General features: G+C 71.0%; 48 protein-coding genes, 3 tRNA genes and 3 rRNA genes (2 of these 54 running past the window's edge). 34 read left to right on the top strand and 20 right to left on the bottom strand.

Annotation, left to right across the window (positions count from 1 at the left end):
• The 4 genes from KDN32_RS12845 to KDN32_RS12830 form a co-directional block, all read left to right on the top strand.
• On the top strand, nucleotides 1-184 hold the 3' portion of the coding sequence (locus tag KDN32_RS12845) for an alpha/beta fold hydrolase (RefSeq protein WP_211732655.1). Its footprint begins 680 nt before the window's first position; 184 of the gene's 864 nt are visible here — the last part of the coding sequence; the start codon falls outside the window, past its left edge; the stop codon is at nucleotides 182-184.
• A 45-nt stretch (nucleotides 185-229) separates the two neighbouring features.
• Complete coding sequence (gene recO, locus KDN32_RS12840; RefSeq protein ID WP_211732654.1) at nucleotides 230-958, top strand: DNA repair protein RecO; 729 nt, start codon at nucleotides 230-232, stop codon at nucleotides 956-958.
• A 3-nt stretch (nucleotides 959-961) separates the two neighbouring features.
• Nucleotides 962-1,465, top strand: coding sequence for a DUF1697 domain-containing protein (locus tag KDN32_RS12835; RefSeq protein WP_211732653.1), 504 nt, complete (start codon nucleotides 962-964; stop codon nucleotides 1,463-1,465).
• A gap of 180 nt (nucleotides 1,466-1,645) precedes the next feature.
• Nucleotides 1,646-2,422: an isoprenyl transferase gene (locus KDN32_RS12830; protein WP_307854061.1), complete on the top strand. Its 777-nt coding sequence runs from the start codon at nucleotides 1,646-1,648 to the stop codon at nucleotides 2,420-2,422.
• Between the two features lie 15 nt (nucleotides 2,423-2,437).
• On the opposite strand, the gene KDN32_RS12825 is transcribed toward KDN32_RS12830, so the two are convergent.
• From KDN32_RS12825 to KDN32_RS12810, 4 genes are read right to left on the bottom strand one after another with little or no spacing between them, the layout of a single operon-like run.
• On the bottom strand, nucleotides 2,438-2,848 hold the full coding sequence (locus KDN32_RS12825; protein ID WP_211732652.1) for a Fur family transcriptional regulator: 411 nt from the start codon (nucleotides 2,846-2,848) through the stop codon (nucleotides 2,438-2,440).
• Entirely contained in the window at nucleotides 2,835-3,836 is a 1,002-nt protein-coding gene (locus tag KDN32_RS12820) for a metal ABC transporter permease (protein WP_307854060.1), read from the bottom strand. Before KDN32_RS12820 ends, KDN32_RS12825 begins: the two co-directional genes overlap by 14 nt.
• The gene (locus KDN32_RS12815) at nucleotides 3,833-4,642 is read right to left on the bottom strand and encodes a metal ABC transporter ATP-binding protein (protein WP_211732651.1); all 810 of its coding nucleotides are present in this window, start codon (nucleotides 4,640-4,642) and stop codon (nucleotides 3,833-3,835) included. The genes KDN32_RS12820 and KDN32_RS12815 overlap by 4 nt, the downstream gene beginning before the upstream one ends.
• Nucleotides 4,639-5,604, bottom strand: coding sequence for a metal ABC transporter substrate-binding protein (locus KDN32_RS12810; protein ID WP_211732650.1), 966 nt, complete (start codon nucleotides 5,602-5,604; stop codon nucleotides 4,639-4,641). Before KDN32_RS12810 ends, KDN32_RS12815 begins: the two co-directional genes overlap by 4 nt.
• 63 nt (nucleotides 5,605-5,667) lie before the next feature.
• Here KDN32_RS12810 and KDN32_RS12805 point away from each other — a divergent pair, with 63 nt between their 5' ends.
• The 6 genes from KDN32_RS12805 (at nucleotide 5,668) to KDN32_RS12780 (ending at nucleotide 12,278) form a co-directional block, all read left to right on the top strand.
• Complete coding sequence (locus KDN32_RS12805; RefSeq protein ID WP_307854059.1) at nucleotides 5,668-5,997, top strand: antibiotic biosynthesis monooxygenase family protein; 330 nt, start codon at nucleotides 5,668-5,670, stop codon at nucleotides 5,995-5,997.
• Between the two features lie 35 nt (nucleotides 5,998-6,032).
• Nucleotides 6,033-7,433, top strand: coding sequence for a glycine--tRNA ligase (locus KDN32_RS12800; RefSeq protein ID WP_211732649.1), 1,401 nt, complete (start codon nucleotides 6,033-6,035; stop codon nucleotides 7,431-7,433).
• A 128-nt stretch (nucleotides 7,434-7,561) separates the two neighbouring features.
• Nucleotides 7,562-8,656 (top strand): hypothetical protein, encoded by a 1,095-nt coding sequence (locus KDN32_RS12795; protein ID WP_211732648.1) that lies wholly within the window; start codon nucleotides 7,562-7,564, stop codon nucleotides 8,654-8,656.
• Between the two features lie 52 nt (nucleotides 8,657-8,708).
• A complete protein-coding gene (dusB, locus tag KDN32_RS12790; RefSeq protein WP_211732647.1) occupies nucleotides 8,709-9,848 on the top strand; it encodes a tRNA dihydrouridine synthase DusB in 1,140 nt (379 codons plus the stop codon).
• 314 nt (nucleotides 9,849-10,162) lie between these two features.
• Nucleotides 10,163-10,939 (top strand): VldE C-terminal domain-containing protein, encoded by a 777-nt coding sequence (locus KDN32_RS12785; protein WP_504739250.1) that lies wholly within the window; start codon nucleotides 10,163-10,165, stop codon nucleotides 10,937-10,939.
• A 58-nt stretch (nucleotides 10,940-10,997) separates the two neighbouring features.
• A complete protein-coding gene (locus KDN32_RS12780; protein ID WP_211732645.1) occupies nucleotides 10,998-12,278 on the top strand; it encodes a deoxyguanosinetriphosphate triphosphohydrolase in 1,281 nt (426 codons plus the stop codon).
• 4 nt (nucleotides 12,279-12,282) lie between these two features.
• Here KDN32_RS12780 and KDN32_RS12775 read toward each other — a convergent pair whose 3' ends face one another.
• The 3 genes from KDN32_RS12775 to KDN32_RS12765 are packed head-to-tail and all read right to left on the bottom strand — an operon-like array spanning nucleotide 12,283 to nucleotide 13,306.
• Nucleotides 12,283-12,621, bottom strand: a complete 339-nt coding sequence (locus tag KDN32_RS12775; protein ID WP_211732644.1) for a hypothetical protein — start codon at nucleotides 12,619-12,621, stop codon at nucleotides 12,283-12,285.
• A 30-nt stretch (nucleotides 12,622-12,651) separates the two neighbouring features.
• The gene (locus KDN32_RS12770) at nucleotides 12,652-12,906 is read right to left on the bottom strand and encodes a DUF3618 domain-containing protein (RefSeq protein ID WP_211732643.1); all 255 of its coding nucleotides are present in this window, start codon (nucleotides 12,904-12,906) and stop codon (nucleotides 12,652-12,654) included.
• Nucleotides 12,899-13,306, bottom strand: coding sequence for a phage holin family protein (locus KDN32_RS12765; protein ID WP_211732642.1), 408 nt, complete (start codon nucleotides 13,304-13,306; stop codon nucleotides 12,899-12,901). Before KDN32_RS12765 ends, KDN32_RS12770 begins: the two co-directional genes overlap by 8 nt.
• Nucleotides 13,307-13,435: 129 nt before the next feature.
• Between KDN32_RS12765 and dnaG the strand changes: the two genes are divergently transcribed.
• The 3 genes from dnaG to KDN32_RS12750 all read left to right on the top strand — a co-directional run bounded on the left by dnaG (nucleotide 13,436) and on the right by KDN32_RS12750 (nucleotide 15,962).
• On the top strand, nucleotides 13,436-15,331 hold the full coding sequence (gene dnaG, locus KDN32_RS12760) for a DNA primase (protein WP_211732641.1): 1,896 nt from the start codon (nucleotides 13,436-13,438) through the stop codon (nucleotides 15,329-15,331).
• Nucleotides 15,328-15,834: a hypothetical protein gene (locus KDN32_RS12755; protein WP_211732640.1), complete on the top strand. Its 507-nt coding sequence runs from the start codon at nucleotides 15,328-15,330 to the stop codon at nucleotides 15,832-15,834. Before dnaG ends, KDN32_RS12755 begins: the two co-directional genes overlap by 4 nt.
• 52 nt (nucleotides 15,835-15,886) lie before the next feature.
• A tRNA-Asn gene (locus KDN32_RS12750) sits at nucleotides 15,887-15,962 on the top strand.
• Between the two features lie 56 nt (nucleotides 15,963-16,018).
• Here KDN32_RS12750 and KDN32_RS12745 read toward each other — a convergent pair.
• Complete coding sequence (locus KDN32_RS12745; protein WP_211732639.1) at nucleotides 16,019-16,771, bottom strand: PIG-L deacetylase family protein; 753 nt, start codon at nucleotides 16,769-16,771, stop codon at nucleotides 16,019-16,021.
• A 67-nt stretch (nucleotides 16,772-16,838) separates the two neighbouring features.
• Here KDN32_RS12745 and KDN32_RS12740 point away from each other — a divergent pair, with 67 nt between their 5' ends.
• Nucleotides 16,839-18,041, top strand: coding sequence for a sulfite oxidase (locus KDN32_RS12740; RefSeq protein WP_211732638.1), 1,203 nt, complete (start codon nucleotides 16,839-16,841; stop codon nucleotides 18,039-18,041).
• A gap of 15 nt (nucleotides 18,042-18,056) precedes the next feature.
• Here the strand turns inward: KDN32_RS12740 and KDN32_RS12735 are convergent, their stop codons facing one another.
• Together KDN32_RS12735 and KDN32_RS12730 are read right to left on the bottom strand one after the other, a co-directional pair.
• Nucleotides 18,057-19,343, bottom strand: coding sequence for a DUF1501 domain-containing protein (locus KDN32_RS12735; RefSeq protein ID WP_211732637.1), 1,287 nt, complete (start codon nucleotides 19,341-19,343; stop codon nucleotides 18,057-18,059).
• Between the two features lies 1 nt (nucleotide 19,344).
• Nucleotides 19,345-20,793: a DUF1800 domain-containing protein gene (locus KDN32_RS12730; protein ID WP_211732636.1), complete on the bottom strand. Its 1,449-nt coding sequence runs from the start codon at nucleotides 20,791-20,793 to the stop codon at nucleotides 19,345-19,347.
• A 123-nt stretch (nucleotides 20,794-20,916) separates the two neighbouring features.
• Here KDN32_RS12730 and KDN32_RS12725 point away from each other — a divergent pair, with 123 nt between their 5' ends.
• The 5 genes from KDN32_RS12725 (at nucleotide 20,917) to KDN32_RS12705 (ending at nucleotide 28,395) form a co-directional block, all read left to right on the top strand.
• Nucleotides 20,917-21,885 (top strand): GNAT family N-acetyltransferase, encoded by a 969-nt coding sequence (locus KDN32_RS12725; protein ID WP_211732635.1) that lies wholly within the window; start codon nucleotides 20,917-20,919, stop codon nucleotides 21,883-21,885.
• Nucleotides 21,886-21,898: 13 nt separating this feature from the next.
• Nucleotides 21,899-21,972: transfer RNA gene (locus KDN32_RS12720), tRNA-Ile, on the top strand.
• 337 nt (nucleotides 21,973-22,309) lie between these two features.
• Nucleotides 22,310-24,511: a CHAT domain-containing protein gene (locus KDN32_RS23350; RefSeq protein WP_211732634.1), complete on the top strand. Its 2,202-nt coding sequence runs from the start codon at nucleotides 22,310-22,312 to the stop codon at nucleotides 24,509-24,511.
• A gap of 9 nt (nucleotides 24,512-24,520) precedes the next feature.
• Nucleotides 24,521-26,017 (top strand): esterase/lipase family protein, encoded by a 1,497-nt coding sequence (locus KDN32_RS12710; RefSeq protein ID WP_211732633.1) that lies wholly within the window; start codon nucleotides 24,521-24,523, stop codon nucleotides 26,015-26,017.
• A complete protein-coding gene (locus tag KDN32_RS12705) occupies nucleotides 26,014-28,395 on the top strand; it encodes a CHAT domain-containing protein (RefSeq protein WP_211732632.1) in 2,382 nt (793 codons plus the stop codon). Before KDN32_RS12710 ends, KDN32_RS12705 begins: the two co-directional genes overlap by 4 nt.
• 549 nt (nucleotides 28,396-28,944) lie before the next feature.
• Here the strand turns inward: KDN32_RS12705 and KDN32_RS12700 are convergent.
• Complete coding sequence (locus tag KDN32_RS12700; protein WP_211732631.1) at nucleotides 28,945-30,315, bottom strand: serine/threonine-protein kinase; 1,371 nt, start codon at nucleotides 30,313-30,315, stop codon at nucleotides 28,945-28,947.
• A gap of 73 nt (nucleotides 30,316-30,388) precedes the next feature.
• On the opposite strand from KDN32_RS12700, the gene tyrS reads away from it, so the two are divergent.
• From tyrS to KDN32_RS12670, 6 genes are all read left to right on the top strand, one after another.
• The gene (gene tyrS / locus KDN32_RS12695; RefSeq protein WP_211732630.1) at nucleotides 30,389-31,654 is read left to right on the top strand and encodes a tyrosine--tRNA ligase; all 1,266 of its coding nucleotides are present in this window, start codon (nucleotides 30,389-30,391) and stop codon (nucleotides 31,652-31,654) included.
• Nucleotides 31,655-32,212: 558 nt separating this feature from the next.
• Nucleotides 32,213-33,734: ribosomal RNA gene (locus tag KDN32_RS12690) — 16S ribosomal RNA — on the top strand.
• A gap of 588 nt (nucleotides 33,735-34,322) precedes the next feature.
• Nucleotides 34,323-37,457 (top strand): 23S ribosomal RNA (locus tag KDN32_RS12685).
• A gap of 164 nt (nucleotides 37,458-37,621) precedes the next feature.
• Nucleotides 37,622-37,739, top strand: a 5S ribosomal RNA gene (gene rrf / locus KDN32_RS12680).
• Together the 16S, 23S and 5S rRNA genes form the textbook arrangement of a ribosomal RNA operon.
• A gap of 114 nt (nucleotides 37,740-37,853) precedes the next feature.
• Nucleotides 37,854-38,885 carry a tetratricopeptide repeat protein gene (locus KDN32_RS12675; protein WP_211732629.1) on the top strand — a complete coding sequence of 344 codons (1,032 nt, stop codon included), beginning with the start codon at nucleotides 37,854-37,856 and terminating at the stop codon, nucleotides 38,883-38,885.
• Between the two features lie 178 nt (nucleotides 38,886-39,063).
• Nucleotides 39,064-39,594 carry a DUF3145 domain-containing protein gene (locus KDN32_RS12670; RefSeq protein ID WP_211732628.1) on the top strand — a complete coding sequence of 177 codons (531 nt, stop codon included), beginning with the start codon at nucleotides 39,064-39,066 and terminating at the stop codon, nucleotides 39,592-39,594.
• A gap of 1 nt (nucleotide 39,595) precedes the next feature.
• Here the strand turns inward: KDN32_RS12670 and KDN32_RS12665 are convergent, their stop codons facing one another.
• The 7 genes from KDN32_RS12665 to KDN32_RS12635 all read right to left on the bottom strand — a co-directional run bounded on the left by KDN32_RS12665 (nucleotide 39,596) and on the right by KDN32_RS12635 (nucleotide 46,705).
• Nucleotides 39,596-40,036: a hypothetical protein gene (locus tag KDN32_RS12665; protein ID WP_211732627.1), complete on the bottom strand. Its 441-nt coding sequence runs from the start codon at nucleotides 40,034-40,036 to the stop codon at nucleotides 39,596-39,598.
• Nucleotides 40,037-40,110: 74 nt separating this feature from the next.
• Complete coding sequence (locus tag KDN32_RS12660) at nucleotides 40,111-41,544, bottom strand: acyl-CoA carboxylase subunit beta (RefSeq protein ID WP_211732626.1); 1,434 nt, start codon at nucleotides 41,542-41,544, stop codon at nucleotides 40,111-40,113.
• A 40-nt stretch (nucleotides 41,545-41,584) separates the two neighbouring features.
• Nucleotides 41,585-42,835 carry a beta-ketoacyl-ACP synthase II gene (gene fabF, locus KDN32_RS12655; protein ID WP_211732625.1) on the bottom strand — a complete coding sequence of 417 codons (1,251 nt, stop codon included), beginning with the start codon at nucleotides 42,833-42,835 and terminating at the stop codon, nucleotides 41,585-41,587.
• A 103-nt stretch (nucleotides 42,836-42,938) separates the two neighbouring features.
• The gene (locus tag KDN32_RS12650; RefSeq protein ID WP_129456799.1) at nucleotides 42,939-43,184 is read right to left on the bottom strand and encodes an acyl carrier protein; all 246 of its coding nucleotides are present in this window, start codon (nucleotides 43,182-43,184) and stop codon (nucleotides 42,939-42,941) included.
• Nucleotides 43,185-43,233: 49 nt separating this feature from the next.
• Nucleotides 43,234-44,247 (bottom strand): beta-ketoacyl-ACP synthase III, encoded by a 1,014-nt coding sequence (locus KDN32_RS12645; protein ID WP_211732624.1) that lies wholly within the window; start codon nucleotides 44,245-44,247, stop codon nucleotides 43,234-43,236.
• Complete coding sequence (locus KDN32_RS12640; RefSeq protein WP_211732623.1) at nucleotides 44,247-45,431, bottom strand: acyltransferase domain-containing protein; 1,185 nt, start codon at nucleotides 45,429-45,431, stop codon at nucleotides 44,247-44,249. Before KDN32_RS12640 ends, KDN32_RS12645 begins: the two co-directional genes overlap by 1 nt.
• Before the next feature lie 101 nt (nucleotides 45,432-45,532).
• Nucleotides 45,533-46,705, bottom strand: coding sequence for a PucR family transcriptional regulator (locus KDN32_RS12635; RefSeq protein WP_307854055.1), 1,173 nt, complete (start codon nucleotides 46,703-46,705; stop codon nucleotides 45,533-45,535).
• 170 nt (nucleotides 46,706-46,875) lie between these two features.
• Between KDN32_RS12635 and KDN32_RS12630 the strand changes: the two genes are divergently transcribed.
• The gene (locus tag KDN32_RS12630) at nucleotides 46,876-47,859 is read left to right on the top strand and encodes an alpha/beta fold hydrolase (protein WP_307854054.1); all 984 of its coding nucleotides are present in this window, start codon (nucleotides 46,876-46,878) and stop codon (nucleotides 47,857-47,859) included.
• A gap of 7 nt (nucleotides 47,860-47,866) precedes the next feature.
• Here KDN32_RS12630 and KDN32_RS12625 read toward each other — a convergent pair whose 3' ends face one another.
• On the bottom strand, nucleotides 47,867-48,253 hold the full coding sequence (locus tag KDN32_RS12625) for a VOC family protein (RefSeq protein WP_307854053.1): 387 nt from the start codon (nucleotides 48,251-48,253) through the stop codon (nucleotides 47,867-47,869).
• 116 nt (nucleotides 48,254-48,369) lie between these two features.
• Here KDN32_RS12625 and KDN32_RS12620 point away from each other — a divergent pair, with 116 nt between their 5' ends.
• On the top strand, nucleotides 48,370-49,176 hold the full coding sequence (locus KDN32_RS12620) for a helix-turn-helix domain-containing protein (protein WP_211732622.1): 807 nt from the start codon (nucleotides 48,370-48,372) through the stop codon (nucleotides 49,174-49,176).
• Nucleotides 49,177-49,285: 109 nt separating this feature from the next.
• Here KDN32_RS12620 and aceE read toward each other — a convergent pair whose 3' ends face one another.
• Entirely contained in the window at nucleotides 49,286-52,009 is a 2,724-nt protein-coding gene (gene aceE / locus KDN32_RS12615; protein ID WP_211733168.1) for a pyruvate dehydrogenase (acetyl-transferring), homodimeric type, read from the bottom strand.
• Nucleotides 52,010-52,293: 284 nt separating this feature from the next.
• On the opposite strand from aceE, the gene KDN32_RS12610 reads away from it, so the two are divergent.
• The 7 genes from KDN32_RS12610 to KDN32_RS12580 form a co-directional block, all read left to right on the top strand.
• The gene (locus tag KDN32_RS12610; protein WP_372446529.1) at nucleotides 52,294-52,722 is read left to right on the top strand and encodes a DUF3052 domain-containing protein; all 429 of its coding nucleotides are present in this window, start codon (nucleotides 52,294-52,296) and stop codon (nucleotides 52,720-52,722) included.
• The gene (locus KDN32_RS12605; RefSeq protein WP_307854051.1) at nucleotides 52,719-54,392 is read left to right on the top strand and encodes an AMP-binding protein; all 1,674 of its coding nucleotides are present in this window, start codon (nucleotides 52,719-52,721) and stop codon (nucleotides 54,390-54,392) included. The genes KDN32_RS12610 and KDN32_RS12605 overlap by 4 nt, the downstream gene beginning before the upstream one ends.
• Nucleotides 54,389-54,862 (top strand): peroxiredoxin, encoded by a 474-nt coding sequence (locus tag KDN32_RS12600; protein ID WP_211732621.1) that lies wholly within the window; start codon nucleotides 54,389-54,391, stop codon nucleotides 54,860-54,862. Before KDN32_RS12605 ends, KDN32_RS12600 begins: the two co-directional genes overlap by 4 nt.
• Before the next feature lie 190 nt (nucleotides 54,863-55,052).
• A tRNA-Val gene (locus KDN32_RS12595) sits at nucleotides 55,053-55,124 on the top strand.
• Nucleotides 55,125-55,252: 128 nt separating this feature from the next.
• The gene (locus KDN32_RS12590; protein WP_211732620.1) at nucleotides 55,253-56,785 is read left to right on the top strand and encodes an AMP-binding protein; all 1,533 of its coding nucleotides are present in this window, start codon (nucleotides 55,253-55,255) and stop codon (nucleotides 56,783-56,785) included.
• A gap of 30 nt (nucleotides 56,786-56,815) precedes the next feature.
• Nucleotides 56,816-57,616: a Nif3-like dinuclear metal center hexameric protein gene (locus tag KDN32_RS12585; RefSeq protein ID WP_211732619.1), complete on the top strand. Its 801-nt coding sequence runs from the start codon at nucleotides 56,816-56,818 to the stop codon at nucleotides 57,614-57,616.
• 16 nt (nucleotides 57,617-57,632) lie between these two features.
• Nucleotides 57,633-57,671 carry the beginning of a zinc ribbon domain-containing protein gene (locus KDN32_RS12580; RefSeq protein WP_211732618.1) on the top strand. Its footprint extends 702 nt past the window's final position, so the window shows 39 of its 741 coding nt (coding positions 1-39); it begins with the start codon at nucleotides 57,633-57,635; its stop codon lies off the right edge, out of view.

The raw sequence follows: 57,671 nt of genomic DNA, 5'->3' as shown, positions 1-57,671 counted from the left end.
GATCCACCCGTTCGTCGACGCCGACATGCTCGCCGCCGAGCTCCCACACGTACGCATCGAGCGCGCGACGTCCATCCTCGAGTGGCGGTTCCGGCCCGAGCGGCTCACCCGGGCCGCCACGGACTTCGCGCTCGACTGCTGGAGCGCCGGCGCCGCCCGCGCCGGTCGCAGCCGGAAACGCTGACCCGCGCAGCCCGTCACCCCGGGGTGCGTGGGGGACAATGAGCGGGTGCCCCTCTACCGCGACGAGGCGGTCGTGCTCCGGACCCACAAGCTGGGCGAGGCCGACCGGATCATCACCCTGCTCACGCGCCGCCACGGCCGCGTGCGCGCGGTGGCGAAGGGCGTGCGCCGCACCACCTCGCGCTGGGGCTCGCGGCTCGAGCCGTTCACCCACGTCGACCTCCAGCTCGCCGAGGGGCGCAGCCTCGACGTGATCACCCAGGCCGAGACTCTCGACCCGTTCCACTCCCGCCTCGGGCTCGACTACGACCGCTACACGGCCGGCACGGTGATGCTGGAGACCGCCGAGCGGCTCGTCACCGAGGACAAGGAGCCGGCCGTCCAGCAGTTCCTGCTGCTCGTCGGCGGCCTGCGCGCCATGTCGGGCGGCGAGCACCCGGCCGGCCAGGTGCTCGACTCGTACCTGCTGCGCTCGCTCGCGGTGGCCGGCTACGCGCCGTCGTTCGACCACTGCGTGCAGTGCGGCGTCGAGGGGCCCCACCGCTTCTTCAACCCGTCGGCCGGCGGCGTGATGTGCGCCGCCGACAAGCTGCCCGGCTCGGCCACCCCCGCGCCCGAGACCGTGCGCGTGCTGGGTGCGCTGCTGGTGGGCGACTGGCCGCTGGTCCACGCCGCCGACCCCCGCCACCTGCGCGAGGCCAGCGGGCTGGTCTCGGCGTACCTCGCCTGGCACCTTGAGCGCGGCCTGCGCTCGATGGCCTACGTCGAGCGCTGAGCCGTGCACGTCGCGTTCTTCCGCAACGTCAACCTCGGCCAGCCGCGCAGCCCGTCCCGCGTCCAGCTCGTCGAGGCCTTCACGGCCGAGGGCGCGCGCGAGGTGCTGAGCCACCAGTCCAACGGCACGGTCGCCTTCTCCTGCGACGGTGACCCGCAGGCGCTCGCCGACGCGGTCGCGGCCAGTCTCGGCCCGCCGTGCGGCTACGCCGACGTCGCTCTGGTCCGCCCGCTCGACTGGCTGCGCGACCTCGGCCTCCACGACCTGCCCGACGGGTGCGAGCTGACCGTCTTCGACGGTCCCGACGTCTTCCCCGAGCTGATCCCGTGGTCGCCCGACCCCCGCGTCACCGTGCTCCGGGCCGACGAACGGCACGCGGTCGTGCACAACCACGAGGAGCGCCGCAGCTACGGCACCCGCGTGGTCGAGCAGCGGCTGGGCGTCCCTGCCACCTCGCGCGGCGCGGGGACCGTCCTGCGGCTGCTGGCGCGTCTGGACGGGACCTGACCCGTGGCGCGTCACCTCTGCGCGCCCGGAACCACGGGTGGTGACACGGATGGTGCCGGGTCCTGCCACCGATGGGACTGCGTCCTGACATGGGGTGTGTCAGGACGCGGAGATCAAGGCCGCGGAAGGCGGCACGGACCGTGTCACATCAGCGCCGGACAACGGTCCTAGGCTGCTCCCGTGAAGCGTGAGGTGAACGCCCCGACCCCGCACCCGAGCGGTGCGACGCCGCCGGCCGTGCCGCGCGACCTCGTGCCGAAGCACGTCGCGATCGTCATGGACGGCAACGGCCGGTGGGCCAAGGAGCGCGGACTGCCGCGCACCAAGGGCCACGAGGAGGGTGAGAGCAGCCTCTTCGACGTGGTCGAAGGCGCCATCGAGATCGGCGTGAAGGCGGTGTCGGCCTACGCCTTCTCCACCGAGAACTGGACCCGCAGCCCCGACGAGGTGCGCTTCCTGATGGGGTTCAACCGCGACGTCATCCGCCGCCGCCGCGACGAGATGCACGCCCTCGGCGTCCGGGTCCGCTGGGCCGGCCGCGCGCCGCGGCTGTGGAAGTCGGTCATCAAGGAGCTCCAGGTGGCCGAGGAGATGACGCGCGACAACGACGTCCTCACCCTCACCATGTGCGTCAACTACGGCGGCCGCGCCGAGCTCGCCGACGCGGCGCGGTCGATCGCCCGCGAGGTGGCCGCCGGCCGGCTCAACCCGGACAAGGTCGACGAGAAGACGTTCGCCCGCTACCTCTACGTCCCCGAGCTCGCCGACGCCGACATGGTCTGGCGCACGTCGGGGGAGCAGCGCCTGTCCAACTTCATGCTGTGGCAGGCCGCCTACAGCGAGATGGTCTTCACCGACGTGCTGTGGCCCGACGTCGACCGCCGCCACCTGTGGGCCGCGATCGAGACCTACGCCCGCCGGGACCGCCGCTACGGCGGCGCGCTGCCCAACGCGTAGCCCTCCGTCAGCGCCTCAGGCGCACCGGGGACACGTCCCGAACAGCTCCAGGGTGTGGCTGATGTCGGCGAAGCCGTGCTCCGCGGCGATCGCGTCGGCCCAGCGCTCGACGGCGGGTCCCTCGACCTCGACCGTCGCACCGCAGGTCCGGCACACGAGGTGGTGGTGGTGCGTGCCGGAACAGCTGCGCCAGACCGCCTCGCCGTCCTCGGTGCGCAGCATGTCGACGTCGCCGGCCTCCGCGAGCGCGGACAGGGTCCGGTAGACCGTCGCCAGCCCGACCGACTCGCCGCGCTGAGCGATCAGGTCGTGGATCTCCTGGGCGCTGCGGAAGTCGTCGAAGGCGTCGAGCGCCGCCGCGACCGCTCGCCGCTGCCGGGTCGGACGTACGCCGGGGCGTGCCGGGTCCTGCTCAGTGCTCGTCATAGTGCTCCCCGTGCACGGCGTGGCGGTGGCCGTCGTGCACGTAGTCGACGTGGTCGCCGTGCGGGACGGCCGGGTGGCCGCAGTCGTCGCCGTGCGCGTGCGGGTGCTCGGTGGAGCGGTGCGGCGTGGCGGCCACCTCCGGGAACGGCGCCATCAGCCGGCTGCGCCGGCGCAGCCACGCGCCCAGCGGCCAGGTCGCGGTGAACATCGCCAGTGCGAGCAGCACGATCGTCGGGCCGGGCGCCACCGACGCACGGAAGGACAGGGCGGCGCTGAGCAGCAGCCCGCCCGCCGATGCCAGGCAGCCGACCAGCATCGCGCCGAGCAGGGTGGTCCGGAACGAGCGCGCGAGCTGCTGCGACGTCGCGACCGGGACCACCATCAGCGCCGAGACCAGCAGCAGGCCGACCGTACGCATCGCCACCGTGATGCTGACGGCTGCCAGCACCGCGATCAGCAGGTTGTAGCCCCGGACCCTGAGGCCCGCGACCCGGGCGAAGTCCTGATCGCTCGCGACCGCGAACAGCTGCGGCGACAGCCCGAGCGTCGCCACCAGCACCACCACGGTCAGGGCAGCGGTGACCCACACGTCCTGGCCCGAGATGCTGGTGAGTGAACCGAACAGGTAGGCCTGGAGCGTGGCAGCGCCCTGTCCGGCGATGCCGGTGATCAGCACGCCACCGGCGAGTCCGCCGTAGAAGAGCAGCGCGAGCGCGACGTCGCCGTTGGTGTGGCCGCGCTCGCGGATCAGCTCGATGAGCACCGCGCCGAGCACCGCGACGACCACCGCCGTCCAGGTGGGGGAGGCGCCGGTGAGCAGGCCGAGCGCCACGCCGGTCACCGCGACGTGGCCGATGCCGTCGCCGAGCAGGGCGAGCCGGCGCTGGACGATGAAGGTGCCGATCGCGGGGGCGGCCAGCCCGGTCAGCAGCGCGGCGACGAGCGCACGCTGCATGAAGTCGAGGGCGAGGAGGTCGAGGAGGGTCACCGCGCGCGGCCTTCCCAGTCGAACGGAGAGGCGACGTGCGGGGCGTGGTCGTGCCCGCCCGGCACCTCGTCGTGGTCGTGGTCGTGGTGGGTGTGCGAGGCGACCTCCTGGGTCAGCGGCGGTCCGTCGTAGGCCACCCGGCCGTCGCGCATCACGACCGTGCGGTCGATCAGCGGCATCATCGGGCCGATCTCGTGGGCCACCAGCAGGATCGTCGCGCCGCCCGCCTTGAGCCGCGCGAGCGCGTCGGCCAGCGCCTGCTGGTTGGGGAGGTCGACGCCGGCCGTCGGCTCGTCGAGGACGAGCAGGTCGGGCTCGCCGGCGAGGGCCCGGGCGATGAGCACGCGCTGCTGCTGCCCGCCGGAGAGCTGCGAGACGCCGTGGGACGCCCGGTCCGCGAGCCCCACGACCTCCAGCGCCGACTCCACCGCGCGGCGGTCGGCCGCCCGGGTCGGGGCGAGCAGCCGACGTCGGCCCACCCGGCCGGACGCCACGACCTCGCGCACCGTCGCCGGGACGCCCCCGGTCGCGGTGGAGCGCTGCGGGACGAAGCCGACCCGGTGCCAGGCGGAGAACTCGTCCTGCGGCGTGCCGAAGAGCCGCACCGTGCCGCGCGCGACCGGCAGCAGTCCGGTGACCGCTCGTACGAGCGTCGACTTGCCGGAGCCGTTCGGCCCGAGCAGCGTGACGGTGTCACCGGCGCGGACCGTGAGGTCGACATCGCGCAGGATCGGGCGGCCGCCGATGGCGACCGACACCCCGTCGAGCTCGACGGGGTGCGCGGGGGAGGAGGGGGCGGAGGTCACGAGCAGCCGTTGGCCTGCTGGAGGGCGGTGAGGTTCTCGCGCATGAGGGAAAGGTAGTCCTCCTGCGAGGTCTCCTCGGAGAGCCCCTCGATCGGGTCGAGGACCGCCGTGGTCACCCCGAGGTCGTCGGCCAGCGTCTCGGCCATCTTCGGGCTCACCAGGCGCTCGGAGAACACCGTCGTCACGCCGTCGCGCCGGATCAGGTCCTGCAGGCGGGCCAGGTCCGCCGCCGTGGCCTCGGCGTCGGGGGACAGGCCGGCGATCGGCTCGAAGTCCAGGCCGTAGCGTCCGAGGTAGGAGAACGCGTCGTGGCTGACGACCGTCGTGGTGCGCTCGCACGACGCGAGCCCGTCGGTGTAGTCCTGGTCGAGCTGCTCGAGGTCGGTGCGCACGGAGGCGGCGTTGGCGGCATACGTGTCGGCGTTGTCGGGGTCGAGGTCGGAGAGCTCGTCGGCGACCGCGTCGGCCAGGTCGGCGACCTTCAGCGGGTCGAGCCAGAAGTGCGGGTCGACGTCGCCGTGGTCGTGGTCGTGGCCCTCCTCCTCGGCGTGCTCCGCGTGCTCCTCCGCGGTCTCGTCGGCGTGCTCGTCGGCGTGCTCGTCGGCGGGCAGCAGGTCGACGACGGACGCGGCGTCGAGCACCGGGGCGTCGAGGTCGGCCGCGGTGCTGTCGACGGCGGGCTGGAAGCCCTCCTCGAGGACGACCAGGTCGGCCCGGTCGAGCGACGCCGTCTGGGCGATGTCGAGCTCGAGGTCGTGCGGCTCCTTGCCCGGCTGGGTGAGGTTCTCGACCGTCCAGCCGTCACCCGCCACCCGCTCCGTCACCCACGCCAGCGGGTAGAAGGACGCGACGGCCCGGCGACCATCTCCGGACTGCTCGCCCCCCAGCTGACCGCACCCGGCAAGGAGGGCGGACGCGGTCAGGACGCTGGCGACGGGGAGGAGGCGGGTGGCGAGTGACATGAGAACGATTCTCATGGCGATTGAGAACCATTGTCAAACTGACGACGGCCCTAGGCTGGACCCGTGCTCGTCGTCACCCGCCTCCGTACGCCCGACGCCGGCCCGGCCGCGGAGGCAGACCTCCGCGCCGGCCTGCTGCACGCCCTCGCGATCCTCGCCGCGAAGCCCGGCTACGTCGGGGGAGAGGTCGGACGCAACGTCGACGACCCCGCGCTGTGGGTGATCTCCACCCGCTGGGAGAACGTCGGGTCCTACCGGCGCGCGCTGGGGTCCTACGAGGGCAAGCTGCACATCCAGCCGCTGATGGTCCACGCCGTCGACGAGCCCAGCGCCTACGAGGTCGTCGAGGAGGGGACCGACCTGAACCAGGCGCAGCCCCGCTCGATAGGGTGACCGCTCCCGTTCCGCGCTCCTGAAGGACACCCACCGTGGCCAAGCCCGCCCCGACCGCACTGGACAACGTCGTCTCCCTCGCCAAGCGCCGAGGTTTCGTCTACCCCTGCGGCGAGATCTACGGCGGCACCAAGTCCGCGTGGGACTACGGCCCGCTCGGCGTGGAGCTCAAGGAGAACATCAAGCGCCAGTGGTGGAAGTTCATGGTCACCCGGCGCGACGACGTCGTCGGCCTCGACTCCAGCGTCATCCTCCCGACCCGCACGTGGGAGGCCAGCGGCCACCTCAGCACGTTCAGCGACCCGCTGACCGAGTGCCAGTCGTGCCACAAGCGCTTCCGCGAGGACCACCTCCAGGAGGACTACGCGGCCAAGAAGGGCATCGACGACCCCGACACCGTCGACATCAACGAGTCGGTCGCCTGCCCCAACTGCGGCACCCGCAACGCGTGGACCGAGCCGCGCAACTTCAACATGATGCTCAAGACCTACCTCGGCGTGATCGAGGACGAGTCCGGCCTGCACTACCTGCGGCCCGAGACCGCCCAGGGCATCTTCCTCAACTTCGCCAACGTGGTGACCTCCAGCCGCCAGAAGCCGCCCTTCGGCATCGCCCAGATGGGCAAGAGCTTCCGCAACGAGATCACCCCCGGCAACTTCATCTTCCGCACCCGCGAGTTCGAGCAGATGGAGATGGAGTTCTTCGTCAAGCCGGGCGAGGACGACGAGTGGTTCCGCTACTGGATCGAGGAGCGCACCCGCTGGTACGTCGACCTCGGCATCAACCCCGACAACCTGCGCCACTACGAGCACCCGACCGAGAAGCTCTCGCACTACTCCAAGGGCACCACCGACATCGAGTACCGCTTCGGCTTCTCGGGCCGTGACTTCGAGGAGCTCGAGGGCATCGCGAACCGCACCGACTTCGACCTCAAGCAGCACAGCGAGTTCTCCGGCAAGGACCTGTCCTACTACGACCAGGCCAACGACGAGCGCTACCTGCCCTACGTCATCGAGCCGGCCGCCGGTCTCACCCGCTCGCTGATGGCGTTCCTCATCGACGCCTACACCGAGGACGAGGCCCCCAACACCAAGGGCGGCGTCGACAAGCGCGTCGTGCTCAAGCTCGACCCGCGCCTGTCGCCGGTCAAGGTGGCGGTGCTCCCGCTGAGCCGCAACGCCGACCTCTCGCCCAAGGCCAAGGCCCTCGCCGCCGAGCTGCGCGAGAACTGGAACGTCGAGTTCGACGACTCCGGCGCCATCGGCCGTCGCTACCGCCGCCAGGACGAGATCGGCACCCCGTTCTGCGTGACGGTCGACTTCGAGACCCTCGACGACGACGCCGTCACCGTGCGCGAGCGCGACACCATGAGCCAGGAGCGCGTCGGCCTCGACGGCATCTCCCGCTACTTCGCGGACAAGCTCCTCGGCTGCTGAGCGGCCGCCAGACCCCGCTGGTCGAGGAGGTCGCCCGACCCCGCTGGTCGAGGAGGTCGCGCAGCGACCGTCACGAGACCCCTGTGGCACAGTGGGTCGTCGACCACACCGTGCCATCGGGGGATGCCATGCGCCGCACGCTCGTCAGCCTCGCCGGTCTGCTCGCGCTGACCGCGTCCGCCGCGGGCCCCGCGGCGTACGCGGTGCCCGACCGTGACGCCACGGCCACCGAGGTCCCGGTCCGCACGCTGCACCCGCTCGCGCTGAGGCGCGGGCCGGACGCGGCGCTCGACCACCTCCAGGACGGGGTGATCCACACCGCGAGCGGTCGGACGGTGCGCGTGCGGGTCCCGTACGGCGCCGGCCAGGTCGCCCTGCTCGGGCGCAGCGGCAACGCGTGGCTCGTCGCGTGGGGCACCGGTCGCAGCAGCTCCGGCTACCACTTCCGCGTCTCGCGGATCCGGGCCGGGCACGCCCCGGTCGAGGTGCCTCGCCAGCGCGAGGTCTCCTTCGGCGAGGACTTCCACGGCTGGCGGCTCGACCGGAACGGCTCCCGGCTGGTCAGCACGACCTACGACCGCGGCGGCACGACCACCCGCGTCCGCGACGTCCGCACCGGCGCGCGGCTCGACGACGCCTACACCGGCGCCTTCTACACGCCCTTCGACGTCGCCGACGGCCACGTCGCGACGTTCGCGGAGAACGAGCGGGGCGGCCTGCGCGTCGTCGACTGGGAGGTCGGCGTGGGGATGACCACGCTCGCGAAGCGGGCCGTGCACGTCGACCTGCGGCGCGACGTCGCCTACGTCCGGGTAGGTGGCCGCGACTTCGGGCCGACCTCGGTCAGCGCTCCCGGCACCCCGGCCTGGGGGGCGCCCTTCGCGCCGCTCGACCTGTCGCCCGACGGCTCGCTCGCCGTGGGTCTGGGCGTCCCGCGCTCGGGCTTCGACGACCGCGGGGTGCTCGAGGTCCGCGACACCGCCGACGGGACCCTCCTCGACGCCGTCTCGCTCGGCGACCACATCACGATGGCCAACTGGTCGATCACCACCGCGCACGAGCAGACGATCCGCTGGGAGGACGACACCCACTTCGTCGTGCAGCTCGGCGTGCGTGGCGGCGAGGTGCTGGTCCGCTGCCGGGTGGCCGGTCGCTGCGAGCGCGCCTCCGACGTGGGGAGCGACGTCACCACCCCCTACGAGTCGTTCATGTGGCCACGCTGAGCGCAGGCGAGGCTGATTTGGGCAGGTCGCGCCCCGGCTCGACAATGGAGCCATGACCGCGCTCCCGGACTCGCTCACCCTGGGGTCGGTGCGCGTCGACACGCCCGTCGTGCTGGCGCCGATGGCCGGGATCACCAACGCGGCCTACCGCCGCCTCTGCGCCGAGCAGGGCGCCGGGCTCTACGTCTGCGAGATGATCACCAGCCGCGGCCTGGTCGAGGGCGACGAGACCACCCGCAAGATGCTGGTGTTCGACGACCTCGAGACGACCCGCTCGGTCCAGCTCTACGGCACCGACCCGGTCTACATCGGCAAGGCGGTGGAGATCCTCTGCGCGGAGTTCGGCGTCGCACACGTCGACCTGAACTTCGGCTGCCCGGTGCCCAAGGTGACCCGCAAGGGCGGCGGGGGAGCGCTGCCGTGGAAGCGCGGGCTGCTCGCCGAGGTGCTCGAGCACGCGGTTGCCGCGGCCACGCCGTACGACGTCCCGGTGACGATGAAGACCCGCAAGGGCCTCGACGACGACCACCTCACCTACCTCGACGCCGGCCGCATCGCGCAGGAGAGCGGCGTCGCCGCCATCGCGCTGCACGGCCGGACCGTCCAGCAGGCCTACTCCGGCGAGGCCGACTGGGACGCGATCGCCGCGCTGGTCGACCACGTCGACATCCCCGTCCTCGGCAACGGCGACATCTGGGAGGCGGCCGACGCGGTGCGGATGGTCGAGCAGACCGGAGCCGCCGGCGTCGTCGTCGGGCGCGGGTGCCTCGGGCGGCCGTGGCTGTTCCGCGACCTCGCCGCCGCGTTCCACGGCGAGGACGTCGCGACGCTCCCGCGCCTCGGCGAGGTGAAGGTGATGATGCGCCGCCACGCCGAGCTGCTCTCCGAGCACATGGGCGAGGAGCGCGGCTGCAAGGAGTTCCGCAAGCACGTCACCTGGTACCTCAAGGGCTTCCCTGCCGGCGGCGAGCTGCGCCACCGGCTGGCCCTCGTCGACTCCCTCGTCGCCCTCGACGAGCTGCTCGCCGACCTCGACGACGACGCACCGTTCCCCGAGCACGAGCTCGGCACCCCCCGCGGTCGGCAGGGCGCACCGCGCAAGCGCGTGGTGCTCCCGGACGGGTGGCTCGACGACACCGACGGACGCGGCTCCCAGCTCCGCGAGGACGCCGACGCGGCCACCGGCGGCTGACAGGCGGGACCTCCCGCCATGCGAGGTGATCGGTGTCTCGTGAGCCGAGACACGCCGGATCTTGACGTGGAAGATTGGGACGCCCGCGAAATCCTGTGCTTCACTCGATGATCGCGTCGCGTGGGCTCGGGCCCCACACCCTCCGGGGAGCGGTGCGAGTCCCCCGTCAGCAAGTGCAAAGGATCAGCGCTGTGGCACACCTCCGCCACAAGCGGGAAACCCCTGCTACCCCCACCCCCCGTCCGTCCCGAGTCCCCCGTTCCGTCCAGGTCTCCGCACCGCTCGCCGTCGTGGCGACGCTCTCCGCGGTGACCATGGGAGTCCTGTCGGCGACGCCCGAGAAGCCCGACACGGACCTCCTCGCCGCCAGCAGCACCAGCCAGTCGCTGTCCAACGCGACCTCGCTGGCGCGCCGCGCCGACGTCGCCTCCCGCTCCCAGATCCGTACGGCCGCCAAGGCCGAGTCGGCGGCGCGCGAGGACATGGCCGTGGACCGCAAGGCCCGCCGGATGGCCAAGAAGCTCGACCGCAGCATGTGGACCACCGAGGCGCTCAACCTCTGGGAGGGCCCCGGCGAGAAGACCGACAAGCTCGGCGAGATCGCCGCGATCCGGCAGGTCGCCGTCACCGGCCGCAAGCAGGCCGGTCGCGTGCAGGTCGTCATCGACGGCCAGTCGCGCTGGGTGACCGCCGACTACCTCAGCGCCGACAAGCCGGAGCCGGAGCCCGAGGGCCCGACCCTCGGCGGCACCTGCACCAACGGCTCCTCGATCTCCGCCGGCCGCGCGTCGCTCTACGACATCCACGACGTGGTGTGCGCCAACTGGCCCGAGATCACCAGCTACGGCACGTGGCGCGGCGACGGCGAGCACGGCCAGGGCCGCGCCATCGACATCATGGTGAGCGGCGACCTCGGCTGGAGCATCGCCGAGTTCCTGCGCGCCAACTACTCGGCGCTCGGCATCGAGTACATCATCTACTCGCAGAAGATCTGGTCGGTCGAGCGCTCCGGCGAGGGCTGGCGGGGGATGTCCGACCGCGGGTCGGTCACCGCCAACCACTACGACCACGTCCACGTCACGGTCTACTGAGCACCGCGTGCCGGGTCGTCGTCCCGGTGTCCGCGCTGCTCGCTAGGCTGACCGGCCGATGAGCATCGAGGACCTCTACGACGACCCGGCGCGCGAGCGCCTGGTCGCCGAGCCACCCAAGCGGGTCGACGCACCCGTGCGGCTCGCGTTCGAGCGCGACCGGGCGCGCGTCGTCCACGCGGCGGCGTCGCGCCGGCTCGCGGCCAAGACCCAGGTCGTCGGTCCGCAGACCGACGACTTCGTCCGCAACCGGCTCACCCACAGCCTCGAGGTGGCCCAGGTCGCGCGCGACCTCGCGCGCGCCCTCGGCACCCACCCCGACATCGCGGAGACCGCGGCGCTCGCGCACGACCTCGGCCACCCGCCGTTCGGACACAACGGGGAGCGGGTGCTCGCCGGGCTCAGCGTCGACTGCGGGGGCTTCGAGGGCAACGCCCAGACGCTGCGCCTGCTGACCCGGCTGGAGTCGAAGACCTTCGACGCCTCCGGCCGGTCGGTGGGCCTCAACCTCACCCGCGCCACCCTCGACGCCTGCACCAAGTACCCCTGGACCCGCGCCGAGGCGACCGGCCCGCACGGCGTCCACGCCGACGGCACGCCGCGGGTCGTGGTGAAGTTCGGCGTCTACGACGACGACCTCCCGGTGTTCGGCTGGCTGCGCGAGGGCGTCGCCGGTCGCCGGCGGTGCGTCGAGGCGCAGGTCATGGACCTCGCCGACGACGTGGCCTACTCCGTCCACGACGTGGAGGACGGCATCGTGGCCGGACGGCTCGACCTGACCCGGCTCGACCGCGACGCGCTCTGGGAGACCGTGCGCTCGTGGTACCTCCCGGGTGCCGACGACGGGGTGCTCGACGCCGCCCTCGCCGACCTGCGGGCCGTCCAGAGCTGGCCGGTCACGGCCTACGACGGCAGCCGACGCAGCCTGGCCGCCATCAAGAACCTCTCCAGCGACCTGATCGGCCGGTTCTGCGGCAGCGTGCAGGCCGCCACGTTCGCGGCCACCGAGGGGGAGGACCTGGTCCGGCACCGGGCCGATCTCGTCGTGCCGGCCGCGACCGAGGTCGAGATCGCCGTGCTCAAGGCGATCGCGTCGCTCTACGTCATGCAGGCCGACGACCGCGTCTCGCTGATGCAGCGCCAGCGCGAGCTGGTCGCCGAGCTCGTCGAGGCACTGTGGGACCGCGGCGCCGACGTCCTCGACGCGGTGTTCGCCGACGACTGGCGCGACGCCGGCGACGACGCCGCGCGGCGGCGCGTCGTGATCGACCAGGTGGCGTCCCTCACCGACGCCAGCGCTGTCGCCCGGCACCGGTCGCTGACGGCGAGCGGGGCCTGACGGCCTAGGGCAGGTCGCCCTGCGGGTAGGGGTTCTCCTGGCGGGCGGTGCTGTCCGGGTGCAGCTGGTCCTCGAGGTCGGACGTGGAGGAGCCGGTCCTCGACGGGGTTACCTTGTCGGCCGCGGCGCTCGCAGCGGAGGTGACCGTGTCCTTCACGACCGGAGCCGCGGCCTGGGCCTTCTCCCTGGCCAGGTCGGCGGCCTGGTGGGTCTTCTCCTGCACGCGCGGGTCGTCCTTGACGCGGGTCGCGGCCTTCTTGATCTGCTCGTAGCGCTCCCGACCGGCGCGGGCGCCGAGCACGTAGCCGGCGCCGGCGGCGAGGAGCAGGGTCAGCTTCTTCATCGGATCCTCCTGGATGACTACGAGAACGGGTCAGTGGTCGCGGCGCACGCGCCACACGACGAGCACGACGGCCATCGCGAGCAGCGAGCCCGCGGCCGCCAGCACCTCGGGCCGCGGCCTGCCGTCGTCGGTGGTGGCGGCGTCCTTGAGGTCGGCCACCTTGTGCTGCGCCTGCGCCTTCACGTCCAGCTTGGCGGTGAGCTCGTCGACGGTCTCGGCGAGCTGCTCGCGCTGACGCGCGATCTCGGCCTCGAGCTCCTCGGGCGTCTTGCCGGCGTCAGCCACGGTGGTCCCCCTTCACGGTCGCGATGTCCTCCTTGATGCCCTCGATCGCCCGCTCGGGCGCCGGGGGAGCGGCCTCGGTGACCGCGTTCTTGCCGACGACGGCGGCGACGCCGGCCGCGACCAGCAGCGCGAGGGCGACCAGCAGCGCGGCCAGCCACGGGTCGAGCACCTCGGCGAGTCCCAGGATCGCCGTGGCGACGAGGGTGGCGAGGCCGAGGAAGGCGAGCAGCCCGGCGACGCTGAACATCCCGATGCCGACGCCGGCCCGCTTCCCCTTCTGCGCGACCTCGGCCTGGGCCAGGCGGATCTCGGAGCGGACCAGGTCGGGGATCTGCTCGGAGAGCTGGTGGACGAGTGCGCCGAGAGTGTGACCCTCTGGCGCTCCGTGCTGAGCGGTCATGCCCCGACCCTCGCAGACGGTCCGACCGCGGACCAGAGACCGTACGCCCGAAGGGGTGGCGGTGGGTGCGGTGTGGGCGTTGTGGAGACCGGGGCCGGAGGGTGGGGCGGCGCCCGTAGACTCCCGGGCGTGGCAGGCCGGATCCGTGACGAGGACATCGCCGAGGTGCGCGAGAAGGCGCGGATCGACGACATCGTGTCCGAGTACGTCACGCTGAAGCGGGCCGGCGGCGGCTCGATGAAGGGCCTCTGTCCGTTCCACGACGAGAAGACCCCGTCGTTCAACGTCAACCCCGCCCGCCAGTTCTGGCACTGCTTCGGCTGCGGCGAGGGCGGCGACGTGATCTCGTTCGTGATGAAGGTCGACGGCCTGACGTTCACCGAGACCGTCGAGCGGCTCGCGGAGAAGGTCGGCGTCCAGCTGCGCCGGGAGGAGGGCGACGACGCCCCCGCGCGTCCACGCGGCCCGGCGCGCGGCCGGCTGGTCGAGGCCCACAAGGTCGCCCAGGAGTTCTACGCCGAGCAGCTCGGCTCGGCCGACGCAGTCGTGGCCCGCCAGTTCCTCCACCAGCGCGGCTTCGACCAGGCCGCGGCGGAGATGTTCGGCGTCGGCTTCGCGCCGCGCGACGGCGAGGCGCTGGTCCGCCACCTGCGCGGACGTCGCTTCACCGACGAGGAGACCGTCGCCGCGGGCCTCGTCGCGCTGGGGCGCTCGCACTACGACCGGTTCCGCGGGCGGCTGGTGTGGCCGATCCGCGAGGCCAACGGCGACACCATCGGCTTCGGTGCCCGGCGGATCTTCGACGACGACCGGATCGAGGCGAAGTACCTCAACACCGCCGAGACCGCGATCTACAAGAAGAGCCAGGTCCTCTACGGCATCGACCTGGCCCGCACCGCGATGAAGGACAGCCAGCAGGCCGTGGTGGTGGAGGGCTACACCGACGTGATGGCCTGCCACCTCGCCGGCGTGCGCACCGCGGTGGCGTCCTGCGGCACCGCCTTCGGCACCGACCACGCGCGCGTGCTGCGTCGCTTCATGGGCGACCACGGCACGACGAGCGGCGAGGTGATCTTCACCTTCGACGGCGACTCCGCCGGCCAGAAGGCGGCGATGAAGGTGCTGGAGAGCGACCAGGTCTTCGCCTCCCAGACCTACGTCGCGGTCGCGCCCGAGGGCATGGACCCCTGCGAGCTGCGCATCGAGGAAGGCGACGAGGCGGTGCGCGAGCTGGTCGCCCGCCGGCAGCCGCTCTACCGCTTCGCCCTCGACAACATCCTGTCGCGCCACGACCTCGACCGGGCCGACGGCCGCGTCGACGCGCTTCGCGACGCCGCCGGGCTGGTCGCGAGCATCCGCGACAAGACCAAGGTGGAGTCGTTCTCGCGCGAGCTGTCCCACATGGTCGGGCTCGACCTCGACGAGGTGCGCGCAGAGGTGCGCCGCGCCGCCAGCCGTCCGGCCCGCTCCGAGGAGCCGCGCCGTGCCCCGCGGGCGGGGGAGCAGCAGGCCACGCCGGAGCCGCCGCGCCCGACGCTGCCCAGCCTCTCCGACCCGCGCTTCATGATCGAGCGCGAGCTGCTCAAGCTCGTCATCCAGCACCCCGCGGGCGTCGGTCGGACCACCACCCACGTCACGACCGACGACTTCACCCACCCGACCTTCCAGGGCGTGTGGGCGGCCGTCACCCAGGCCGGGGGACCGGCCTCCGCGGGCGACGACGCGGGCTGGGCCAACCGGGTCCGCGGCGCCGCCACCGACCCGGCCGTCGTCGCCGCGATCACCGAGCTGGGCGTGGAGCCGGTGCGCGGCACGTCCGACCCCAACCCGACCTTCGCCGTCGCCTACGTCTACCGGCTCCAGGAGCACACCACCGCCCGCCGGATCGCCGACGTCAAGGCCCGCCTCCAGCGCACCAACCCGGTCGACAACACGCTGGAGTACAACCGGATGTTCGGCGAGCTCATGGTGCTCGAGCAGCACCGGCGCAAGCTGCGCGAGGGCGCCGTCGGGGGACAGGCGTGAGCCCGCTCTTCCGCCGCGCCGCGGCCCCCGAGGTGGCCGTCGCCCCGGGTGAGCGGGTGCTCGCGGCCGCGACCAGCGACGAGGGCGTCGTCCTCGCCGGCACGCGCGACGCGTTCTACGTCGTCGTCGACGGCGCCACCCGCCGGGTGCCGTGGGAGCAGGTCGAGGCCGCCGGCTGGGACCGCGACACCGACACGTTCCGCCTCTCCGAGGTGGGCAGCTGGGGCGAGGAGCGCCCGGTCCACACCGCCCGGCTCGACGAGCCCGGACGGCTGCTGGAGCTGGTCCACGAGCGGGTCACCGCCAGCGTGGTCCTGCAGCGCCACGTGCGCCTCGACGGCCGGCGCGGGCTGCGGGTCATCGCTCGCCGTGCCCCCTCGGGCGACGGAGGCGTGCAGTGGGTCTACGAGTACGACGAGGGCGTCGACCCCGACGACCCGTCGGTCCGTGCGGCAGCCCGCCAGGCGCTCGACAGCATGCGACGCGACGTCGGCCTACCCTGATTTCACCCGCGAGGCCCGGCCTTGCTAGTGTTTCGCCTCGCTGCACAAGCGATCCCCTGTAGCTCAACTGGCAGAGCATTCGGCTGTTAACCGGAGGGTTGTTGGTTCGAGTCCAACCGGGGGAGCCAGAGAAGGGCCTGAGGCTGACGCCTCGGGCCCTTCGCCGTGTGGCAGGGAGCTCCGCTCAGCCCCAGCCCAGCGGGAACACCTCGAAGGTCGCCGCGTGCGTGACGCCGAGGCCCTGGCCGCCGGCGCGCAGGATCCCGTCGAGGAACTCCTCGGGGTCCCAGCCCTCCCAGCCGAGGCCGTCGATGTAGGCCCGGTGCTCCTTCAGCGAGTCGACGCCCGCAGCGAAGGTGTCGGTCACGTCGACCGCGTGGGTGGCCTGCGGCGAGCTCCCCGCCCAGACCGCACGGACGCCGCCCCAGGGCTCCAGCCCGCCGACCAGCTGCTCGGGGAAGATCCACCGGTTCCCGGCGTCGCGCACGGCGTCGAGGAGCGCCCGCCCGACGGCGATGTGGTCGGCCTGGTTGAGGTTCGTGCCGCCGAAGGTCTCGCGGAAGTTGATGGTCATCGCGATGTCCGGGCGCTGCTGGCGCACCACCTGCGCGATCGCGCGACGCAGCGCCACGCCGTACTCGAGGATCCCGTCGGGCAGCCGCAGGAAGACCACCTCGTCGACCCCGACGGCGCGGGCGGACGCGACCTCCTCGGCCTCCCTCACTGATCGGCACTCCTCCGGGTGCAGGCCGTCGATCCCGGCCTCGCCGCTGGTGACCATGCAGTAGACGACGCGCTTGCCCTGGCCGGTCCAGCGGGCGACGGCGGCCGCGGCGCCGTACTCGATGTCGTCGGGATGGGCGACCACGAAGAGGGCCGTGGCCCAGTCCTCCGGGAGGGGCTCGTACGACGGGGGTGCGGGGCGGTCCTCGGTCATGCTCCGAGCATGGCACCGACCCTGTTGTGTAGTGAACCTAATGACTTACTCGTATATGGTCGACGTCATGACGACCTCAGCGTTCACCCGACGCGGGCTCCTGGCCGCGGCCGCCGTCGCCGGTGGCGCGGCCCTCGCTCCGACGTCGACGTGGCGGCTGCCCGCCTCGGCGGCCGCGCCCGCGATCCTCAAGCCCACCCCGCCCGAGTGGTTCACCGACTTCGGGACCAACGCCGAGATGCTGTGGAGCTCGGTCGACCCGCGCCGCCGGCTCACGCCGCAGTCCCGTCTGTTCGTGCGCAACCACACCCGGACGCCCGTGATCGACCCCGCGGCCTACACGCTGCGCGTCTTCGGCGACGGCCTGGCCACGCCGCGAGCCGAGGACGAGGCGCTCTCGCTGACGCTCGCCGACCTGCGCCGCCTCCCGTGCCGTGAGGTCGTCGCGGTCCACGAGTGCACCGGAAACGGCCGCAGCTTCTTCGCGTCCCAGCAGGGACAGACGGTGTCCGGCACGGCGTGGACGCTCGGCGCCGTCGGTTCCGTCCGCTGGAGCGGCGTACGCCTGCGCGACGTCCTCGCCCCGCTCGGGCTGGCCCCCGATGCGGTGTCGGTCCAGGCGACCGGTCTCGACGACCCCTTCGTCTCCGGCGGCACCGACTACGGCCGGGTGCGCCGGCCGTTCCCGGTGGCGAAGGCCCTCGACGACGCGATCCTCGCGTGGGGCATGAACGGCGAGGACCTGCTGCCGGACCACGGTTTCCCGCTGCGGCTGGTGCTGCCGGGCTGGGTGGGCATCGCGAGCATCAAGTGGCTGGGGTCGCTGGAGGTCTCCCGCACGGAGCTGACCTCACCGTGGAACACGACGTTCTACCGGATGACCGGCCCTGACTGGCCCGCTGACTCCCCGCCGCTGACGGTCAACCCGGTGCGCTCGGCGTGGGAGCTGGCGCGCGACGCGGTGCTCCCGGCGCGGCCGGTCACCCTGACCGGCCGCTCGTGGAGCGGCGCCGGACGCATCCGACGGGTCTCGGTCAGCCTCGACGGCGGCGCGTCGTGGCGTCCCGCCGCGGTCGATCACCGCTCGCACGAGGACCGCGGCTGGACCCAGTGGTCCGTGCGCTGGGCCCGTCCGCGCCCCGGGCGCCACGAGCTGCTCGCCCGCGCCACCGACGAGCAGGGGCGGACGCAGCCGCTCGTCGCGGCGTACAACACCCAGGGCTACTTCTTCGACGCCGTGGTGCGCCACCCCGTGCAGGTCGTCGCCTGAGCTCGCGGGCTCCCCTCAGGCCATGACCCCGACGGCCTGGGGGGTGAAGCCCGGGAACACCTGCCCGACCGTGACGCCGAAGCGACGGGTCACGACCTCGGTGAGGACGCTGCGGTAGTCGGTGGTGACGAGCAGGTCGCCGTCGAGGGTGTTGTGCAGGCCGGGCCAGGACCCGTAGTACTGGCCGCCCTTCACGCCCGCTCCGGCCACGAGCATCACGTTGCCGAAGCCGTGGTCGGTGCCGTAGTTGTCGTTCTCCTGCACCCGGCGGCCGAACTCGCTGAGCGTCACCAGCGTGACCCGGTCGGCGAGCGGCCCGAGGTCGGCGAAGAACGCGGCGATCGAGCTCGCGAGGTCACCGGCATTGCGCTTCATGTCCCCCCACTCGAGGGTGCCGAGGTCGGTGTGCATGTCCCAGTCGCCCTGGTCCACGGTGATCACCTCGGCGCCGACACCCGAGCGGATGATGCGCGACACGTCGGCCAGCGCCTTGCCGAGCTGGCTGCCGGGGTAGGCGGGGGTCGGCGTGCCGGCCGCGGTGTCGCGGGCAGCGCCGAAGGTCTCCGCACCGCTGATCGCGTCGCGGACGGCGCGGTTCATCGGGCCGGTGCCCTTCCACGCGTGCTTGAGCGAGGCCAGGCGTCGCCCGTCCTCCTCGGTGCCGGCCACCTTGGCGTCGTCGACCCGGCCGACCACGAAGGCCGGGTTGGTGCCGAACAGGGAGGTGGGGACCTGGTTGCCCATCGCCGTCCCCTGCAGCACCGACGCGCCCGGGAGCTCGCCGAGCAGCCGGTTGAGCCAGCCGTTGCGGGCCGTCGAGCCCGGGGCCGCGTCCTCGATCGCTTCCATCGCCGCGAAGTGCGAGCGGTTGGGCGTCGGCATGCCGGTGGCGTGGACCGCCGCGAGGCGACCCGCCTGCCACATCGGGAGCACCGGCGCGAGCGCCGGGTGCAGCCCGAACATGGCGTCGGGCGCCAGCAGGGAGGCCTGCGGGATGCCGATGCGCGGGCGGGCGGCGTAGTAGGCCGGGTCGCCGTGCGGCACCACGAGGGAGAGGCCGTCCGCGGCTCCGCGCAGGCTGAGCAGCACCAGCACGGACCCCAGCGGGCTGGACATCCGGCCCGCCGGGCGGCCGGTGACGGCGTACGCCCGTGGGCCGGTGCCGGAGAGGCCCGGGCCGAGGGCGACGGCGCCGCCGGCGAGGGCGGTGCCGAGCAGCGCGCGGCGGCTCAGTGCCAGCCGCGCCTCGTCGTAGTCGGGGCAGCCGCAGCTGCGGGTGGGCAGGTTCGTCTCGTCAGTCATGTCAGCACGCCAGGTGGTCGGGGGAGTCGAGGACGGCGGCGAGCAGGCGCGGGAAGCCCCACTGGTACAAGCCGTGCTCGCGGTCGATCTTTTCCTTCGCGCGGCAGCCGGTGGCCAGGCTCGCGGTGGTGACCAGGCCGCGCGACGCGGGCCGGTGCAGCAGGTCGCGGCTGACCGCGTCGACGAGGTCGTCGAACCGGATCGGCTTCTTCGCCGGCACCCACGCGCTCGGCTCGCGGTAGTGCAGGTCGACCGTGGGCCACCAGCCCCCGGACATCGACCAGTGCATGCTCATCGAGGCGAGCGCGCGCGACGGGCTGGCCCAGATGTCGTTGCGCACCGGCGTCCCGTCGGGGCGGGGCCAGGCGTGCGGGGAGAGACCGAGGCCCTGCGCCTGCCACAGCATCGCGTTGACACCCGAGTCGTCGCTGCCCGGCCGGTCCACGCGTACGCCCAGGGCGCGGTAGGTCGCGACGACGTCCTCGCTCGGGTCGCGCAGCTTCTTCCCGGCCGCGCGGCGGAACTCCTTGCTCGCGACCAGCGCACGGAGCACGGGCACGATGGCGGTGTCGTTGCGCAGGTAGACCTTGGCGAGGTGCTTGACCAGCGACCGCGGCGGGTCGTCGTGGACGAACTTGGTGGCCAGCCGCTCGGCGATCCGCTCGGCCGTCTGGGGGTGGTGCGCGAGGTAGTGGAGGTAGTCCTTCATCACCTCGCGCCCGTCGCCCTTGCGGTTCTTGTGGGAGAAGCCCTTGACCTTGACCTTCCCGGTCCAGTGGTCCTCCTTCTCGTAGGAGGCCTTCCAGGTGTTCCAGAGGTCGACGTGGTAGCCGGTGAGGATGCGCGCGGACGCCTTCACGTCGTCCTCGCTGTAGTTGCCCGCGCCGACGGTGTGCAGCTCGAGGAGCTCGCGCCCGAGGTTCTCGTTGGGCGCCCGCTTGGTCGACGTCGCGGCCGACAGGAAGATCAGCATCGCGGGGTGGGTGGTGGTGGCGGCCAGCATCTGGTCGAAGCGCCCCAGCGCGTGGCGCCGGATGGTGTCGCCGTAGTCGACGCGCCACGTGAACTGCGCGTCGCCGCTCACGGGCACGTGGAGCATGCCCTCCCAGAACTCGGTCATCTTCTCCAGGACCGGACGGCGGGTCCGGATCCGGCGCACCAGCAGCCAGCGGCCGTAGTCCTCCATGACCTCCCAGCCGCCGCGGATCTCCTGGACCTGCCGCTTCCACAGCTCCATCGGACCGCGGTCGAGGTCGGGCCACCAGCGGCGCACCGCCTCGGCGTCGCCGTCGGGGAACGAGCCGGGGCGGGTGAGCTGGCGCTCGAACCACGCGTCGGCACCGCCCGCCCGACGTACGTCGCGCGCGAGCGCGGCGTCGACGCCGTAGCCGAACCGTGTGACGAGGTGCCGCTGCGGGGCAGGCAGCAGCGTCGATTTCTTGTTGGCCACCGAGGTCCTCCCAGTACCCGTGACGCTTCCGAGACGCCTCACTGTCCCACGCGGACCACCCGTCGCGAAGCCGGGTGCCGAAATCCGGTTGCCGCGGGCAGCGGGCTGGGGTCGGATGCCGGGGTGGACGTCACCGACCTCGACACCTCCGACCCCGACGCCCGACGGCGCTGGTACGACGCGCAGGAGCGCGCGATCCGGGCCGACCGACCGCACGCGCTGCTCGAGGCCTACGGCGCCTGGGAGCTCCAGGCGACCCAGCCCTCCGAGCACGCCGATCGGCAGTGGCTCGAGGTCCGCGACGGCGACGAGGTCCTCGGCACGGCCTCGCTCGAGCTGCCGCTGAGCGAGAACCTCGACGTGGCGTGGGTGGAGGTCAACGTGGTCGCCGGCCACCGGCGCCGCGGCCTCGGCCGGGCGCTGTGGGACGAGCTCGCCGCGCGGGCGACGGCCGCCGGACGCTCCCGGATGGGTGGCGAGGCGACCGTCGTGCCGGACGGCCCGGACGCCGCGCGCGGCTTCTCCGCCGCTGTGGGCGCGGTCGAGAAGCACCGCGAGGACCACCTCCTCGCCGACCTCCCCCTGCCGGCCGCCGGGGTCGACCCTGCCTACGAGGTCGTCGCCTGGCGCGGACGCTGCCCCGACGAGCACCGTGCCGCCTACCTCGCGATGCGCAACCAGATGAACGCCGACGTGCCGGTCGGCGACCTCGACCTCGAGGCCGCCGTCCTCGACGACGCGCGGCTCGCCACGTCCGAGGAGCGGCTCATGCGGTCCTACGACGTCCGGGTGGCCGCCGCCCGCCGCCGCTCCGACGGGGCGTGGGGTGGCTACTCGCTGCTCTTCGTCCCGCACGGCGCCGACCACGCGTGGCAGGACGACACCCTCGTGATGCCCGAGCACCGCGGCCACCGCCTGGGCGCCGCGCTGAAGTCGGCCAGCTACGCCGGACTACCCGCCGACGTGTCCCTCGTCCACACCTGGACGGCGCCATCCAACACCGCGATGCACCGCACGAACACCGCGATGGGCTTCCGCGTGGTGGAGCACATGTACGAGGTCGAGGCCGCCGTCGGGCCGTCGATCGCCTAGGGTCTCGCCCCGAGGGGCGGTAGCTCAGTCGGTCAGAGCAGAGGACTCATAATCCTTGGGTCGTGGGTTCGAGCCCCACCCGCCCTACGAGCTCCGTGTGTTGCTTCGCCTGATGAGTGACGTTCGGGCTTCGGTTGATGGGTTACTCGTCTTCGGGTGATGGGTGACGGCTACTCCGGTTGACTGGTGACACTCCCAGGATGAGGGAGCTGAGCGTGACTGAGCAGCGGTATCAGGCCGTGGCGCGACGCGTTCGACGACTGAGCGCGGCCTGGTCCAGACCACGACGTCGTGCGATACCGACGCCGTTGCCAGTGACTCGGCGTGACTGCACCATGAGTCGATGGGGGCTCTCGGTGACACACGAATGGCTTCGGCGTTGGTGCTCGATGCCGGCGTTCCGGCGATCTCGGCATGCGAGGCGGTGGCGTCCCTCCCGGGTGCGGCGTACGTCGTCGTCGTCGACCGTGGGCAGAGCCCGCCGCGCTACGTCTCGATCCAGGTCGGCCTCCTGCGCAACGCGCTGAAGGGCGTCGCCGACCGCGACGCTGCGGACCCTCCGCCCGGCACACTCCGTGACGAGGTGGACCTGGGGTCGAGGGCCGCCGCCAGGGTCGTCGACATCCTCGCTTCGGACGAGTCGCCCGCCCCAGGAAGCGTGGTCGTTCAGGGGCGCACCGTGCTGGGCGTCGCCGTGAGCGAGGGCACCTCCCGGGGCGTGCCGGCGCGACCGACTCCGGCGGTTGCGGTCCCGCCGCCGTCGTACACGAGCAACCTTCCGGGTGGCGTCATCGGCACGGGGGCCGGCTTCCAACTGGGGCCTGACGCGCTGCCGGTGGGGATCGAGTGGCTACCCGTCCCGAGTGCTCCGCAGGTCGACGCCGACCTCCCGGCGGCCGAGCCCGAGGTCGACGCGGCCCCCGGCACCGAGTCCGGCACCGAGTCCGGCACCGAGTCCGGCACCGAGTCCGGCACCGAGTCCGGCACCGAGTCCGGCACCGAGTCGGAGTCGCCCACCGGACGTCGCTTCCGCGCCTTCCCCGACGTGAAGGGCCCCGCCACGGTCTCGTCGGGTTCGGAGTTCGTCGTCGACGTCGGGTTCGCTCGCCAGGCCCCATCGGCGGGCAGTACGCCGGTCATCAAGCCGGATGCTCCCGAGACCGTGGCCTTCGACCTCCAGGTCGACGGCTTCGGGTTCACCTTCCCGGCCGGGGTTCGCCAGGTGCTGACGGTCGTGCGCGACGACCCGGGCTCGCACCGGGTGGAGTTCCGGGTCGTGGCGGAGGTCTCGGAGTCCCCGGTCGACCGCACCGTCGAGGTGACCTTCTCCCTGGACGGTGCCGTCGTCGGTCTGGCCTGGGTCGACCTCACCGTCGTGCCTGGCGACCCGCAGGTCGTGGCCTCGGTGCCCGATCCCGAGGGCTCGGCCCGCGTCGGCGGCTCGGCGATCGGGACGGCCGAGACGCCCGCGGACCTGACGGTGACGATCAGGACCACGCAGGGCCTCCCGGAGGTGCGGTGGCAGTTCCAGACGCCGCATCCGGTGGAGCTCCCCGACCAGCAGGTGACGACGAGTCTCCCGGCAGCCGGAGCCCAGGCGTTCGCCGAACAGCTGATGGCACAGCTGCCGGCGCTCAAGGGCACCAGCATGATCGACAACGCACTGCGGGGACTGGGCGGTCGCGTCGCCGGTGCGATGCCCGTCGAGTTCTGGCGGATCCTCGCCGCGGTGTGGAAGCTCGTCGAGGCCCAGGGCAGCGCCGTCCCGTCGCTCATGCTCATCACCGACGAGCCGTACGTCCCCTGGGAGCTGGCGTGGATGGACGGCGACCGACAGGTGCCGAGCCACTTCGTGTCCATGACGCCGGGCACCGGTGGGGAGCGCGGCAACCAGCAGCTCGGCGCGGCGTGGTCGATCGGCAGGTGGCTCCTTCCGAAGGAGCAGCCGATCGGGCCCGACCGACCGCCATCCCCTCCGGCGGTCCGGATGGACGCCGACACGATGGCGGTCGTCGTCGGCAACTACGACAAGACCGGGATTCCGGCACTCCCGGCAGCCCTCGAGGAGGCGAAGGACCTGGCGAGCACCTACCGCGCCCTGGAGGTCGACGTCGACGAGGAGCACGTCATGCAGCTGCTCAACAATCGGCTCGTCAAGGACGACAAGCCCTTCGTGCCGTCGATCGTCCACATGGCGGTGCACGGGAAGGTCGGTCTCTCGGCCCAGCAGTACACCGGCATCGTCCTGCGCGACAAGCGGGTGGTCGACCCGCACGTCATCGAGGGCTCGGCCCTCGGCAGTGCCGCCGAGCCGTTCGTCTTCCTCAACGCCTGCCAGGTCGGCCAGGCCAGCACGGTCCTGAACTCCTACGGCGGACTGGCGTCGGCCTTCCTGACGTCGGGTGCGCGCGGCTTCGTGGCGCCACTGTGGAACGTCGACGACGACGTCGCGAAGCAGCTCAGCCTCGACTTCTACCGCGCCGTCCTCGCCGAGGGGGTGACGGTCGGCGAGGCCGTACGCCGCATCCGCAACCGGTTCCTCGCCGACCCCGGGGCCGCGCCGACCGCCACCCCGATGGCCTACGTCTTCTACGGCCACCCGCACCTCACCTTGAGCTGGAGCTAGGAGTCAGACATGCAGGTCACTCTGCAGCCGGTGCCCGTCGACCTCGGCGAGGGCGTGACCATCGAGGCGCCGGGGCTCGTCGGCACCGCAGAGATCCAGCCGGGGGTGCTCGGCGGGAGATCCGACACCGAGCCCAACGCGACGCCGACGTTCGTCGCCGCGCTCGACGAGCAGGACTTCCACCAGCAGCACGCGATCGAGGTGCAGGCCGAGGAGGAGCCCTTCGCCACCGACGGTCTGACCACGCGCAGCGGCGCCCCGGGCATGACGCTGCGCGTCCCCGATCTCGGGCAGGACCAGCCGCAGGTTCTGATGGTCGTGGACGAGGCCGGCGTCGTCACGTGGCACCTTCCCGAGGCCGACACGGCCGATCCGGGCAAGGTCGCCTTCACCGTCGACCGCAGGGTCGCCGACAGCGAGGTGGCGGCGACCGACGGCAGTCGCGGCCTGGTGGCCGCCATCGGCACCAAGCTGCTGACGGTCTTCGTCGTGCCGGTGATCGAGAAGGTCGTCGGCCGGGCCGGACGCGAGGTCGCCCGGGTCTACGAGGATCGGACGCATCCGCAGGGAGTGCGGTGGATGACGAAGGACGGCTTTCGGACGGCCGGCAGCGACCCGGTGACCGACTGGTCGTTGCTCAGCGAGGGGCGCGCGCTGCTCTTCGTCCACGGCACGGCCAGCTCCAGCCACGGTGCCTTCCGAGGCCTCGACGACGCGACCTTCGGCGCACTGCACACGGCGTACGGCGGTCGCGTGCTCGCGTTCGACCACCACACGCTGTCGGCCAGCCTCGACGACAACGTCGAGGAGCTGCGCAGGCACCTGCCGCCGGAGCGCCGGATCCCCGTCGACATCGTGTCGCACAGCCGCGGGGGCCTCGTCGCGCGGGCGATCTCGGAGGCGATGACGGCTCCGGACACACCACTCGACGTCAGGTCGCTCGTGTACGTCGCGACTCCCAATGGTGGCACCACGCTGGCCGACCCCAAGCGGATCCACGACTACCTCGACCGGATGACCACCATGCTCAACCTGATTCCCGACGGGCCGTGGTCGACCGCGACGGACACCCTGTCGGGTCTGCTCACCCTCGTGCGATCGGTGCTCGCAGGGGTGGTCCAGGAGCTGCCAGGCCTGGCAGTGATGCGTCCGGGCAACGACCGCCTCGCGGTCTTGCCGTTCCTCGGTGCCACCGGAGCGCGGGAGTACGCCGTCGATGTGGAGTTCGAGCCGAGCGGACCACTCCTGCGGCTGATGCGCGCCGCCAACGCGGCTGTCGACTCGGTGTTCCGCGAGGCCAACGACGTCGTCGTACCGACTGGCGGCGTCAGGCACCCGAAGAACCGGTCCGACCTGGCGATCCCACCCGATCGACATCTGTCGCTGGGCAAGCGCGAGGACGCGTGGCACTGCGCGATGTTCTCGCAGGACGCCACACGTGAGGCGTTGAAGACCTGGCTTGCCGCACCGATGAACGCTGCGCCCGGAACGACTCCGGTGCCATGAGCGCCCTCGAAGATCTCCGTGCCGCCGTCCTGGCGGGGGACGCGGACGCCTGGCTCGCCGCGCGGCCGGAGCTGCTGACGGCCGAGACCGCGACCGCAGCGCTCGACCTCGCCGAGGGAGGTGGGCCGACGAACGACGGCTACAAGTGGGCGGTAACGGCAGAAGCCGTCTTTCGGGTGCTCGACGACAGAGAGGGCTATCTGCGTGCGTCGTTGCACCGTGTCGGCATGCAGTTCCTGGCCGCTACGACGGCCGAGCAGTACGCCTCCGAGCGCGACTCGCTCATCCGGATCGCGGCCGCGGCCCTCACCTCCGGACTCGCTCGGATTGCCGGACGCGCGATGATCACCGCGGCGGACTGCTCGTACTGGGCCCACGAGACGTTGGATGCGAGCCATCCCGACGAGGGCCTCTGGGCCCGCCGCATGCTCAACGACTGCGTCATCGTCTGGGAGCAGGGCGCGACGGACCTGAGCGCCGGCGACCTCGAGCGGCTGGCGTCGCTCACCGCCGGGGTCATCGACCACTGGTCGGAGCAGACCGACCTCTACTACGACGACGAGGTCCGTGCTCTTGGCGCACGCTTGGTGCAGGCGGCCGACGCCCACCTGCCCCACGACCTGTTCGAGCGGCCTGCGGGCGCGACCAAGCGTGCCGTCGTGGCCCGCACGATCGCCCACACGGCGCGCGTGCTGCGCCTCGGGGTGACGCGGTCGATGGCGGAGCGGCTCGAGATCGCACGCACGATGGCCGAGGAGGATGGCGACATGCAGGCCTGGGTCACGGCGGCTCGCGGCATGCTGATCGACGCCGCAGCAGCCTTCACGTCCGAGCACCTCGACGAGGTCCGGCGTGCCTTCTACGCCACGGTGGACCCGCGCACCCGCTTCCGCAGCCGACTCGGACGGCTCGCCGAGGCGGCCCGACTCGACGAGCTGGTCGGCGAGGACCTCGCCCAGCTCGTCCAAGCCGAGGCGCCGGACGTGCCCCAGGTGTTCGCCCTCGCCGAGACCGCGTCGGCCCGCACCTTGCTCGACGCCCTGGACGGCGGGCTGACCACCCCCGACGACGAGACGTGCCGCGGGCTCGAGCGGTCGGCCACGGCCTTCCCGACCCGCGACGGCGAGGAGCCGATCCTCAGGGAGATGCGCCTGCTCAGCCAGCTCCCGGTCGCCTCCGTCGAGTCGCTGGAACAGCTCGAGCAGAGGTACGTCGAGCTCGGCGCCGGGTTCGCGGGGGAGTCGACGCCCGTGGGCCTCGCCGAAGTCCAGGGGCAGCTCCAGCCACGCGAGGTGATGGTGAGGTACGTCCTGCCGTTCCGCTGGTCGCACCCGGCCTTCATGCCCGGCGTCGTCGTGGTGACGCCCACCGAGGCGGCGTACGTCCGGCTGCCGGACGCCGGGTTCGCCGACGGCATGATCGGGTCGATCGCCCTCGACGGACGCAGCCCCCTCGACACCAGCGCGCTGGGCTCCGCGGTGCTCAACGCGCGTCTGGCCGTCATTGGCCTGAGTGCGAGCGCCGCCGCCCGCACGGACGAGCACCTGACGATGCTCCACGACCTGCTGATCGCGCCGGTGCGTGCCACCGGTCTCACCGACGACGCCACGCACTGGATCGTGGTGCCGCAGCGGTCGCTCCACCTCGTGCCGTGGATGGCGGTCCGCGACGCGGGCGGGCGCTCCCTGCTGGACGACGTCGCGATCAGCGTCGTGCCGAGTGCGTCGTCGTGGTCACGGCTGCGGGAGCGCGCGTTCGCGGCGACGTCGTCCCTCGGCTTCCTCGCCGACCCGCTCGTGGGGTACGCCGGGCTACCGCAGCTGCCGGGCGCACTCGCCGAGATGGAGGAGGTGACCGCCGCGTGGACCGGTGCCGGCGCGGCCGCCACGGCGTACCCGCACGAGGAGGCGACCCTCGCCGCGCTCGCGCAGGCGGCGCAGACGTGCTCGGTCGTCCACGTCGCCGCCCACGGCTCCTTTCCCGACGACCAGGCCCTCTTCGACCACCAGCTGATGCTGTCTCCGGACGACGCGCACGCAGGACCGGTGACCGCCGACGCGCTGCGCGGGGTCGACCTCGCAGGCGTCGACACCGTCGTGCTGAGCGTGTGCGACGGCGGTGCGTACCGCGTCGGGCAGGGGGACGAGCCGTACGGTCTCGTCCCGGCGCTCCTCGAGGCCGGCGCAGCCTCGGTGGTGGCCGCCCAGTGGGCCGTGGATGACGAGAGCGCCCGGGCGCTGATGTCGCGCACGGGCGTCCTGCTCCGTGGGCACCCTCCCGCCGAGGCCCTGCGCCAGGCGTGCCTCGAGCGCCGCGAGGTCGCGGCACCGGGGGACTGGACCCACGCCGCCTTCGTCGCCGTCGGAGGTCGGCGCTAGGGCGCTGCGCCTGCCAGGGTGGGCGGATGACGCCCCTCCACTCGCCCCGACCGGCGACTTGACGCTGGGTCACGTCCTCGCGGCGTGCGGCCTCGGCTCGAAGCCCGCGTCATGAAGGTGAACGGCGACACCGCAGAGGTCCGGGTTCCACTGGGCCGAGAGCCGGCGCCCCCACCTGAGCCGTGTGGCTGGCAGCCGCCTCGCAGTGTCCCGTGTGGCTGGCGACGGCGAGCGGGCGGGGAAGCCCGGCAGGGAGCTGATGAGCCCGGCTGCCGTGCGCTTGCAGTGCAGGTAGGCGGCCAGGTGCTTGAGGGTCCACAGCTCCGCGTCCACGCGCGGCCGGAGGCTGATCCAGCGAGATTCTCGGGCGTGCAGGTCGAAGGGCGTACCGGCCGTCACACGCCGTGGGTCACCCCTCGATCCGTCACGGCCTCAGACGAATCGCAACGGGAAGCGAGTTCGGGGCGTGTGAACCGCTGTGCCACAACGCCCGGCGCTGCGTGCCCGGTCGCGGCCAGGAGCCCCACCCGCCCTACGAGCTCCGGGTCGTCAGGCCTCGCCGGAGATCAGGAAGCCGTCGTCGACCGCCTGGAGCTGGAGCCGGATCTGGTCGGAGGTCCGCGCGCCGGTCTTCATCACGTAGTCCACCGAGTAGTCGACGGTGAGGTCCGAGGGGTTGCTCTCGATGCTGGTGACCTGCGCCGAGCGCACCTTGCCCCACCAGCCCATGTAGCCCTCGAACCCGTTGCTCTCCGTCTGGAACTCCGGGGTCAGCATGTCGAAGGCCGACCGCGGGTCGCTGGTCACCGTCGAGATGTAGGACGAGATGAACGCGTCCATCTGCTGCTTGCGCTCCTCGGGCGACACCGCCGGGCTGTCGGAGGTGGTCGTCGACGTGGAAGCCGATCCCGTCGGGTCCGCGGCCTCCGGGCTGTCGCCGCGCCCGCCCCAGACGTACGCCGTCGCGACGGCCGCGACCGCGAGCACCAGCAGGGCGGCGATGCCGGCCCACCGGAGCCCGTTCCCGCCGCCGGCTCGGGTCGGGGTGGCCGAGGCCTCCGTCACGCGGGGGAGGACTCCCGTCGCGTCGGAGGTCGGCGCGGGGACGGGACCGGCCGCGATCGTGGACCGCTGGCCGTGCTCGAGGCGGCGCAGCTCGTCGCGCACCCGCCGCATCGGCCAGCGGCCCTCCGGCTCGCGGACCATCATCACCGACAGGAGCCCTGCCATCGGGTGGTCCTCGGGCAGGCGCGGCGGGTCCTCGTGGACGATCTTGTAGAGCGCGCCGATCAGGTTGTCCCCGACCTCGTAGGGCGGCCGGCCGCTCACCGCGTGGTAGAGCGTGGCGCCGAGGGACCACACGTCGCTCGCGGGCGTCGCGGACGACCCGGACGCGACCTCGGGAGCGAGGTAGGCGGGAGAACCGGTGACGAGCCCGGTCTGGGTGAGGGAGGCGTCGTCCGCGGAGCGTGCGATGCCGAAGTCGCCGAGCTTGGCCACGCCGCCGGCGACAAGGATGTTGCTGGGCTTGACGTCGCGGTGCACGATCCCGGCCGCGTGCGCCTCGGTGAGCGCGTCGGCGGTCTGCGCCAGCAGTGCGGCCGCCTCGGTGGCCTCCAGCGGGCCCGTCGTGCGGACGAGCTCGCTGATCGTGCGCCCCGGGACGTACTCCATGACCAGCCAGTGGACGTCGCCCTCGGCCACCAGGTCGAAGACGGAGACGACGTGGGGGTGGTTGAGGGCGGCGGCCAGCCGGGCCTCGCGGGCCGCGCGCTCGAGCTGCACGTCGTCACTGCCGGGCATGGCGCCGATGCGCTTGATCGCGACCGTGCGGCCGAGCACCTCGTCGTGCGCGAGGTGGACCGTGCCGGCGCCGCCGCGTCCGATCTCCCGCTCGAGCGTGTACCTGCCTGCGATCACGTGCGTCCCTCCTCCAGACCTCGCCCTAGGCTAGTGCGCGACCACCAACGCACCTCACCCCGAAGGAACCCTCGTGAGCAGCCCCAACGTCCTCGACGACCTGGAGTGGCGCGGCCTGATCTCCCACTCCACCGACCGCGACGCGCTCCGCGCGGCGCTGGGCGCGGGGAGCGTCAAGTTCTACGTGGGCTTCGACCCGACCGCCCCCAGCCTGCACATGGGCAACCTGGTCCAGCTGGTGACCGCTCGCCGGCTCCAGGACGCGGGTCACACGCCCTACGTCCTCGTGGGCGGCGCCACCGGGATGATCGGCGACCCGCGGGACTCGGGGGAGCGCACGCTCAACTCCCTCGACACCGTCAAGGAGTGGACCGAGCGCGTGCGCCAGCAGGTGTCGCGGTTCGTGACCTTCGAGGGTGACAACGCGGCCACGACGGTCAACAACTACGACTGGACCGCCTCGCTCTCCACGATCGACTTCCTGCGCGACATCGGCAAGCACTTCCCGGTCAACCGGATGCTCGCCCGCGACACGGTCAAGCGACGCCTCGAGTCGGGCATCAGCTACACCGAGTTCTCCTACGTCCTGCTGCAGTCGATGGACTACCTCAACCTGTTCCGCGAGCACGGCGTGACGCTCCAGTTCGGTGGCTCGGACCAGTGGGGCAACATCACCGGGGGCGCCGAGCTGGTCCGACGGGTGACGGGGGAGAACGCCTTCGGCTTCGCCACGCCGCTCATCACCAAGACCGACGGCACGAAGTACGGCAAGACCGAGGGCGGCGCCCTGTGGCTCGACGCCGAGATGCTCTCGCCCTACGCCTTCCACCAGTTCTGGCTCAACGTCGAGGACGAGAAGGTCGGGGAGCTGCTGCGGATCTTCACCTTCCTGTCGCGCGAGGAGATCGAGGACCTCGAGCAGCAGACGGCCGAGAAGCCGTTCCTCCGCGCCGGACAGAAGCGGCTCGCCGACGAGGTGACCGCCCTGGTGCACGGTGCGGACGAGGTCGAGCAGGCGAAGGCCGCGGCCGCGGCCCTGTTCGGCGGGGGAGACCTGGCCGACATCAAGCCGGACACCCTCGCCTCCGCGCTCCGCGAGGCCGGCGGCACGACCGTGCCGGGCGGCGAGCTGCCCGGGATCCTCGACCTGCTCGTCACCGCGGGTCTGGCCTCGAGCAAGGGCGAGGCCCGCCGCACCGTCGCGGAGGGCGGTGCCTACCTCAACAACGTGCGGGTCGAGGACCCCGAGCTCCGCCCCACGACTGCCGACCTGGTGGGCGGTTCGTGGCTGGTGCTGCGCCGCGGCAAGAAGCGCTTCGCAGGCGTCGAAGTGGTCTGACACGCCGCCCCACGCGTCACAACAGGCCGCTGACCTGCGCAAACGCCGTTGTGCTCGCGGTCACACCGTGTCGATTTGCGCGATGTCAAGAGTAGGCATACTGTTCTCTTTGTCGCCAGGGAGCGGCGGGGAGCAAGGCCGGTCAGGCCGGGCTCCCGGCCCCGAGGCGATCGGCTCGAAGCGGTCACCGGTCACGGTGACACCACCGAGCGGTGAGTGGGAGACACGGGGATTTGCCTCGCGAAAGGCCCGCTCGCTAGGTTTCACCAGTTGCTCCACGCGACCGGGGTCCTGATGGGATCGCGATGTGGGTGCGTCTGATTCTTGAGAACTCAACAGTGTGTTTGATTAGTCGACGAATTAGTTTGTTATGCCCCGTTGGCGCCAGGCTTTGGTTTGGTGTCGCGGTTTCTTTGACAATGATTCTGGCTGATGCCCATGGCTTTGGTTGTGGGTGTCTTTCGCTAGTTTTGTTCAGTCAGGGGATGTGGCTCTTATTGATTGTCGCTCCTGCTGTTGGCGTCCTTTTGTGGGTGTTGGTGGTGGGGGTGGTGTTTTTCGATGGAGAGTTTGATCCTGGCTCAGGACGAACGCTGGCGGCGTGCTTAACACATGCAAGTCGAGCGGAAAGGCCTCTTCGGGGGTACTCGAGCGGCGAACGGGTGAGTAACACGTGAGTAATCTGCCCCTGGCTTTGGGATAGCCACCGGAAACGGTGATTAATACCGGATATGACCACTTTACGCATGTTTGGTGGTGGAAAGTTTTTCGGCCAGGGATGTGCTCGCGGCCTATCAGCTTGATGGTGAGGTAATGGCTCACCATGGCTTCGACGGGTAGCCGGCCTGAGAGGGTGACCGGTCACACTGGGACTGAGACACGGCCCAGACTCCTACGGGAGGCAGCAGTGGGGAATATTGGACAATGGGCGGAAGCCTGATCCAGCAACGCCGCGTGAGGGATGACGGCCTTCGGGTTGTAAACCTCTTTCAGTAGGGACGAAGCGCGAGTGACGGTACCTACAGAAGAAGCACCGGCCAACTACGTGCCAGCAGCCGCGGTAATACGTAGGGTGCGAGCGTTGTCCGGAATTATTGGGCGTAAAGGGCTCGTAGGCGGTTTGTCGCGTCGGGAGTGAAAACGCCGTGCTTAACACGGCGCTTGCTTTCGATACGGGCAGACTAGAGGTATTCAGGGGAGAACGGAATTCCTGGTGTAGCGGTGAAATGCGCAGATATCAGGAGGAACACCGGTGGCGAAGGCGGTTCTCTGGGAATATCCTGACGCTGAGGAGCGAAAGTGTGGGGAGCGAACAGGATTAGATACCCTGGTAGTCCACACCGTAAACGTTGGGCGCTAGGTGTGGGGTCCATTCCACGGATTCCGTGCCGCAGCTAACGCATTAAGCGCCCCGCCTGGGGAGTACGGCCGCAAGGCTAAAACTCAAAGGAATTGACGGGGGCCCGCACAAGCGGCGGAGCATGCGGATTAATTCGATGCAACGCGAAGAACCTTACCTGGGTTTGACATACACCCTGCCGCTCCAGAGATGGGGCTTCTTTTGGGGGTGTACAGGTGGTGCATGGCTGTCGTCAGCTCGTGTCGTGAGATGTTGGGTTAAGTCCCGCAACGAGCGCAACCCTCGTTCTATGTTGCCAGCACGCCCTTTGGGGTGGTGGGGACTCATAGGAGACTGCCGGGGTCAACTCGGAGGAAGGTGGGGATGACGTCAAGTCATCATGCCCCTTATGTCCAGGGCTTCACGCATGCTACAATGGCCGGTACAAAGGGCTGCGATCCCGTGAGGGGGAGCGAATCCCAAAAAGCCGGTCTCAGTTCGGATTGGGGTCTGCAACTCGACCCCATGAAGTCGGAGTCGCTAGTAATCGCAGATCAGCAACGCTGCGGTGAATACGTTCCCGGGCCTTGTACACACCGCCCGTCACGTCACGAAAGTCGGCAACACCCGAAGCCGGTGGCCCAACCCTTGTGGAGGGAGCCGTCGAAGGTGGGGCTGGCGATTGGGACGAAGTCGTAACAAGGTAGCCGTACCGGAAGGTGCGGCTGGATCACCTCCTTTCTAAGGAGCACGCACCCCGACCATCAGCTGGCTGGCCACAAGGTCCAGTGCTGTCTGGTGGCGCATGGTGGTGTCTCACTAGTGGAATCGTCGACTGCCAGGTGTCTCGTGGTGTCTGGTGGGTGCAGCTTGCTGTGCTCGCAGATGCAGGGGCGCCTGGTCATGGGCCCCGCGTTGGTGGGGGCGTGGTTGGACACACTGTTGGGTCCTGAAGGATCAGCCGTGGGGTGCATGCCGTGAGGTGTGTGTCTTCGGGGCCGGGGTTTGTTCCTTGGCTTGGGTTGGTGTCTTCTGGTTCCTCCTGCTACCTGTTCGCGCCTGTGGGGTGTGGGTGGGGGTTGGTGGGGTTGTTGTTTGAGATCTGCATAGTGGACGCGAGCATCTTTCACAATCAGGTGTTTTCTGGCTGGTTGATCCTTCGGGTGAGGCTGGTTGGTTGAGAACTGGTTGTGGATAGTGTTTTTGCTGGCTGGTTCTTCCTTGTCTTGAGGGGGCTGGCCGGCGTTGCTGGTCTGCCCTGTGATTGTGGGGTGGGCTGGTGTTGTTCTTTGTGTTTGTTTTGGGACGTGTGTTGTTTTGACGTTGTTGAGACAAGCTATGAAGGGCACATGGTGGATGCCTTGGCATCAAGAGCCGATGAAGGACGTTGGAGCCTGCGATAAGCCCTGGGGAGTTGGCAACCGAGCTGTGATCCGGGGGTGTCCGAATGGGGAAACCCAGCACGAGTCATGTCGTGTTACCCGCATCTGAACACATAGGGTGTGTGGAGGGAACGTCGGGAAGTGAAACATCTCAGTACCGACAGGAAGAGAAAACAACAGTGATTCCGAGAGTAGTGGCGAGCGAAATCGGATGAGGCTAAACCGCGGTTGTGTGATACCCGGCAGGGGTTGCAGTCGCGGGGTCGTGGGACCTCTCATCACGTGCTGCCGTGCGTGGAGGAAGTAAGAAACCAGTGTGGAAGTCGAAGTCGGTTGGAAAGCCGTACCGTAGAGGGTGATAGGCCCGTAGACGTCAAGCGCTGGCTTCCGAGAGTGTTCCCAAGTAACACGGAACCCCTGAAATTCCGTGTGAATCTGGCGGGACCACCCGTTAAGCCTAAATACTCCTTGATGACCGATAGCGGACAAGTACCGTGAGGGAAAGGTGAAAAGTACCCCTGGCGGGGAGTGAAATAGTACCTGAAACCGTGTGCCTACAATCCGTCGGAGCCTTACACCTTGTGTGGGGGTGACGGCGTGCCTTTTGAAGAATGAGCCTGCGAGTTTGCGGTGTGTTGCGAGGTTAACCCGTGTGGGGAAGCCGTAGCGAAAGCGAGTCCGAATAGGGCGATTCAGTAGCGCGCTCAAGACCCGAAGCGAAGTGATCTATCCATGGGCAGGTTGAAGCGTCGGTAAGACGACGTGGAGGACCGAACCCACTTAGGTTGAAAACTGAGGGGATGACCTGTGGATAGGGGTGAAAGGCCAATCAAACTTCGTGATAGCTGGTTCTCCCCGAAATGCATTTAGGTGCAGCGTTGTGTGTTTCTTGCCGGAGGTAGAGCACTGGATAGCCGATGGGCCCTACAAGGTTACTGACGTTAGCCAAACTCCGAATGCCGGTAAGTGAGAGCGCAGCAGTGAGACTGCGGGGGATAAGCTCCGTAGTCGAGAGGGAAACAGCCCAGACCATCAGCTAAGGCCCCTAAGCGGTGACTAAGTGGAAAAGGATGTGGAGTCGCATTGACAACCAGGAGGTTGGCTTGGAAGCAGCCACCCTTGAAAGAGTGCGTAATAGCTCACTGGTCAAGTGATTCCGCGCCGACAATGTAGCGGGGCTCAAGTCATCCGCCGAAGCTATGGCATTCAGCGAATACATCAGTACCTACTTAATGGGTGTTCAGTGCGCTGGATGGGTAGGGGAGCGTCGTGTGGGCAGTGAAGCGCCGGAGTGATCCAGGTGTGGAGGCCACACGAGTGAGAATGCAGGCATGAGTAGCGAATCACGGGTGAGAAACCCGTGCGCCGAATGATCAAGGGTTCCAGGGTCAAGCTAATCTGCCCTGGGTAAGTCGGGACCTAAGGCGAGGCCGACAGGCGTAGTCGATGGACAACGGGTTGATATTCCCGTACCGGCGAAGTTTCGCCCATGACGAACCTGGTGATGCTAACCACCCGAAGCTCATCGGACCGGACCCTTCGGGGCGAGGCTGGTGGGTGGAGCGTGGGACCCGAGCTGGTAGTAGTCAAGCGATGGGGTGACGCAGGAAGGTAGCCCAACCACAGCGATGGTTGTCTGTGGGCAAGCGTGTAGGACGTCTGGTAGGCAAATCCGCCAGATCCACTTGGGTGTGGAGTCTGAGACGTGACGCGGAGCCAATACTGGCGAAGTGGGTGATCCTATGCTGTCGAGAAAAACCTCTAGCGAGAAACGAGCCGCCCGTACCCCAAACCGACTCAGGTGATCAAGTAGAGAATACTAAGGCGATCGAGACAACCATGGTTAAGGAACTCGGCAAAATGCCCCCGTAACTTCGGGAGAAGGGGGGCCGGATCCGTGAACCCACTTGCTGGGGGAAGCGGTGATGGCCGCAGAGACCAGGGGAAAGCGACTGTTTACTAAAAACACAGGTCCGTGCGAAGTTGTAAGACGATGTATACGGACTGACTCCTGCCCGGTGCTGGAAGGTTAAGAGGACCGGTTAGATTCCTTCGGGAGTCGAAGCTGAGAATTTAAGCCCCAGTAAACGGCGGTGGTAACTATAACCATCCTAAGGTAGCGAAATTCCTTGTCGGGTAAGTTCCGACCTGCACGAATGGAGTAACGACTTTCCCACTGTCTCAACCATGGACTCGGCGAAATTGCACTACGAGTAAAGATGCTCGTTACGCGCGGCAGGACGGAAAGACCCCGGGACCTTTACTATAGTTTGGTATTGGTGTTTGGTACGGCTTGTGTAGGATAGGTGGGAGACTGTGAAACCTCGACGCCAGTTGGGGTGGAGTCAACGTTGAAATACCACTCTGGTCGTACTAGATGTCTAACCTAGGTCCGTTATCCGGATCAGGGACAGTGCCTGATGGGTAGTTTAACTGGGGCGGTTGCCTCCTAAAATGTAACGGAGGCGCTCAAAGGTTCCCTCAGCCTGGTTGGCAATCAGGTGGCGAGTGTAAGTGCACAAGGGAGCTTGACTGTGAGACAGACATGTCGAGCAGGGACGAAAGTCGGAACTAGTGATCTGGCCACGGCATGTGGAAGCGTGGTCACTCAACGGATAAAAGGTACCCCGGGGATAACAGGCTGATCTTCCCCAAGAGTCCATATCGACGGGATGGTTTGGCACCTCGATGTCGGCTCGTCGCATCCTGGGGCTGGAGTAGGTCCCAAGGGTTGGGCTGTTCGCCCATTAAAGCGGCACGCGAGCTGGGTTTAGAACGTCGTGAGACAGTTCGGTCCCTATCCGCCGCGCGCGCAGGAAACTTGAGAAAGGCTGTCCCTAGTACGAGAGGACCGGGATGGACGAACCTCTGGTGTGCCAGTTGTTCTGCCAAGAGCACGGCTGGTTGGCTACGTTCGGAAGTGATAACCGCTGAATGCATCTAAGCGGGAAGCACGTTTCAAGATGAGGTTTCCCACCACGTAAGTGGGTAAGGCCCCCCACAGAACATGGGGTTGATAGGCCGGAGGTGTACAGCAGTAATGCCCAGCCGACCGGTACTAATAGGCCGAGGGCTTGTCCCAACCACGTACAAAACCACACACACCCACGCACACACGAACACGTGTGCGTACACGCGCAAAGACGAACACACATGTTCGCGTCCACTAGGCAGTTCCCAACCAACACACCCACCACCACCAGCACCAGCACCAGCTGGAACGTAGGGGGATGAGGTTGAAAGAGTTACGGCGGCCATAGCGAAACGGGAAACACCCGGTCCCATACCGAACCCGGAAGTTAAGCCTTTCAGCGCCGATGGTACTGCAACCGAGAGGTTGTGGGAGAGTAGGACGCCGCCGGACAAACATTTGGCAGGGGCCACCAGGTGACTGGTGGCCCCTGCGCCATTTCATGGCAGAAGTGAGTACGGTTGCCCGTGATCGGGGACCGGTTGCGTGGAGAAGGGAAGTACGGCTGTGGCCGAGGACCGTCGAGGACAGCGTCCGTCTCGTGGAGCATCGAGCGGTGGACGCGGTGGCGCGTCCGGCTCCGGTCGCGCCAGCTCGTCGCGGGGTGCCCAGGGTGGCGGTCGTGGCGGGCCCGAGCGGACGGGCGGCCCGAAGGGCTCGTCGTCCCGCGGCGGCTACCAGGGCGGCAAGCCGGCGGGCGGCAAGCCTTCCGGCGGCAAGCCTTCCGGCGGCAAGTCGACCGGCGGCAAGCCTGCAAGCGGCAAGCCGGCGGGCAAGGGCGGAGGCTCCCGGCCCTCGAGCTCGCAGCAGCGCGCCTTCCGGCCCCGCACCGAGGAGCGGCCGCGCACCGCGGAGCAGGCGGTCTACGACGGCCCCGACCTCCCGGAGAACGTCACTGGCGCCGAGCTCGACCGTGGTGTGCGCGCACAGCTCAAGGGTCTGCCCGAGAAGCTGGCCGCCCGCGTCGCGCGGCACCTCGCTGCAGCCGGGCTGTTGATCGACGAGGACCCGGAGACGGCCTACCAGCACACGCTCGCGGCCCGTGCCCGCGCCTCGCGCCTCGCGGTCGTCCGCGAGGCGACGGGTGAGGCGGCGTACGCCGCGGGTCACTACGCCGAGGCGCTCGCGGAGCTGCGTGCCGCAAAGCGGATGAACGGCGCCACGGACTACCTCCCGATCATGGCTGACTGCCACCGTGCGCTCGGCAACCCCGAGCAGGCCATCAAGCTTGCCAAGAGCCCGTCGGTGGTGAACTTCGTCCCGGAGGCGAAGGCCGAGATGACCCTCGTCGAGGCCGGCGCGCGGCGTGACATGGGCCAGCTCGACGCAGCCCTGCGCACCCTGGAGCTGGCGCCGCTGACGTCCAAGAGCCGTGCCGCCTGGGTCGTCCGGCTGCGCTACGCCTACGCGGACACCCTCGAGGCGGCAGGTCGTGAGGCCGACGCGCTCGCGTGGTTCCACCGCACCCACGCGATCGACAGCGAGCAGCTGACCGACGCGGCCGAGCGCGCCGACCTGCTCGAGCGCCGGCAGGGCTGACGCCCCCCGCGTTGCCACGCCGCGACCCGTCCCCGGACGTGTCGCGGCGTGCTGGCTTTCAGGCGCCACATGGGTCACAATGGAGCCACTAATCACATAGGTGTCACTCGGACTCCGAGAGCAACGACGACAGAACGCTGGGGAAGGCGCATCTGGAGCGTCGGAACTCAAGGAGGTCATGGTGACCACACGCATTGCTTCGCGCCCGGACGGTCCGGGGACGAGGGGCATCCTCTACGTGCACTCTGCGCCCTCCGCACTCTGCCCGCACATCGAGTGGGCCGTCGGCGGAGTGCTCGGCGTGGCCGTCTCGCTCGACTGGACGCCTCAGCCTGCCCAGCCGGGTGCCTACCGTGCCGAGCTGTCCTGGACGGGCGCCGCCGGCACGGCTGCTGCCGTGGCCTCGGCGCTGCGCGGCTGGAACCACCTCCGCTTCGAGATCACCGAGGAGCCGACGAGCTCCACCGAGGGCACGCGCTTCTCCTGCACGCCCGAGCTCGGCATCTTCCACGCGATCACCGGCCCGCACGGTGACATCCTCATCCCCGAGGACCGGCTGAAGGCCGCCGTCGTCAAGGCCGCGCTGGGCGACACCACGCTGCTGCTCGAGATTGACCAGCTCCTCGGCAAGCCGTGGGACGACGAGCTCGAGACCTTCCGGCACGCGGGCGAGGGCGCCCCCGTGCGGTGGCTGCACCAGGTCGTCTGACTCAGCGAGCCCGCCTGCGCAGGCGGAAGGTCGCGACGACCGTAGCCCGCGTCTCCTGTGCGCCGTCGTAGGAGACCAGCACCCCGGTCACGGTGAACCGTCCGGGGCTCGTGGCGCGCCCGCACAGGCGGAAGGGGAGCGTGCCGGACTCCGGGTCGGTGGGACCGAGGAGCGACTGGGCGCTGACGCCTCGCCCGTCACGGTCGCGCGTGCTGAGGTCGAGCGACCAGTCGTCGTCCGGCACCGTGACCGCGTAGGTGAGCGCGTAGTCGTGGCACCCCCGTCGCAACCTACCGTCCGGCCCGGCCACGGCCACCGCGACGGGCGCCCCGGCCGTGGGTGCGGGCTCGGGGCTGGGCAGGAGCGGTGGGAGCGGTGGGAGCGGTGGGAGCGGCACCAACGTGCTGGCGGTCATCGCCGCCACCGCGAGCAGGCTCGTCATGGGACACCTCCGAGTGGGTCTGGAGGGTCCAACGACGAGGTGTGACGTGCGTTACGTCCTGAGCGACGCGCCGGTCAGAGCGGGATGTTGCCGTGCCGGCCGCGTCGCACCCCGGCGGTGTCGACCTCGTGACGCATGGCCGCGGCGATCGCGCTGCGGGTGCGGGTCGGCTCGACGACCTCGTCCACGACGCCGATCTCGACGGCCTTGTCGACGCCGCCCGCGATCCGCTCGTGCTCGGCGGCCAGCTCGGCCTCGACCTGGGGGCGGATCTCGGGGGAGACCTCGGCCAGCTTGCGGCGGTGGAGGATCCGGATCGCGGCGACCGCCCCCATCACCGCGACCTCGGCACCGGGCCACGCGAGGACACGCGTCGCGCCCAGCGAGCGGGCGTTCATCGCGATGTAGGCGCCGCCGTAGGTCTTGCGGGTGACGAGGGTGACGCGCGGGACCACGCACTCGCCGAAGGCGTGCAGCAGCTTGGCGCCGCGGCGCACCACGCCGTCCCACTCCTGGCCGACGCCGGGGAGGTAGCCCGGCACGTCGACCAGCACCACCAGCGGGACGCCGAACGCGTCGCACATGCGGACGAACCGGGACGCCTTCTCGGCCGACAACGAGTCGAGGCAGCCACCGAGGCGCAGCGGGTTGTTGGCGACGACGCCGACGGTGCGTCCGCCGAACCGACCGAGGGCGGTGACGATGTTGGGTGCCCAGCGCGCGTGGAGCTCCTGCATGGTTCCCTCGTCGAGGAGCCCGTCGACCAGGGGGTGGACGTCGTAGGCCCGCTTCTTCGACTCCGGCAGCAGGGCGCCGAGGTCGCGGTCCTCGACCGAGTCGGCGGCCAGGCTGCCCTGAGCACCGAGCAGGGAGGCCACCGTGCGCGCCCGGTCGAGCGCCTCACGCTCGGACTCGGTGAGGATGTGCACGACGCCGGAGCGGCGGCCGTGCGGCTCGGGCCCGCCGAGGCGCAGCATGTCGACGTCCTCGCCGGTGACCGAGCGCACCACGTCGGGTCCGGTGACGAAGATGCGTCCCTCCGGCCCGAGGATGACGACGTCGGTGAGGGCGGGACCGTAGGCCGCGCCGCCGGCGGCGGGACCGAGCACCACGGAGATCTGGGGGATGACCCCGGACGCCTGGGTCATCACCTGGAAGATCCGGCCGACCGCGTGGAGGGACAGCACGCCCTCGGCCAGGCGGGCGCCGCCGGAGTGCCACAGCCCGATGATCGGCACGCCGTCGGTGATGGCGCGGTGGTAGGCGTCGACCACGACCCGGCACCCGACGTCGCCCATCGCGCCACCCATCACCGTGGCGTCGCTGCAGAACGCGACGACCTGGGTGCCGTCGACGCGACCGACCGCGGCGAGCATCCCGGACTCGTCGTCCGGGGTGATCAGCTCGAGGGTGCCCTCGTCGAGCAGCGCGGTCAGCCGGTGGACCGGGTTGCGGGGGTCCTCCTCGCGCGGGAGCTTGACCTTGGCGGGTGCGGCGGTGGCGGTCACGGGCGGGTTTCCTTCCGAGGGCGGGTCTGCGGAGCGCCGGTCAGGCGTTTCCGAAGGCGACGGCGACGTTGGCGCCACCGAAGCCGAAGGAGTTGTTGAGCGCGACGATGTCGCCCTCGGGCAGGTCACGGCGCGACGTGGGGATGTCGAGGTCGACCTCGGGGTCCTTGTCGTCCAGGTTGATCGTCGGCGGGCTCACGCGGTCGTGGAGGGCCATCACGGTGGCGACCGCCTCGAGCGCGCCGGCTCCGCCGAGGAGGTGGCCGGTCATCGACTTGGTGCTGGTGACGACGCAGCGGTCGACGTGGTCGCCGAGGACGGCGTGGAGCATCAGGCCCTCGGCGATGTCGCCCTTGGGCGTCGACGTCGCGTGGGCGTTGACGTGGACGACGGTGGCGGGGTCCACGTCGCCCTCGCGCAGGGCCATCTGGATGGCGCGGGTGCCGCCGCGACCCTCGGGGTCGGGCTGCGCGATGTCGTGGGCGTCGTTGCTGATGCCGGCGCCGCGCACCTCGGCGTAGATCGTCGCGCCACGCGCGCGGGCGTGCTCCTCGGACTCGAGGACGAGGACGGCGCCGCCCTCGCCGAGCACGAAGCCGTCGCGCGCGACGTCCCAGGGCCGGGAGACCGACGCGGGGTCGCGGTCGTCGTCGGTGCCGGTCTTCGACAGCGCCATCATGTTCGCGAACGCGGCCATCGGCAGCGGGTGGATCGCGGCCTCGGTGCCGCCGGCGAGGACGACGTCGGCGCGGCCGAGGCGGATCAGGTCGATCGCCATCGCGATCGCCTCGTTGCCGGAGGCACACGCGGAGGTCGGCGCGTGGACGGCCGCGCGGGCGCCGTACTTCAGGCTCACGTTGGCGGCCGGGGCGTTGGGCATAAGCATCGGGACGGCCAGCGGCGAGACGCGGCGCGGTCCCTTCTCGAGCAGCGTGTCGTAGTTGGCGAGCAGGGTGGTGACCCCGCCGATGCCGGACGCGAGCGCGACACCGAGGCGCTCGGGCTCGAGGCCGGAGCCCTCCAGGCCCGCGTCGGCCCACGCCTGGTCGGCGGCGACCATCGCGAACTGGCTGGAGCGGTCGAGGCGGCGGGCCTTGACCCGGTCGAGCACCTCGGAGGGCTCGACCGCGACACGGCCGCCGATCTTCACCGGCAGCTGGTCGGCCCACTCGTCCTCGAGACGCGCGATGCCCGACGTGCCGGCGAGCATCGCCTGCCAGGTCGTGGGGACGTCCCCGCCGACGGGGGAGGTGGCGCCGAGGCCGGTGACGACTACGCGGGTCGAGGGCATCAGTGGGGTATCCGTTTCTCGCAGGGGATGGTCGCGGAGGTGGGGAGGATCCGGGTGCGCGGGCGGCCGAGGGGTGCTCGGCCGCCCGCGACGTCGGGCGGGCTCAGCCCTGGGCGCGCTCGATGTAGGCGACGGCGTCGCCGACGGTCTTGAGGTTCTTGACCTCGTCGTCGGGGATGGTCACGCCGAACTTCTCCTCGGCGGCCACGACGACCTCGACCATGGAGAGCGAGTCGACGTCGAGGTCGTCCACGAAGGACTTGTCCAGCTGGACGTCGTCGGCGTCGACGCCGGCCACCTCGTTGACGATGTCGGCGAGGTCGGCGCGGATTTCTTCGGTGGTGGCCATGGGCCTTCCCTTCTTCTGTGTGGTGGTGCTGGGTGGGTACGGGGGTGCGTCAGGGGACGGTGACGACCTGCGCGGCGTAGGCCAGGCCGGCCCCGAACGCGATGAGCAGGGCGGTGTCGCCGCTGCGGGCCTCGCCCTCGAGCATCATCCGGTCGAGCGCGAGCGGGATGGAGGCGGCGGAGGTGTTGCCCTGGTCGGCAACGTCGCGGGCGATCCGGACCGAGGGGGGCAGCTTCATCGAGCGCGCCATGGCGTCGATGATGCGCATGTTGGCCTGGTGGGGGACGAAGACGTCGAGCTCGTCGATGGACACGCCGGCCACGTCGAGCGCCTGCTGGCCGATCTTGGCCATCGCGAAGGACGCCCACCGGAACACGGGGTTGCCCTGCATGGTCAGGTGGGGCATCACGCCGGAGCCGGGCTGCGTCGTGGTGCCGACGACGTCGCGCCAGTCCTCGCGCTGGCGGATCAGGTCGAACTGCTCGCCGTCGGAGCCCCAGACGACGGGCCCGATGCCGGGGGTGTCGCTCGGGCCGACGACGGCGGCGCCCGCGCCGTCGGCGAAGATGAAGGCCGTGCCGCGGTCGGTGAGGTCGAGGATGTCGGTGAGTCGCTCGACGCCCACGACGAGGACGTGGCGGGCGCTGCCGGCCCGGACCATGTCGGAGGCCATCGCGATGCCGTGGCAGAACCCGGCGCACGCGGCGGAGATGTCGAAGGCGGCCGCGCCGTCGGTGCCGAGCTCGTGGGCGATCGCGGTGGCGACGGCGGGGGTCTGCAGCAGGTGGCTCACGGTGGCGACCACGACGCAGTCGATCTCGCCGACCGAGAGCCCGGCGCGCTCGATCGCGGCCCGCGACGCCTCGACCGACATCATCTGGACGGACTCCTCGGGACCCGCCCAGCGACGGGTCCGGATGCCGGAGCGCTGCTGGATCCACTCGTCGCTGGAGTCGATCGCGTCGACGACCTCGGAGTTGGGCACGAGGCGGGTCGGGCGGTAGGAGCCCATCCCCAGGATGCGCGCGTGCGGTGCACCGGTGGTGGCGGCGATGGGAGCCATCAGTGCGTCGCCTCCGGGTGCAGGCGGAGCAGCGGCTGGCCGGGGGAGACCAGGTCGCCGTCCTCGACCAGCCACTCGACGACCGAGCCGCCATGCGGGGCGGTGACGTCGGTGCGGTCGCGCAGGCTGGCGACCGCGCCGATCGTGGCCCCCGGCGCGAGCACGTCGCGCTCGACGGCCTGCGACGCGAGGTGGAAGGTGCCCTTGGCGGGGGAGACGATCATCCGCCAGGTGGGGGTGGTCTCGATCATCGAGGCCTCACCGTGCGTGTCGCAGAACTCCCGGGCGGCGTCGAGCTGGTCGGGCGTCTTGAGCGCGAAGGTCTCGACCCCCTTGAGCGCCCGCTTGGCGATGCCGGTGAGCGTCCCGGCCGGCGGCATCTCGAGGATGCCGGTCACGCCGAGGTCGGTCATCGTCTCCATGCAGAGGTCCCAGCGCACCGGGTTGGAGATCTGGCCGACGATCCGGCGCAGCACCTCGCGGCCGTCGTGGACGACCTGGCCGTCCTTGTTCGAGATCACCGGCGTGCGCGGGTCGTGGGTGGAGACTGACCGCGCGAGCTGCCCGAGCCGGTCGACGGCAGGAGCCATGTGGTGGGTGTGGAAGGCGCCGGCGACGCTCAGCGGCATCAGGCGTGCCTTGGCCGGCGGCTGGTCGGCGAAGGCCGCCAGCTGCTCCATGGTGCCGGCGGCGACGACCTGGCCGGGTCCGTTGTCGTTGGCGGCGGTCAGCCCCTGTGCCTCGATGGCGGCGAGGACCTCGTCGCGGTCGCCGCCCAGCACGGCGGTCATGCCGGTCGCGGTGGTGGCGGCGGCCTCGGCCATCGCGTTGCCCCGCTCGCGCACGAGGACCATCGCCTGCTCGGCGGTGATCGCGCGGGCTCCGGCTGCCGCGGTCAGCTCGCCCACGCTGTGGCCGGCGACCGCGCCGATGCGCGAGAAGGCGTCGGCCGGGTGCGGGAACAGGTCGAGGGCGGCCACCAGGCCGGTCGCGACCAGCAGCGGCTGGGCGACCTTGGTGTCGCGGATGGTCTCCGCGTCGGCCTCGGTGCCGTAGTGCGGCAGGTCGATGCCGGCGACGGTCGAGAGCCACTCGAAGCGGCCGGCGAAGACGGGGTCCTCGAGCCAGGGCGTGAGGAAACCGGGGGTCTGGGCCCCTTGACCGGGGGCGACGATGACGAGCACGTGACCACTCTGCCGGGTCGGGCGGCGCGGCCGCGGGTCCGACGCCGACGAAACTGACCCCCAGAACCTTGTAGGTTCCCTACAAAAGTCGACGCGGCGGCTCACAGCTCCGTACGGCCGGACTGGCGGCCCAGGATCAGCGCGAGCTGGAGCGCGAACGCCTCGCGCGGGCGGGTCGGCGACCACCCGGTGACCTCGGTGACCTGGCGCAGGCGGTAGCGCACGGTGTTCGGGTGGACGAAGAGGGCGCGGGCGGTGCCCTCGATCGAGGCGCCGTGCTCGAACCACGCCGCGAGGGTCTCGAGCAGCGTGCCGCGGGTGGCGACGAGGGGCAGGTAGACCTCGTCGACGAGGTGGCGGCGGGCGTGGCCGTCGCCGGCGAGCGCGCGCTCGGGGAGCAGGTCGCGGCTGGCCACCGGACGCGGGGCGTCGGGCCACCCGGCGGCGGCCCGGTGGGCGGACAGCGCGGCGCGTGCCGAGGCACTGGCGTGGGCCAGGTCGGCGGTGACCGGACCGACGACCACGGGCCCGTCGCCGAAGTGGTCGAGGAGGCGGGTGGCGGCCTTCAGCGGGTCGGAGACGCCGCCCAGGACGACGACCAGCCGCTCGCCCTGGGTCGCGCAGAGGGCGTCCATGCCGCCCGCGCGGGCGGAGCGGCGCACGGACTCGAAGACGTCGAGCTCCGCGCGGTGCGGCGGCGTGGCGCCCAGCACGACGGCGACGTCGCCGTGCGCGCCCCACCCGAGCGCGCTCGCGCGCGAGAGCACCGTCTCGTCCGCCTCCGCGCGCACCACGGCGTCGACGACCAGCGCCTCGAGCCGGGCGTCCCAGGCGCCACGCGACTCCGCGGCGCGGGCGTAGACCGCGGCGGTGGCGAACGCGACCTCGCGGGCGTAGCGCAGGACAGCGTCGTGGACCTGGCGCGCGTCCTCGGGGTGGAGCAGGTCGTCGATGGTCGTCTCGACCACGCGGATGCTCAGCCGGACCAGCTCGACGGTCTGCTGGAGCGAGATGACGCCGGTGAGCTCGCGGGGCGCGGCGCCGAACACGACGACGTCGAGCGGGTCGTGGGCGGTGGCCTCGACCTCGCCGTCGTACCAGTCGACGAAGCCCCGGATGCCGGACTGCAGGATGAGCCCGACCCACGAGCGGTCCTCGGCGCTGAGGTCGTCGAACCAGGGCAGGTCGGTGGCCATCCGGGCGGTCGCGGCGGTGCTCAGGGCGCCGGCGGAGCTGCGGAGCGCGTCGGCGGCGCGGCGTCGGGAGGCGGGCACGGGGTCGACTGTAGTGGGGTCGGGCTGGTAGTGGGATTCCCACGAACGCCGCGCGGCAGGTCACGATCCGGCATCGGCGCGGCCTCCCGCCGGTGCGGGTGGGTCCGGAGGCACGGTGGTCTGGTTGAATCCCGGACATCCCCCACCCGGCCGACCCCGACGGAGTCCCCGTGCGCCGACGCAGCACCCCGCACCTGCAGCACGTCACCGTGCACGGGCACCGCCGTGCGTACGTCCGGCGCGGGTCCGGCCCGGTCGTCCTGCTGCTGCACGGGCTCGCGTGCGACCACACGACCTGGGACCCGGTCATCGAGTCGCTGGCCCGCACCCACACCGTGATCGCCCCCGACCTGCTGGGCCACGGCGCCTCGGACAAGCCGCGTGCGGACTACAGCGTGGGCGGCTACGCCAACGGCATGCGCGACCTCCTGACGGTCCTGGGCATCGACTCGGCCACCGTGGTCGGCCACAGCTTCGGCGGGGGAGTGGCGATGCAGTTCGCCTACCAGTACCCCGAGCGCACCGAGCGGCTCGTCCTCGTCGGCTCCGGGGGTCTCGGTCCCGAGGTCAGCCCGGCGATCCGCGCGATCACGACCCCCGGCTTCCAGCAGGCGATGGGCGTGCTGACCCTCCCCGGCGTGCGCCACGCGACGACCACGGCGATGCGGCTGCTCGCCCGCTCCGGCGTGAGCCAGCTGCGCGACCTCGACGAGGTCGCCGACATCTACGACTCCTTCGCCGACCCCCGCACCCGTGCCGCGATCCGCCACGTCGTCCGGGCGGTCGTGGACTGGCGCGGCCAGATCGTGACGATGGCCGACCGCGCCTACCTCACCGAGGCGATGCCGATGCTGGTCGTGTGGGGCGCCGAGGACGTGGTCATCCCGGTCGCGCACGCGAGCAACGCGGGCGCCCTCGCCCCGACCGCACGGGTCGAGGTGATCCCCAACGCCGGCCACTTCCCGCACAAGGACCACCCGCAGCGCTTCGTGAAGGTGGTCCGCGACTTCATCCGCACCACCGCACCCGCGGCCTACGACCGCGACCGCTGGCGCGACCTGCTCGAGGAGGGCGCACCGGTCCCGCCGGTCCACGCCGCGGCCGGCGAGCCGCCGCTCGCGCCGGTGCACGCGGTGCGGCGCGCCGGCGCCTGACGCCGGCTCAGCCCCAGCTCTTCGCGTCGGTCAGGCAGAACGGGTGCCCGGCCGGGTCGATCAGCACGCGCCAGGTCTCGCCGGGCTGGGGGTCGGCGAGCCGCGCCCCGAGTGACGTCGCCCGGGCGGCCGCGGCGTCGAGGTCGTCGACGGCGAGGTCGAGGTGGAACTGCTTGCGCCCGCCCTCGTCGGGCCACGCGGGCGGCTGGTGGTCCTCGACGCGCCCGAGGCCGAGGGCCGGGCCGCCGCCCGGCGGGGTGAGCATCGCGTAGTCGTCGGTGCTCGCCGCCACCTCCCACCCGAGGAAGGTCGACCAGAAGTCGGCGGACGGTGCGACCTCCGCACAGTCCAGCGTCACCATCGCGATCCGCGCCGTCAGGTCCTGCTCGCCCACGTCTGCTCCTCTGCTCGTCCGTACGTCGTCCGGTGACCAGCATCCGCCGGGGACCGGCCCTGCGGCTTGGACAAACGCGACACGGCGCTGTCCCCGCACCGCCCTAGGGTGGGCGCGTGCCCACCCGAGCCGGACGCGTCCGGGCCGCCGTGCTGCGGCCGAGCCACGCGCAGCACCGCATCGAGATCGGGCGCGCGGAGCCGCCCGAGGGGCTCGCGGACCTCGTCGACTACTTCTGGTGGGTGCGGTGGGACACCGCGGAGCCGCACGAGCAGGAGGTCGTGCCGAGGCCGGTCGTCCACCTCTCGGCGGAGGTCACGGCCGACGGCCCGCGGCTGCTGGTGACCGGCGTGCACCAGCGGATGTTCTCCCGGCGGCTCGAGGGTCGGGGGCACACGGTCGCCGCCGGCTTCCGTCCGGCGGGCTTCCGCCCGCTGCTGCGCGGTGACGTCTCGGCTCTGCTGGACCGCGAGGTCCCGGCCGCCGACGTGCTCGGCGTGGACGACCGCGCCGTGGCCGAGGAGGTGCTCGCCTGCCCCCGCCCCGAGGACGGGGCCGCGGCGCTCGGCCGCTGGCTCCGGGGCCTGCCGCGCGACGACGACCCGCTGGTGGGCCGGCTCGCGGCGCTCGTCGAGCGGGCCGAGGAGGACCCGTCGCTGGTGCGGGCCGAGCAGCTCGCGGACCTCGCCGGGGTGAGCCTGCGGACCCTGCAGCGCTGGTTCCGTGGCCACGTCGGCGTCGGGCCGAAGTGGGTGGTGCAGCGGTTCCGGCTGCTCGACGTCGTGGCGGCGGCGCACGGCGACGACGACGTCGACTGGGCCGGACTCGCCGCGAGGCTGGGCTACGCCGACCAGTCCCACCTGGTCCGGGCCTTCACGCAGCTGGTGGGCCACCCTCCCGCGTCGTACAGACGGGAGGCGTGACCCACCAGGGTGGTTTCGTCGCGACCGTTGCGGGTTCGCGAGCTCACCCGCAGGTCTTGCTCAACCTGCCTTCGTCCACGCGCGGAGCTCGTTCCTCGCTCCGCGCTGCTCAGGCATCGCCACCCTCCTGCTTGATGTCCTTGGTCGCGGTCGGGTCGTCGATCTTGTAGCGCGACGCGGCCTCGACGACCTTCTCCACCGGGACCTCGCCGGCATCGGCGAGGGCCTGGAGGGCCTGCACGACGACGCTGACGGCGTCGATGTGGAAGAAGCGCCGGGCCGCCGGGCGGGTGTCGGCGAAGCCGAACCCGTCGGCGCCGAGCACGCGGTAGTCGGCCGGGACCCAGCGGGCGATCTGCAGCGGGACGGCCCGCATGTAGTCCGACACCGCGACGACGGGGCCCTGCACGCCGGCCAGCTTGTCGCTGACGTAGGCGGTGCGCTTCTGCTCACCCGGGTTGAGCAGGTTCCACTGCTCCGCCGCGGCGCCGTCACGGGCCAGCTCGTTCCACGAGGTGACCGACCACAGGTCGGCCTGCACGCCCCAGTCCTCGGCGAGCATCCGCGCGGCGTCGTGGATCCACGGGTAGCCGACGCCCGAGGCCATCAGCTGGACCCGCGGGCCCTCGCCCTCGGCGGTGGCGACCTTGTGGATGCCCTTGAGGATGCCGTCGACGTCGACGTCGGCGGGCTCGGCGGGCTGCGAGACCGGCTCGTTGTAGACGGTGAGGTAGTAGATGACGTCCTCGGCGTCGGCGCCGTACATGCGCTCGAGGCCGTCCTTCATGATGTGGCTGATCTCGTAGGCGAACGCCGGGTCGTAGTGCACGACCGCCGGGTTGGTCGCCGCGAGCAGCGGCGAGTGGCCGTCGGCGTGCTGCAGGCCCTCGCCGGTCAGCGTGGTGCGACCGGCGGTGGCGCCGATGAGGAAGCCGCGCGCGAGCTGGTCGGCCATCGCCCACACCGAGTCGCCGGTGCGCTGGAAGCCGAACATCGAGTAGAAGATGTAGAACGGGATCATGTGCTCGCCGTGCGTGGAGTACGCCGAGCCCGCCGCGGTGGCCGACGCCATGGCGCCCGCCTCCGAGATGCCCTCGTGGAGCATCTGGCCCTGCGCGGACTCCTTGTAGGACAGCAGCATCTTGCGGTCGACCGACTCGTACTGCTGGCCGCCCGGGTTGTAGACCTTGGCGCTCGGGAACATCGAGTCCATGCCGAACGTGCGGTACTCGTCGGGCGCGATCGGGACCAGGCGGTCGCCGATCTCGGGGTCCTTCATCCAGTCGCGCAGCAGGCGGACGACGGCCATCGTCGAGGCGAACTTGTTCTTGCCCGAGCCCTGCTTGAGCTCGGCGTAGACCTCGTCGCCCGGCAGCTTGAGCGCGGTCGCCCGGTCGACCCGGCGCGGGACCGAGCCGCCGAGGGCGCGGCGGCGCTCGAGCATGTACTCGATCTCGGGCGCGTCGGCGCCCGGGTGGAAGAACGGCGCGCCGCCGGTCTTCTCGTAGGACTCCTCGAGGTCGCGGTCGCTGATCGGGAGGTAGAGACGGTCGCGGAACTTCTTGAGGTCCGCGAGGGTCAGCTTCTTCATCTGGTGGGTGGCGTTCTTGCCCTCGAGGGCGTCGATCGTCCAGCCCTTGATGGTGTGCGCCAGGATCACCGTCGGCTGACCGGTGTGCTTGGTCGCGGCGTCGAACGCGGCGTAGACCTTGCGGTAGTCGTGGCCGCCGCGGGGGAGCTTCTCGATCTGCTGGTCGGACATGTGCTCGACCATCTTGCGCAGCCGCGGGTCGGAGCCGAAGAAGTGCTCGCGGACGTAGGCGCCGTCCTCGGTGGAGTAGGTCTGGAACTGGCCGTCGGGCGTGGAGTTCATCCGGTTGACCAGGACGCCGTCCATGTCCTTGGCGAGCAGGGCGTCCCACTCGCGGCCCCAGACGACCTTGATGACGTTCCACCCGGCGCCACGGAAGTTGGCCTCGAGCTCCTGCATGATCTTGCCGTTGCCCGTGACCGGGCCGTCGAGCTGCTGCAGGTTGCAGTTGATCACCCAGGTGAGGTTGTCGAGCTCCTCGCGGGCCGCGACGCGGATGGCGCCGAGCGACTCGGGCTCGGCCATCTCGCCGTCGCCCATGAACGCCCAGACGTGCTGCTGCGAGGTGTCCTTGATGCCGCGGTTGTCCAGGTAGCGGTTGAACCGGGCCTGGTAGATCGAGTTGATGGCCGTCAGGCCCATCGACACGGTGGGGAACTCCCAGAAGTCCGGCATCAGGCGCGGGTGGGGGTAGGACGGCAGACCGGCGCCCTTGCCGTGCTGGACCTCTTGGCGGAAGCGGTAGAGCTGCTCCTCGCTCAGGCGGCCCTCGAGGAACGCGCGGGCGTAGACGCCCGGCGAGCCGTGGCCCTGGATGTAGAGCTGGTCGCCGCCGCCCGCGTGGTCCTTGCCGCGGAAGAAGTGGTTGAAGCCGACCTCGTAGAGCGACGCCGAGGACTGGTACGTCGCGATGTGGCCGCCGACCTCGAGGCCCTTGCGGTTGGCGCTGGAGACCATCACCGCGGCGTTCCAGCGGATGAACGCGCGGATGCGGCGCTCGACCTCCTCGTCACCGGGGAACCACGGCTCGCGCTCGGGCGGGATGGTGTTGATGTAGTCGGTGGAGCGCAGCGCCGGGACGCCGACCTGCTTCTCGCGCGCACGCTCGAGCAGGCGCAGCATGACGTAGCGGGCCCGGTCGCGACCGCGGTCGTCGAGCATCGCGTCGAAGGACGCGAGCCACTCCTGGGTCTCGTCGGGGTCGATGTCGGGCAGCTGGGTGGGGAGTCCCTCGTGGATCACCGACGGCGTGGCAGGGGACTGCCGGGGGGTCGTCTCCGGGGACTTCTCGACGTCACTCACCTGCTCATCGTGTCACGCGAGCCGACGCCACGAAATCTACCCGTGGGTAGTCCCGCGCCGGGCGTGACCCGCGTCGCTCGCGGGCTCCCGCGGGGCCCGACGCAGCATGCCCGTGCGGTGCCCGGCGGGCGGGACGGGGTTGCAGGTCCCGCTGTGTTCGGGTGGACTATGCGTGACCTGCGCCCGTCCACAGGACGGGTGCACCCGGACACAGGAGGCACTGCGTGAGCTCGACGGTGGGCGGTTCCGCCCCGGTGACAGGCATGGGGGACCGCCTCGGGCTCAAGCCCGGCATGGTCGTCCAGGAACTCGGCTGGGACAACGACACCGATGACGAGCTGCGCATCGCGGTCGAGGACTGCATCGACGCCGACATGGTCGACGGCGACTACGGCAACGTGGTCGACGCCGTGCTGCTGTGGTGGCGCGACGACGACGGCGACCTCGTCGACGGGCTCGTCGACGCGCTGACCGACCTGGTCGGCGGCGGATCGATCTGGCTGCTCACGCCCAAGGTGGGCCGGCCCGGGACGGTGGACGCCGCCGACGTCGCGGAGGCCGCACCGATCGCCGGGCTCTCCCAGACCACGACGGCGTCGGTCAGCAAGGACTGGCAGGCCACCCGCCTGGTCGCGCCGAAGACCCCGGCGTGACCCCCGCCCGTCCGGGGGCGATCCGAGGCGCGGCCGACGCGCTGGCCGGGACCGTGGCGGGGGCGGGCACGACGCTCCGCGTCCTGGGCCGGGCGGGCGTCATCCGTCCGTACGGGCCGCGCACGCTGGCGCACCTCGGCCGCACCGTGCTCCGCTGGGGGACCGGTCCGGCCGGCGGGTTCGCCTCGCTGGCCGACCGCGCACCGCACCAGGTCGGCCTGGTAGACGAGCTCGGCGAGCTGACCTGGGGCGAGCTGCACCGCCGGTCCAACTCCCTGGCGCGGGCGTTCGCCGAGCGCGGCGTGCGCGAGGGCGACGCCGTGGCGGTGATGTGCCGCAACCACCGCGGCTTCGTCGAGGCGTCGATCGCGGTCGCCAAGCTCGGCGCGGACCTGCTCTACCTCAACACGGCCTTCGCCGGACCCCAGCTGGTCGACGTCCTCGACCGCGAGGCGCCGCGCCTGGTGGTCCACGACGAGGAGTTCACCGACCTGCTCGCCGGAGCGTCGGTCGAGCGCCGCGTGCTGGCGTGGACCGATGGCGACACCGCGCACGACTCGCTCGAGCGGCTCGTCTCGGCCCACGACGAGGGCGACCTGCACCCGCCGCGACGGCACGCCAGGATCGTGATCCTGACATCGGGCACCACCGGCACGCCCAAGGGTGCGCCCCGCCGTGAGGCCGGCATCGACGCCGCGGTCTCGCTGCTCTCCCGGATGCCCCTGCGCGCCGGGTGGCGCACCCACATCGCCGCGCCGCTGTTCCACACCTGGGGCTTCGCCCACCTGGCCCTCGCCATGCTGCTCGGGTCCACGGTCGTGCTGCGCCGCACCTTCGACCCCGAGACCGCTCTGCGCGTCACCCAGGACGAGCGCTGCCAGTCCCTCGTCGTGATCCCGGTGATGCTGCAGCGCATGCTCGCGCTGCCGCCCGAGGTGCTCGACCGGGTCGACCTGGGCCGCGTCGAGGTCGTCGCGTCGTCGGGCTCGGCGCTGCCGGCGACGCTCGCCGAGGCGTGGATGGACCGGTTCGGCGACCACCTCTACAACATCTACGGCTCGACCGAGGTGGCGTACGCCTCGATCGCGACGCCCGAGGACCTGCGCGCGGACCCCACGTCGGCCGGACGCCCGCCCCACGGCACCGTGGTGCGGATCCTCGACGAGGAGGGCCAGGAGGTGGCGCCGGGGGAGACCGGGCGCATCTTCGTCGGCAACGGCCTGCTGTTCGACGGCTACACCCACGGCGGGTCGAAGGAGGTCGTCGACGGCCTGATGGCGTCGGGCGACGTCGGCTACTGGGACGCGGCCGGCCGGCTGCACGTCGCCGGGCGCGACGACGACATGATCGTGTCCGGCGGCGAGAACGTGTTCCCTCAGGAGGTCGAGGACTGCCTCGTCGCCCACGAGCACGTGGAGGAGGTCGCTGCACTGGGTGTCGTGGACGACGACTACGGTCAGCGGTTGAGGGCCTTCGTCGTGCGCAGCGGCGAGGTGTCCGCCGACCAGCTGCGCGACCACGTGAAGGCCCACCTGGCCCGGTTCAAGGTGCCGCGGGAGATCGTCTTCCTCGACGAGCTGCCGCGCAACGCGACCGGCAAGGTGCTCAAGCGCGAGCTGGCCGGGTGGGACGAGCGGGACGACGTGCAGGACAGCGAGGAGCAAGGGTGAGCGATCAGGGTCTGTGCCTCGGCGAGGAGGCGCCCGACTTCGCGTTGCGCGACCAGTTCGGCCAGGACATCCGGCTCACGGACTTCCGCGGCCGCAAGGCGGTCGTGCTGATGTTCTTCCCGTTCGCGTTCTCGGGCGTCTGCACCGGAGAGCTGTCGGGCGTGCGGGACCGGCTCGACGAGTTCCTCACCTTCGACACCGAGGTGCTCGCGCTCTCGTGCGACCCCGTCTACGCGCTGCGGTCGTTCGCCGAGGCCGAGGGGCTGCACTTCCCGCTGCTGTCGGACTTCTGGCCGCACGGCGCGGTGGCCTCGGCCTACGACGTCTTCGACAGCGCCAAGGGCGCGCCCCGACGCTCCTCCTACGTGGTCGACCGCGACGGGCGGCTGCGCTGGTCGGTGCACAACGCCAACCCCGACGGCCGCGACCTCGACGAGCACCTGCGCGAGCTCCAGGCGGCCCTGCACTGAGGCCGTCCGCGCTGCGGTCTAGACCGGATCGGGAAGAAATTCGGTAAACCGCGGACAGCCTTGCGCGGAGGTGTAATCTTCTACTTGTTGAGCCGCTGGTGACCCGAGACGCCAGCGGCTCAACTCTATTTCCCGGTGGCTTCCTGGGCTTTTCCGGCCCTCCCTGCCGGTCCCGTAGTGTGTGCCGCGCGCGTCGGTAGCTCAGCGGTAGAGCACTCGGTTTACACCCGAGCGGTCGGCGGTTCGAAACCGTCCCGACGCACCCATTGCCGGCCGCTGCCTGCCCGCTCGTCGTGGCCCGCCGACCGCCGGGCGCACGGCCCTCGCGGCGCGTGGTGACGCATGCCACAGTGGGCTCGCCAGCCGCCACCAGCGCAAGGGAGCCCCACCGTGTTCGTCCCGTTCAGCGTCAACGACTTCCTCGACCGTGCCCGCACGGTCTACGGCGAGCGCACCGGGTTCGTCGACGAGCCGGACCAGCCGGCCGAGGGACTCGGGACGCGCACCTACGCCGAGGTGCACGCGCTGGCGCGCCGCCAGGCGGCCCGGCTCGACGAGCTCGGCATCGGCGTCGGCGACCGGGTCGCGGTCGTGTCGCACAACAGCGCACGCCTGCTGACGTCGTTCTGGGGCGTGTGCGGGTCGGGGCGGGTGCTGGTGCCGGTCAACTTCCGGCTGCGGCCCGACGAGATCTCCTACATCGTCGCCCACTCCGGCGCCCGGGTCCTCTACTTCGACCCCGAGCTCGCCGACACCGTCCGCGACATCGACGTCGAGCACAAGTTCGCGCTGGGCGACGACGACGCGCTCTACGCCGCCCCCGGCGTCGAGCCGCAGGCGTGGGAGCCCGACGAGAACGCGACGGCCACCATCAACTACACCTCCGGCACGACCGCGCGGCCCAAGGGCGTCCAGCTCACGCACCGCAACCTGTGGACCAACGCGCTCACCTTCGGCCTGCACGCCGGCGTCACCGACCGCGACGTCTACCTCCACACGCTGCCGATGTTCCACGCCAACGGCTGGGGGATGCCGTTCACGATGGCCGGCCTCGGCGTCCCGCAGGTCGTGCTGCGCAAGGTCGACGGCGCGGAGATCCTCCGACGTGTCGAGCAGCACGGCGTGACCGTCATGTGCGCCGCGCCCGCCGTCGCCGCGGCCGTCCTCGACGCCGCACAGACGTGGGAGGGCGAGATCCCCGGGCGCGACCGGGTCAGGATCATCATGGCCGGCGCCCCGCCGCCGACGAAGACCGTCGTGCGGGTCCAGGAGGAGCTCGGCTGGGAGTTCCTGCAGATCTACGGCCTCACCGAGACCTCGCCGCTGCTGACCGTCAACCGCGCCCGCGCGGAGTGGGACGACCTGTCGCCGGAGGACCGCGCCGCCAAGCTGGTGCGGGCCGGTGCGCCCGCCCTCGGCGTCACGCTCCGCACCGACGAGCAGGGCGAGGTGCTGGCGCGCTCCAACGTCATCCTCACCGGCTACTGGGAGCGCCCGGACGAGACCGACAAGGCGCTCGTCGACGGCTGGTTCCACACCGGCGACGGCGGCGTGATCGGCGACGACGGCTACCTCACGATCCAGGACCGCAAGAAGGACGTGATCATCACCGGCGGCGAGAACGTGTCGTCGATCGAGGTCGAGGACGTGCTGTTCTCCCACCCCGCGGTCGCCGAGGTCGCCGTGATCGGCGTCCCGAGCGAGAAGTGGGGCGAGACCATCAAGGCGCTCGTCGTGCTCGCCGACGGGGCGGACGCGACCGAGGCCGAGCTGATCGCGTGGTGCAAGGACAAGGCCGCCGGCTACAAGGCGCCGACGTCGATCGAGTTCCGCGACGAGCTGGCCCGCACCGCGACCGGGAAGCTGCAGAAGTTCAAGCTGCGCCAGCCCTACTGGGAGGGCCAGGAGCGGCAGGTCAACTGACGCCCGGCGGCCCCGGCTAGCCTTCGCGGCATGCCCCGCCTCGCCGACGTCGTCGACCTGCTGCACACCTGGTACCCGCCGGGGACGGCGGACTCCTGGGACGCGGTCGGCCTGGTCGCGGGGGACCCGGACGCCGAGGTGGGGCGGGTCGCGTTCGCCGTCGACCCGACGATCGAGGTCGCGCGGGAGGCGATCGACTGGGGCGCCGACCTGCTCGTCGTCCACCACCCGCTGCTGCTCACGCCGGTCAGCTCGGTGGCCGCCACGACGCCGAAAGGGCGCACGCTGCACGCCCTGACGTCCTCCGGGTGCGCGCTGCTGACCGCGCACACCAACGCCGACCTGGCCGACGGCGGTGTCTCGGAGTCGCTGGCGCTCGCGCTGGGGCTCGAGGACCTCGAGCCGATCCGGCCGGTCGCGGAGGGCGCGTCCACCGGCACCGGACGGATCGGGACCCTCGCGCCGACCACGCTCGATGCGTTCGCGGCGCGGGTGGCCGCGGCGCTGCCCGCGACGGCCCACGGGGTCCGGGTCGCCGGCGACCCGGGGCGGCCGGTGCGCCGGGTGGCGGTGTGCGGCGGGGCGGGCGACTTCCTCCTCGACGAGCTCGCCCGCAGCGACGTCGACGCGTACGTCACCAGCGACCTGCGCCACCACCGGGCCGGGGAGTTCCTCGAGCACGGCGGCCCGGCGCTGGTGGACGTGGCGCACTGGGCGGCGGAGTGGACCTGGCTGCCGGTGGTGGAGGGTCGGCTGCGCGCAGCCATGGGCGATAGGGTCGAGACGCGGGTCAGCACCCTGTGCACCGACCCGTGGAAGTTCCGTCACTGAAGCCAGGAGCGCGTCGTTGAAGGCAGATCCCACCCAGCAGCTCCGGCTGCTCGAC

Origin of the sequence: Nocardioides palaemonis, assembly GCF_018275325.1 — a bacterium.
Classification (GTDB): domain Bacteria; phylum Actinomycetota; class Actinomycetes; order Propionibacteriales; family Nocardioidaceae; genus Nocardioides; species Nocardioides palaemonis.
This window is presented reverse-complemented; position numbering and strand designations above follow the sequence as displayed.

Coding starts and splice junctions, on each gene's coding strand:
- KDN32_RS12825 (WP_211732652.1), bottom strand. CDS start 2,848: ATGACGAGCACTGAGCAGGACCCGGCACGCCCCGGCGTACGTCCGACC.
- KDN32_RS12810 (WP_211732650.1), bottom strand. CDS start 5,604: ATGTCACTCGCCACCCGCCTCCTCCCCGTCGCCAGCGTCCTGACCGCG.
- KDN32_RS12795 (WP_211732648.1), top strand. CDS start 7,562: ATGCGCCGCACGCTCGTCAGCCTCGCCGGTCTGCTCGCGCTGACCGCG.
- dusB (WP_211732647.1), top strand. CDS start 8,709: ATGACCGCGCTCCCGGACTCGCTCACCCTGGGGTCGGTGCGCGTCGAC.
- KDN32_RS12785 (WP_504739250.1), top strand. CDS start 10,163: ATGGGAGTCCTGTCGGCGACGCCCGAGAAGCCCGACACGGACCTCCTC.
- KDN32_RS12780 (WP_211732645.1), top strand. CDS start 10,998: ATGAGCATCGAGGACCTCTACGACGACCCGGCGCGCGAGCGCCTGGTC.
- KDN32_RS12775 (WP_211732644.1), bottom strand. CDS start 12,621: ATGAAGAAGCTGACCCTGCTCCTCGCCGCCGGCGCCGGCTACGTGCTC.
- KDN32_RS12765 (WP_211732642.1), bottom strand. CDS start 13,306: ATGACCGCTCAGCACGGAGCGCCAGAGGGTCACACTCTCGGCGCACTC.
- KDN32_RS12745 (WP_211732639.1), bottom strand. CDS start 16,771: ATGACCGAGGACCGCCCCGCACCCCCGTCGTACGAGCCCCTCCCGGAG.
- KDN32_RS12740 (WP_211732638.1), top strand. CDS start 16,839: ATGACGACCTCAGCGTTCACCCGACGCGGGCTCCTGGCCGCGGCCGCC.
- KDN32_RS12735 (WP_211732637.1), bottom strand. CDS start 19,343: ATGACTGACGAGACGAACCTGCCCACCCGCAGCTGCGGCTGCCCCGAC.
- KDN32_RS12710 (WP_211732633.1), top strand. CDS start 24,521: ATGCAGGTCACTCTGCAGCCGGTGCCCGTCGACCTCGGCGAGGGCGTG.
- KDN32_RS12705 (WP_211732632.1), top strand. CDS start 26,014: ATGAGCGCCCTCGAAGATCTCCGTGCCGCCGTCCTGGCGGGGGACGCG.
- KDN32_RS12670 (WP_211732628.1), top strand. CDS start 39,064: ATGGTGACCACACGCATTGCTTCGCGCCCGGACGGTCCGGGGACGAGG.
- KDN32_RS12665 (WP_211732627.1), bottom strand. CDS start 40,036: ATGACGAGCCTGCTCGCGGTGGCGGCGATGACCGCCAGCACGTTGGTG.
- fabF (WP_211732625.1), bottom strand. CDS start 42,835: ATGCCCTCGACCCGCGTAGTCGTCACCGGCCTCGGCGCCACCTCCCCC.
- KDN32_RS12650 (WP_129456799.1), bottom strand. CDS start 43,184: ATGGCCACCACCGAAGAAATCCGCGCCGACCTCGCCGACATCGTCAAC.
- KDN32_RS12645 (WP_211732624.1), bottom strand. CDS start 44,247: ATGGCTCCCATCGCCGCCACCACCGGTGCACCGCACGCGCGCATCCTG.
- KDN32_RS12585 (WP_211732619.1), top strand. CDS start 56,816: ATGCCCCGCCTCGCCGACGTCGTCGACCTGCTGCACACCTGGTACCCG.